The sequence below is a fragment of the Clostridium tanneri genome, assembly GCF_033659955.1.
Lineage (GTDB): Bacteria > Bacillota > Clostridia > Clostridiales > Clostridiaceae > Clostridium_AM > Clostridium_AM tanneri.
Map to the genome: position 1 here is coordinate 1 of NZ_JARUJP010000018.1, position 57671 is coordinate 57671.

Below are 57671 nucleotides of genomic sequence, written 5' to 3' on the forward strand. Positions count from 1 at the left end.
TTTTAATTATACTTAAATCTTAAATTTACTAACTAAGGTATATAGCTTACCGGATAAATCCTCCAACTTTTCTGCAGCAGACACTATCTCTTGAAGACCTGCTGACTGCTCTTGAACAGATGCGTTAACCTCTTCTGTAACTGATGCAATTTCCTGAGATACTGAGGATACTTCCTCTATCTTTAGTGTAACAACTTCTTTAACCTTATTTATTTTATTTAAAGACGTACTAGTGCTTTCAACACTTAGTTCCAGTTTATCAATAGCTGCTGCAATGTTCTCAAAGGCTTTATTAGTGGTAACTACACTTTTTCCTGTAGTTTCCTCCAATACCATAGCATATTCATTCTTAGATATAAGTTCTTTAATGCTCTCCTTTATTTCGTTGACCATATTGCTTATTTGAAAAGCAGAAACTGCAGACTGTTCTGCAAGTTTTCTAACCTCATCAGCAACTACCGCAAAACCTTTACCAGAATCCCCTGCTCTTGCTGCCTCTATACTAGCATTTAAGGCTAGAAGATTGGTTTGTTCTGTTATTGCAGTTATAGTTTCTGTTATTTGCCCTATTTTATCAGACTTTTCTGCAAGCTCCTTAACTTTATTCGAAACTTCCATGCTAGACTTAGAGGTAAGAGAAAACTTTTCACTTAACTCCTTAACTACATATATACCCTTTGAAGTAGAATCTTTAAGTTCTTTGGATATTTCAACCATGTTTTCCGCTAAGGATAAGGAACCTTTTACCTCACACCCTAGGTCATTAACTACTTCCTCTCCTTCGCTCATTGCTCCTGCTTGTTTACCTGTGCCAGCTGCGATTTCTTCTACTACTTTAGCAATATCATCTCCTGCCATATTAGATTGATTGGACACATCCTTTAATAAAATAGAGGAACTCTTTATATTTTCTGCAACTCCATGAACATTGCTAATGATTTCAGTCATCTGTTTTTGCACAGCATTTACACTGCTTGTAATTCTCTCTATTTCATCTAAAGTAGTTTCTTCTGTAATACTTTCAGTGAAATCTCCATTTTTCATTTTATGTAGTATTTTTTCCACTTTACTTATAGCTTTTTCTATTTTTTTATAAAACATGTTTCCTAGTATCAGTGAAACCGCAATAGCTATAATACAAATTATTAAAATTATGTTTCTTCCCTTATTTACCTTACTTATTAATTCATCTTCAGGTATGAAGCCGGCGGCTATCCAACCAGTAGAAGTGTTCTTAGATGTATATATGAAGTGCTTTGTCCCATTAATCTCATCCTCATATATACTTTTTTTATTACTCACTATATTTTTTAGCCATGCTAAATCTTTTGGGCTTTTATATATTGTACTTTTATCCTTACTACCTATTACTATACCTTCCTTATCTACAAGAATAGCATATCCACTTTCACCTATCTTCTTTGAAGCTACTATATTAGATATTTCATCTAGTTTTATATCTATAGCAACTACCCCTGCTAATCCTCCTGTTTCTGGATCCTTAACTGCTTTGGCAAAAGTCACCATCATTCTTCCCTTTTCCAGTGAATCTTCATAAGGTTCAGTAACTATAACTTCCCCTATTTTATTTACAGCATCCTTATACCATGGTCTCTTTCTTGGATCATATCCCTCTGGCAATTCCTGCTTTGGAGCTATTAAAAACTTCCCTTCTACTGTTCCCATGTAGGCACCTGTTATTCCCTTATGGGATTTAACTAATCCATCCACAGAAGTTAAAAATCCTTCAGCATTCTCTGGGCTCTTCAGTATTGACTGTGCCTTAGGATCAATAGAGAGCATTTCTACAATTTGTACATTATTCTTGTATGTATTTTGTGCTGATGCTGTTATTTCACTTAAGCTGTCTCTAATTAAAATACCAAAATCATCTTTAAATATTTTAGTTTGAGATACATAAGTAAAAATTGCTGTTGCCAAAAGCGGTACTACTCCAGCTACACACAGCAATGTTATCAGAACCCTTTTCAAACTTTGTTTTCCCATAACAATTTAATCCCCCTTTTATATTTAATTATAAATAACTACAATATCCTGCCCTTATAATTATTATATTACATATAATCTATTATTTGTATAATTAATTGTGCAACTTGACACAATTTTAACTTTATTCAGACTACTATTTTGTAAATTTCCTTAATAAATACTTGTTTTCAATTTATTTTTGCATTAAATATAAATATAGTGAAAAACTTTATTTATATTTATATTTTTTGGAGGTTTTTTTATGGGAAAAATAATTGGACACTTTATAATGCCTCATCCTCCTATAGTAGTATCTGAAGTAGGAAAAGGTGAGGAAAACCAAGCTCTATCCACTGTAAATGCCTGTTCAAAAGTTGCCGATGAGATACAATCCTTAGAACCAGATACAATAATTGTTATTACTCCACACGGCCCCCTTTTTAGAGACGCCATAGCTATTACAGACGGAACTTATATATCTGGTAACTTCGGTAATTTCAATGCACCAGAAGTACAATTAGACTTAAATATAAATGCTCCTCTTTCTGAAAGTATAGTAACCTATGCTTACGGTATGGGGGTTCCTATAGTCTCCATTACTGAGGAAGCTGCAGATAACTTTGATATAGACTATGAACTTGATCACGGTGCCATGGTACCCCTATATTTTATAAATAAAAAATATACCAATTATAAATTAGTCCACATAACCTACGGACTTTTATCAGAAGTAGAACTATATAGATTTGGGATAGCCATAAAGGAGGCAGTGAATCTGTCAAATAATAAAACTGTCATTATAGCCTCCGGTGATTTATCTCATAAAGTTACAGAAGCTGCACCTTATGGCTATAGTCCTCATGGCAAAGAATTTGATGAAAAAGTTATGAAGCACCTGGAAAATGGCGATGTGCTTAGCATATTTAAAATGGATAAAAATATGATTGAATGTGCCGGAGAGTGTGGATTAAGATCCTTTCATATTTTGTTAGGTACCATGGACAGATACAAAATTAGAGGTGAACTCTTGTCCTACGAGGCACCTTTTGGAATTGGATATGGAGTAATGAGATTTGACACATCAGAAGGTGATAGAGAAGACTTACTGCAAAAAATTTCTGAGATTAGAAAGGAATCTTTGAAAAAAATAAGAGATAACGAGGATGAATACGTGAGACTTGCACGAGAAACCTTGGAGCACTACGTAAAAACCGATAATCTTATAAATATACCACCTTATGTTACAAAGGAAATGTTAAAAGAGGAAAGAGGGGTTTTTGTTTCACTAAAAAAAGATGGAGAGCTAAGAGGCTGTATAGGTACTATTTTTCCTGCCTATGATAATATAGCTGAAGAGATAATCCATAACGCAGTAGAAGCTGGCCAAAGGGACCCTAGATTTAATCCTGTTGAAGAGGAAGAATTAGAGGATATTATTTATTCTGTAGATGTTCTAATGCCTGCTGAAAAGGCATCAAGAGAAACCTTAGACTCTAAGAAATATGGTGTAATTGTAAGAAGCGGAAGTAGAAGTGGGCTGCTTTTACCAGACTTAAGTGGAGTTGATACTGTAGATGAGCAGATTGAAATCGCACTGAGAAAGGCAGAAATTAGAGAAGATGAACCCTACAGTATTGAAAGATTTGAAGTTGTAAGACATAGTTAATATAATCTTTTATATTCTATAAGGAGATTTATAAAAATGAAGGAAGCGCTTTTTTATACAAAGGACCAATACGGGAAAATTTTATGCGAACTTTGTCCTCAGCGGTGTCATATTAAGGAAGGTGGTATAGGTTTTTGTGGAGCTAGAAAGGTGGAAGAAGGCACTTTATACAGTTTAAACTACGGTAATATAAGCTCTATTTCACTAGATCCTATAGAAAAAAAGCCTCTTTACCACTTTAAACCTGGAAGCTTCATACTATCGGTAGGAAGTTTCGGTTGCAATTTCAGGTGCGGTTTTTGCCAAAACCATTCTATATCTCAAGTTAAACCAGACACACAATACGTAGAGCCTGAGGAGCTAATTACTTTTGCTTTAAAACAAAAGGACAATATAGGAATAGCTTTTACTTATAACGAACCTTCTATTTGGTATGAATATATTTATGATATCTGCAAAAGGTCAGCTAATGAAAACTTAGATATGGTATTAGTAAGCAATGGATATATTAGTGAAAAACCCTTAGATAGTTTGTTACCATATATAAAGGCAGCAAATATTGATTTAAAAGCCTTTAATAATAAATTTTATAGGAGTATCTGTGCAGGAGATATGAAACCAGTCCTAAATAACATAGAAAGGATCCATAGTAAATGTCATTTAGAATTAACTACCCTGTTGGTAGAAGGTTATAATGATTCTGAAGAGGAGGTAAGAGATTTATGTAAATGGATATCTAATTTAAATCCTAATATTCCACTACATTTATCAAGATATTTTCCTTCCTACAAGTTTGACGCTCCTGCTACTTCCATAGAAAAAATCACTTTTTGCAGAGATATAGCTAAGGAATACCTAAGCTTTGTTTATATTGGAAATGTTCCCGGAATGGATAGAAATACTTACTGTCCAAAATGTAGTAAACTATTAGTTAAGCGTGATAATTTTACTTCGCAAGTATATTTAGAAGACAATAACTGTAAAAACTGTGGTTTTAATCTTAACATAATAATATAGTTTTTAAGTTAATCACTATTAATTTTGAAAAAATATGCAACTTTTTAACGATTATTGTATTTATTACACTATATACTTAACATAAAACTAGTCCTATTTTCACAGAATAATAACTGAGGTGATTACATTGAATAAAAAAACTATTTTAGCAAGTACATTTTTATCCTTAATGTTGGTTAGCAGTAAAGTTCATGCACAGGCTACAGTTCATACGGTGGTTCCCGGCGACAGTATGTGGAAAATAGCTGTAAAATACGAGGTAGGTCTTAGCGAAATTATTGCTGCAAACCCTCAAATAAGCAATGCATCAGTAATTTATCCAGGACAAAAAATTAATATTCCAAACGTGGATGCTAAAACTACTGAAAGTAAAGTTATGCAGTTAGTTAACGCGGAAAGAGCAAGAGCTGGCCTACAACCTCTTAAAGCTAACTGGGAACTTTCTAGAGTTGCCAGATATAAATCCCAGGATATGATAAATAAAGGCTACTTCTCCCATACTTCCCCAACTTATGGTTCTCCTTTTAAAATGATGGAATCCTTTGGCATAAGATTCTCATCTGCTGGTGAAAACATAGCTATGGGTCAAAGAACTCCTGAGGAGGTTATGAACTCTTGGATGAATTCTCCTGGACATAGGGCTAATATTTTAAGTCCGTCCTATAGCCAAATTGGAGTTGGAGTTGCTAAGGATGCTCAAGGAAGATTGTACTGGACTCAAATGTTCATAAAACCACTTTATTAGAAATAAAACTTGGGAAGATATAATATAGATAGGAAAAGCACTATGAATATATCTAAATTCATAGTGCTTATTTTAGTATAAAAATTTAAATTTTTAATATAAATACTACTTGCAACCTTCCATCATTACATCTAAAATTATGTCATCTGTATTTGACATTCCCTCATTAGACACTCTTCCTAAGTTTTGTATGGTTTTTTCCACTGACTGGTCTAAAATACCATCTCCACTAGGAATAAAAATATTCTTATTTGCCATTTTAGCTGCATCTAAAGCTGCATTTACAGATATAGCAAGCTTGTAAGAGCATCCAATCTTTGCTCCATCACATATCATTCCACTAATTCCAGCAATCATATTTTTGATAGCTCCTTTAATTTGCTTAAGATCGCCTCCTAGAAGATAGGATAAACCAGCACTTGCACCTACCCCAGCTGCAACTCCGCATCCGCATACTGGAGATAATGCTCCCGTATAGCTTTTTATATATATAGTAACTAAATGGCTTAAAGTTACACTTCTAACTATTTTCTCTTCGTCAACTTTTAATCCTTCACCAATAATTGCAATTGGTAGTACAGCAACCAAGCCATGATTTCCACTGCCTGCACTACTCATTACCGGTAATGGATGTCCAGACATTCTAGCTTCTGATGCAGCAGAGGTTATCGCTTTTGCATATTGCTCTATATCTTCTTTTTCATCTTTAAGCATATTGCCAAGTCCAATACCTAAGTTATATTTTATATCATCCTCCGCCATCCTCTTATTCATAACTATGCCTTCTTTTATAAATTCAATTTCACTATAATCAATAGTATCAACAAAATCCTTTAAGTCAGCAATAGTAAATTCTTTAATTCTTTCTCTTAATGAAGGCTTTGCTTTCTCTTCCTCTTCTTCTTGAGAAGAAATGCATTGTCCATTTTTCTCTAGAAGAACTATATTTAAGTGAGATTTTTTAATTACCACTCTTGAGCTATTGTTCTTACCTTTAGCTTCTACTTCAATATATAATCCATCTACATCCTTTTTCAAGGCTAAGTCAATTAGGTTTCTATCTATAAGTTTTAATGCTTCTGCTAGACTTTCATTTGTTACTTCTCTCAAAACCTCTAACTTATACTCTGACTTTCCAACAACTAATGCTAAAGCTGCTGCAACTACGATTCCTTTCTCCTTTGTTCCAGGTATTCCTACTTCCTTACCATTTTTTAAAATGTTACGATCAACATAGATTTTTAGTTTTTCAACATCTTCTCCTAATAATTCTTTAGCTTTAGCTGTAGCATATGCAACAGCAGTTGGCTCAGTGCAGCCAAGTGCTGGAACTACCTGATCTTTAAGAATACTAATTAATAGCTCATTATTTTTCATAGGTCTATCCCTCCCATATTTATCTACAATTAATACTAGCAATTATCATGCCAACTCCCTTTAAATAGTTAAAATATCTTATGCTATTTATTTATTTTTTTAAAATAGCTAATAATTAGCAGCAAATCTTTATTTATAAGTACATTAATTTACTCTCTTGTATAAAATAAAGGTCTAAATATGAAAAAAATAGAAATATACAACACAAAAAGCACAGATAAAAAAGTTATTTTTATTCTGTGCTTTACAAAATTCTCAAAAATGATAATAAATTTATATATTAAATTTAAAATGAGACAGTATCAATGTTACTAAAAGCCTTTCTTTTCTCAAAAATAATAATTAATTATCATTTTTGAGAATCAGCTTCCTCTAGTTTTCGATATAGTGTAGCTGTACTAATTTTTAGCTTTTTAGCTATTAATTTTTTTCCTTCAGTATCAGAACCATAATGTTCTAGTAGTTTATTTATAATACTTTTTTCATACTCTGCTGTCATTTCTTTTAAACTTTTAACTTCACTAACAATACCCTTATCACCACTTATTCTCTTGCTTATAGTGTCTAAGCTAATTAGATCTCCCTTTTCAAAATTAATAGCATATTCTATAAGATTTTGTAATTCACGGACGTTACCAGGCCAAGAATATTTAAGCAGCGCTTCTTTAGCACTGTCTGTAAAGCCTTTTATATCCTTAATATATATCTTATTATACCTATTCAAGAAATGAGTGGAAAGTTTCAAAATATCGGAGCCTCTTTCCTTTAAGGATGGAATATTAATTGGTATCACATTTAATCTGTAAAACAAATCCTCCCTAAATTCTCCTCTTTCTACCATTTTATAAAGATTTTTATTAGTGGCAGCAATAATTCTAGGATTAACCTTAATAGTATTTAAGCCACCAACCCTCATGATTTCCTTTTCCTCAAGGACTCTAAGTAATTTTACCTGCATGTGTAAAGGTAAGTCACCTATTTCGTCTAGAAACACAGTACCATCTTTTGCTATCTCAAACTTGCCCATTTTACCATTGCTATTAGCTCCTGTAAAAGCTCCTTTTTCATAACCAAAGAGTTCACTTTCCACCAAACTTTCAGGTATGGCTCCACAGTTTATAGCCATAAATATTTCATTTTTTCTATTACTTTCAAAGTGTATAGCTCTTGCAAAAAGTTCCTTCCCTGTACCGCTTTCACCTAAAAGAAGAACAGGTACATTTTGTCTAGATACTTCTTTTACCTGTTCTTTAACCTGTGAAAATATAAGGCTGTCTCCTATTATATTATCAAAGGTAAAAATAGAATGTTTCTCACTTATATTAAATACTGATCTCTGTAATTTATTAAAGTCTTTAAAGGTTATTACCGCACCAGAAAATTCATCATTAAGAGCTATTGCTTTTATGGACAAAAGAAAATCCTGTCTTTGGTTTTCTATATTTATAGTCACCTGTTCTTCTTCTATAGAGTAGTTTGTCTTTATAAATTTAGTTATTAATTTATCTGGAAGCAGATTACTTATATTCTCTCCAACTATATGAAAATTCTTAAGCTTAAACTTTTCTTTAATAGCTTTATTTAAACTTAGTATGTTATTGTCTTTATCGATTATTATTATACCTTCATTTACAGAGTCAATAACTGTTAGCAGTTCCTTAGACTTATACTCCAATTTAGTATTAATATTCTTTTCGCTAATTCGTGAAGAAATTAATTCACTCATTCTTTTGTCGAAATCCTTATAACTATCCTGTTTCTCTAAAAAAGCTTCCCTTTGACTTTCATCAAAAATTATCATTCCTATTACGCCTTCCACTTTTTTATCTATAATAATAGGAAAACATAACTCTGCCTTTTCATCACATATATCTATAGCATCACATATTATACACTCCTTGCAAGCCCTTGGATTTTCAATAAAATAGGGTTGACCTGTTAATACACACTTTTCAAAAACTGAGTTTTTAGGACCATAAACCCCAACTTTCTCCTTAAACCTGCCAGTACCAGCTATTCTTAATAAATCCTTGTCCATAATAGTAATGTCAATACCAATGACAGCATTTACCGTTTCAGCGATTTCCTGAAGCTCATCCTTTACCTGATGTATCATGGAACGTCCCCTTTCTATACTGTTTATCAATTTACTCATTTATTATTTAGTATATCATTTATTTATAATAAAATCATTTATACAGGGGAGAATTTTCAAAAGGATATAGTAAAACTTTTGGGTGCACTAAAAACAGGTATGTAGGTAGAGGTATACTGCGTAGAAAGCTTCGAGTGAGGGTTAGAAGGTCTTATGCTGGTGATTTTGAAAATGTTAACTCAAACTTAGCTTTGGAAGAAAGCATTGAGTTTGAGTTCATTTTCAAGGTTGAGCCAGCATTAGACTTTCTTCCTGAAATAAGGGCTTTCAAGTAGTATACCTCTATCGGTCACACCGGTATTCAGTGCACCCAAATTTTTATGTCTCATCATACTTAATATGTGTATTTATTGGCTGTATATATCGTATCCAAACCACTTAATAGAAAGCTTAGTAAGAGTTCCATCTGCTTTTAATTCATTAAATGCCTTGTCGATTGCTTCTTTTAATTCTTTATCTTCTTTCTTTAAACCTATTCCTTGAGGTTCTTTAGTTAATCTTTCATTTAATATTTTATACCCACCACCGTCTTTTTTCATGTAATAGCCTCCAACTTGAGAGTCAACTACTATTGCTTCAACTCTTCCTATAGATAAGTCATGGAAGGCTTCTGTTATTTTATCATATCTTTTTACCTCTTTAGTTCCTTCAAGCTTAGCTGCTGCCTGTTCCCCTGTAGATCCTAGCTGACATCCAATTATTTTTCCTTTTAAGTCTTCCTTAGTATTTATACTGCTAGTATCCTTTTTAGTAACAATTATCTGACCGCCATCAATATAAGGAACTGAGAACTCTATCTCCTGTTTTCTAGCATCGGTAATACTTAATGCAGAAACTATTGCATTAAACTTTCCTGATTTAAGAGCTAAAATTATTCCATTAAAATCTGTAGTTACAAATTCTGCTTTAACTCCCAATTTTTTAGCTAGCTCATTAGAAAAATCTATATCAAAACCAACTAAATTGTTTTTTTCATCTCTATACTCCATCGGTGGATATGAGTCGTCAAGTCCTATAGTTATTTTACCACTGTCTTTAATAGCCTGAAGTGAATTTACGTTTTTAGAACTAGTTGTCTCGGTACTTTTACCGCAACCTGCAAAAACAGATACAGTCATTACTGCTGTTAAAATTAATGCTGATATTTTTTTCATTTTATTTTCCCCCTCATCATTTACTTGTTTATAATTATACAACTAAAATTATAATTATGCAATATATTAATAAAAAATTTTATGAAAAAAGGAACTAGCTTCTTCGCTAGCTCCTTCCCATATTGGAACATTATGTATGGTTAATATAATTCTATCTATTAGATTATTTTTTCAAAACTATTTACAACACTATATTTCCTTAGGAATAACTGCCACGTTATAATTCATAGATAAATCCTTTAATAGAGGTCTTTCTTTGGTTATGCTTTGAACCTCTTCTAAATTCTTAGCAGTAAATATTACTGTTCCGCCTCTCCTATTGTATACTCCTCCACCAATCAAGTATCTGCTGGATTTAATATTGCCATTATTTACTCTTGTCCTACATATAGCTTCTTCTCTTTCTGCTGTTTTATAATTTATTCTTACAAAAATATTATAATTATCCACTTATACCTACCCCCATAAGTTTCTTTGGGTAAAATCTATATTTTGATTATACCGAACATAGGTTCTATTGTCAACTAAAAGTTATTAACCCTTCCCTCTATGTTTATTATTATGCAGTGAAAAATATGCATAATAAGTTAAATTATATTATGAAAGATTGTATTTATTTGATAAAATATAACTAATTAATTTTTTTATAGTTGATTATAGGAGGGGGAACTAATATGTTAGGAACTATAGCAAACTTTTCTGCTATAATAATTGGAAGTATAATAGGCATACTATTCAAAAATGGTATACCAGAAAAAATTAGCAACACTATAATGCAGGGGTTAGGTTTATGTGTAATATTTATCGGTGTAACCGGTGCCATTAAAGGAAATAACATCCTTTTAATAATAATCTCTATAGTTGTAGGTGGATTTATTGGAGAACTAGTTGACTTAGATAATATGATTCAGAAGCTTGGAGATAAAATTGAGAACAAATTCAAAGGAAAAGGAGTGAAGGTTTCTGAAGGTTTTGTAACTGCCAGTTTACTTTTTTGTGTAGGTTCCATGGCTATAGTCGGTGCTCTTGAAAGTGGATTAGAGGGAAATCACAAGATACTCTATGCTAAATCAATGCTCGATGGTGTATCTTCTATTATTTTTGCTTCTTCCCTAGGAATTGGAGTAATATTTTCATCAATTTCTGTTTTAATATATCAAGGTGCTATTACTATTGCTGCTTCTCTATTAAAGGGTGTCTTAATACAGTCTGTTGTAAATGAAATGACCGCAATTGGAAGTATTTTAATTATAGGTATAGGCTTTAATATTCTTAATATGACAAAAATAAAAGCAGCTAATCTGCTGCCAGCAGTTTTTATACCGATTATTTATCAAGTGCTAATTAATATTATAAAATGATATCTTATCATAGATAGTTGCCAGTGAAGTTACCTTGTTTTATTTTTTACTGACAACTGTCTATTAATAAGGAAAATAAACTTTAATAAAATATATCTATAACACTACTTGCTGAAATAAATCATCAATCTTGTCTATGTATTCTAAAAAAATGCTTTCAACTTGGGCCTTTCTTCCATGAACTATCTTGTCAAAATAATCTCTATTTATTCTTTTATTAACTTGTCTATCCTTTTTTATAACCTTTTCCAAGTTATTATTATCTTTTCCTACAGTTACTTCATAAACTGCCACCCCTGCTGCTGCCCCTATTATTCCTATAACTATAGCATCAAGTATATTCTTTTTCACAATGGCCCCACCAGCAGCTCCAATTATAACTCCCAGTATAACCATAACTGTCTTTGACTTACTATTCCTATTCTCCTCTTTACTGTCTATAGGTATATTCTCTTCTGTTATATACATTTTATTTTCCTCTACTTTTATAGGAGGAATATAAAGATTCTCCATTCTATTTTCAATTTCTACAGCATTTTTAATTGAATCCTCTGAATTAATTTTATCTGTTAACTCTCCTTTTATATTCTCTATAAGTTTAAATCCTAATGCCTTTTTATAATCTGTTATATTGTCATACTCTTCTTCTAAGATCTCATTTATTTCTTTAATTGTAGTGCACTGCTTCAAGTCTGCATTTAGATTTTCATATAACTTGTCTGTAAACACCTGTAATTCCCTTTTAATAATAGTAAAATCCATACTCCACACCCCTTCTTACTGAAACAAAATTACTTATATCTATAGTTTTTATGATATCATTTTATTTAGTTAAAATAAACATATTTTGGATTTTACAAATAGTACTTATTTTAGTTATCTAGGCTTAGTATTCTTTGTGCATATCAATATTGACATATATCAGTATTGATAATAACCTATTACATGAGATATAATATATTTGTAAGTAAGGAGGTATATAATGGTTAAAGTTGCGTTAGTTACAGATAGTACATCTGATTTAGAAAAAAGTATAATAGATAAGTATGACATAAAGGTACTTCCTCTGAGAATCGTATACAAAGATAGAGAGTATATAGACAGAGTAACTATAACTCCAAAAGAGGTTTACAATAGTTTAGATAAGGAAATTCCTCATACTTCTCTGCCTTCTATGGAGGACATTGAAAATCTTTTTCAAGAGTTAGAAAAGGAAGAATACACTCATGTTATTTGTGTGCCTATCTCTTCCGGCTTGTCTGGTACTTATAATACAATAAAACTTGTAAGTGAAAATCATCCAAAGTTAACTACTACCGTATTCGACTCAAAGGCTCTTACCCTTGGTACTGGAGCTATTATAATAAAATGTGCTGAGTTATTGCATCAAGGAAAAAGCTATGAGGAAATTGTAGAGTTGCTTCCAAAAATTAGAGATAGCATCTCAGTTTTCTATGTAGTAGATACGCTAAAATATCTTATTAAAGGTGGTAGGATAGGGAAAGTTTCTGGTACAGTAGGTGAGTTATTAAATATCAAACCTATAATATCCATAGATTCCGACGGCGTATACTATACTTATACAAAGGTTAGAGGAAAGAAAAAAGCACTAAATAAGTTATCAGAGATAGCAGAAGAAATTTTGTTAAAAACTAAAAGCAGAGTATGGGTTATGCACGGAGCAGCAGAAGAGGAAGGAACCAAAATTTATGAATTCTTTTCTAAGAATCCAAATGTAACCTACTTAGGCTTCGGAGACATAAGTCCTGTAGCTGGTGTTCATACCGGTCCTGGACTTATTGGAATAGTAGTAATGCATGAAATATAGGGTTTCTAATGAAACCCTATATTTATTTAGCAAAATTTAGCTATTAAATTCACATATGGTAAAAACTAGCATTAAATTATATTACATTGGGTATAATTATAATCTATATACTAACATAAAATAACATTTACATTTTAATACACTGAAAATTCAAGGATTCTATTTTATCCATAGCTTATAAACAGGAAATGTCTAAAATACTCCGCAGAAATTTTGAACTTTTAGTTAATATACGTTTTTTTGTCAAATAGTACTTGAAAAGTTGTGTTCATAGTTTTTATAATAAATTGTACGTTGCGTAATTACAGCAAAATTTTCTAGCAAACTTAAGGAGAAGTTTTATGAGTTTTTTAAAAGATTTTTTTTCCAGGGAATCCACTAAAAGAGTTTTGTTTTTTATCGTCATTATTTTGTGCTTTTATGCTGCTAAATCATTAATTGATCTATTTTTATTGACATTCTTACTTACTTTTCTTATGAACAGTCTTCATGGCTTAGTTGTAAGACAGTTAAAAAAGATAACAGTAGTAAAAGAAAAGCTTATCACAGTGGTTCTATATGCACTTTTATTTGCCTCTATAGTTTTATTAATAGTTAAGTATATACCGGTGCTTGTAACTCAAAGTAGATTTATAATAAACCAAGCTGCAGACTTTGATTTCTCCGCAGATCCAGACACTGATGTAATACAAAGATACCTAATGGCTATGTTCCAACAAATTGATTTACAGAGTTACTTAAAGTCAGGTTTTAATTTTACTGTTCAATTAGCCACAGATATAGGAAAATGGAGCATAAATCTTTTTATTGCTATTATGCTAAGCTTATTTTTTATGTTGGAGAAGAAAAAGATACTAAACTTTTTGGAAAAGTTTAAAACTAGTAAAATATCCGGAGTATACAAATACTTCGCATACTTTGGTCATAATTTTTTAAATTCTTTTGGAAAGGTAATTCAGGCTCAAATTGTTATAGCTTTTGTAAATACCATTATATCCGTAGTAATGCTTTATATTCTTAAATTCCCTCAGTTAATTACTTTAGGATTTATGATATTCATACTGAGCCTGATTCCGGTAGCAGGAGTGATAGTTTCACTTATCCCCCTTACACTAATTGCATTCAAAATTGGCGGTCTTACTAAAGTTTTTTATGTTTTAGTGTTAGTTGCGGTGATTCATGCCTTTGAAAGTTACGTATTGAATCCAAAGCTTATGTCTGCAAAGGTTGAGCTTCCTATATTCTTTACCTTTGTAATACTTATAGCATCAGAACATTTTATGGGAGTTTGGGGACTTTTAATAGGTATTCCTTTAGTTATGTTTATCCTGGATCTATTAGAGGTAAAAATCTAAGGGTAAAACATAAAGCAATACTAAATACTTTTTAAAAATAACTTTAACACTGAACGATAATTATTTGTATAAAAAGAGCATCCCGCAGCATTCTAACAGCGGGATGCTCTTTTATTTATTAAAAAAGAAAAAATCTTTTAGCTATTTTCTACAGCAATAATAGTAATATTTTTTAAATTGGTATCGTAAGTCAAATCGTAGATCTTGTTATTTTCCAAATTTCTCACCTTTGGACGTGTAGAACAATGCTCATTATTTTCAATTACTATAACCTTTTCTCCATTGCTAAGCCTTAATATTGAACCTAAAGGATAGGGTGCAACCCTTCTAAGGAATACTTTAACTAGTTTCGGATCAAAAATTAGTCCGTTATTTGCCATTATATATTCAATAGCATCAGAGGGAATATAAGCTTTTTTATCGGCCTTTTCACTAATAAGATTATCGTAAGCATCGCAAAGACATATTATTCTTCCAAACTGGGATATATCTTCTCCCTTTTTCCCATCAGGGTATCCTTTACCATCAAAACGCTCATGGTGTTGAAGGATTCCCACGTAGGTAGTTACTGGTATATTATAATGCTGTTTTATATATCTATATCCTTTTTCTGCGTGACTGTGTATTAAAGTTTCCTCTTCTTTGGTAAGTTGTTCTTCTTTATTCAGTAAACTTATAGGTATAAATACCTTTCCAATATCGTGAAGAAGTGCAGATGCTACTAATTTTTCAATCTTTCTATTATCAAGATGCATAGCAATACCGATAACAGAAGACAACACTGCCACGTTTACAGAATGACTGTATATATAATCATCAAAGGTTTTAATGTCTACCATATTTATCATTATACTCTTGTTATTTACTATTTCTAAAATTATACTTTTAGCCAAGTATTCGACAGTGTTTAAAGTTTTAGCAATATCTCCTGGCTGATTATATAGATTTTTCATTGATTTTACTGCATGAATTCTTAGTTCATCTGATATTACATTTTTAACTATTATATCATGGGATACTGTATCCTCAATATATACCCCATTAACACCTACCTTCACAAGTCCCTGTATATATTCGTTATTTAATATTACATCCTTTGCAAGCAGCACAATTCCATCACTGGAGTAGATATTCCTTCCAAGCTTCATTCCCTCGTGCAAGCAAAAAGTAGGAACATAACGCATAATGTCACTTCCCTCCTTTATTGATAACTATGTTACTATTTATGCATTTAAAATTATTCTTGAAGTAATCCTTATTGCAAAAAATCGCCAGCCAAAACACTTCAATTATTTATACTATAAGTATATTATCGTAAAATACATACTTTCCTTTATTTTAATTAAACCAAATTTTAAATTAAAAAGCATTTATCTATAAAGAATCTGAAATGTACTTTACCTTTTTAGATTTAATACTTAAACACTAAAAAGACGGCTACATCAAAATTGTTTATAAATAAATGCTTATATAAAAGTTATTCTATGACAATTTCATCCTCTGGCTTGATCCAACCACCCTGTAGTACCTTAGCAAATATACCTTCTCTAGGCATAATACAGTCTCCTACTTGACTGCGGATTGCACAGCCCTGATGACACTCTTTTCCTATTTGTGTTACCTCCATTAGTACTTCCCCAACTTTAAACTTAGTTCCAACAGGAAGCTCATATAATATAATCCCCTCCGTTGTTAGGTTTTCTGCAAATTTTCCACTGCAAAGCCCTTCTACACCTTTAGCCTTCATCTTATCTATACTCTCCTGAGCAAGAAGACTAACTTGTCTATGCCACTCGCCAGAGTGGGCATCTCCTTCTAATCCATGATTTTCCCTAAAATACCCCTTCTCAATTGGATGTTTTATTACTCCTTTTTTCTCACTAATGTTAACTGCTAAAACTCTAGCCATATTAACCCTCCATTTCTTTTATATAGATAGTATCTAATTTTGGAGATTATCTGTCTACATTCCTTTGAAAGTCTCCAGATTTCCCCCCACTTTTCTTTACTAACATGATATTTGATATAGTCATTTCTCTATCTACAGCCTTGCACATATCGTAGATAGTAAGGGCTGCTACGGACACTGCTGTTAGCGCCTCCATTTCTATTCCTGTTTTCCCTACAGTTTTGGTTTTTGCTTCTATATCTATCTTCAAGCCTTCTAAATCTATTTTAAAGGCAATATCACAGCCTGAAATATTTATTGGGTGGCACATAGGAATAATATTTGGTGTACTCTTAGCACCCATTATACCTCCCACCTGAGCCACAGAAAGAACATCTCCTTTTTTAATGGTTCCTTCCATAATTCTCTCAATTGTTTCTCTTTTCATGTGTATAGATCCTATGGCTACTGCTTCTCTTTCCGTGTCCTCTTTTTTACTAACATCTACCATCTTGGCTCTTCCTTGTTCATTTATATGAGTAAATTCCAATACTAATTCCCCCTATTCAACACCGTTTTTACCAGTGGATGTTCTGGATTCTTAAAGACTTTGGTTTTACTGCCGCTTTCAATTACTTTTCCTTTATCCATAAATATTACATAATCTGCAATTCTTTCAGCTTGATACATATCGTGAGTGACCATGATTACAGTTCTATTATTCGACGTCATATCTTTGATTAGCTTTTCAGCCTCTAAAGTACTTTCCACATCCATTGCAGCAGTAGGCTCATCTAAAATCGAAAGTTCTGTTTCTAAAACAGCTGCTCTTATTATAGCAGTTTTTGCAGCTTCTCCTCCAGATATGTTTCTTACATTTTTGGAAAATAGTTTATCAATGTGAAAATAATTCATATATTTCTTCACTCTAAAGTGAATATCCTCTTTATTTATCTTTCTATACTTTAAGCCGCTTATTATATTTTCAAGCACAGTGCTGTTAAACAAATAAGGACTTTGAGTCACTATTGAAATATTTTTCCTTATACTATTTATTCTTGACTCCCCATTATAAAGAATACTTCCTCTGTCTAAGGTATTAATACCAGCAATACAGTTTAATAGCGTACTTTTTCCACTGCCATTAAGACCTAGTACTACATACACTTTTCCGCCTAAAAAGCTTAATTCATCTATACCTAAAACTTTTCTTCCATCATATTCTTTAAACGCTCCCTTTATATGAACCTGCATTTTACCCTCCAAAGCTAAAATAAAGAATTTTTTACTATCTCGCTTCCTGAAATCTATGCAAAAAATAATTTACAATAAATGAAACAGCTAGTAGTATAATTCCTATAGTTATAGATTCTTGAAAATTACCTTTTCCAGTTTCCAGTGCTATATAAGTAGTCATAACCCTAGTCTCACCCTGAATATTGCCCCCAACCATCATTACTGCACCTACCTCTGATATAGCTCGTCCAAATCCTGCAGTAATGGAGGAAAGCATTTGAGTCTTAGTTTCCTTTATTATAGTTATATAGGTATCCCTTTTGCCTGCACCTAAAGAAATGCAGGTAGCCTGAATTTCCCCAACATTTTTCGATAATGATGTTACAGCAATTCCAAATATTATAGGCAGCACTAAAAGGGTCTGTGATATTATCATTGCCAAAGGTGTAAATAGAAGCTCTAGATTACCTAGAGGACCTTCTTTTGATAACATTAAGTAAACTATCAATCCCATAAGTACTGGCGGCAGGCTCATCAATGTATTGGTTATTCTAAGAATCACCTTTTTGCCTCTAAAATTCTTTAATGCTGTTGGAACCGCACATATTAATGCAACGATAGCTGCTATAAAGGTTGATGATACAGATACTAATAAAGACATCCAAACTACCTTTAATATGTCTTTATGTTGTGAAAGGAAACCTATTGCGTCATTAATCATTTATTCTTCTCTCATCTAGATTTTATTAACTATCTAGCACACTCTGATGCTTTTCCAGTCAATATATCTATACCATGAGGTAGTGCTGGTAGAATTACTCTTAGATTTTCCACTGCTCCTTTTGGGCTTCCCGGAAGGTTAACAATTAGAGTTTCATTTCTAATTCCAGAAACAGCCCTTGAAAGCATAGCTTTAGGAGTTACCTTTAAGGACTCATTTCTCATTGCCTCTCCAATTCCTGGAACATATTTTTTTATTACCTTCATAGTAGCCTCTGGTGTTACATCTCTCATAGAAAAACCTGTACCGCCATTGGTTAAAATCAAGTTTACTTTTAATTCATCACAAAGGTAAATTAGCTCCTCCACTATTTTATCTAAATCATCTGGTATAATTTTATAATACTCTACACAATATACATCTTTATCCAGTTCATTTTTTAATGCTGGTCCTGTACCATCTTCTCTTTCACCTTTGGATCCTTTGTCACTTATAGTTAAAATTGCTGTTTTGATCATTTTTATCCCCCATTTCTCAAAATCACATTTATCCTATATACCATTATATACCACAAGAATAGCAATTACTAGAATGTTTAAGGCATAACGGATTTATTATTAATAATTTTTAGTATATAATGTAATAGAAAAATATACAAGGGAGGTTTCTTTATGCAATATAGGAAATTTGGTAGTTGCAATATTAAGCCATCAGCACTAGGTTTTGGGTGTATGAGACTGCCTGTGTTAGAAGAAGATAATTCAAATATTAATGAACCTGAAGCTATCAAACTTATAAGACATGCTATTGATAAAGGACTAACATATATAGACACCGCCTATCCTTATCATGGTGGAAATAGCGAGCTTATAGTAGGCAAAGCTCTAAAAGATGGCTATAGAGAAAAAGTCCAGCTTGCTACTAAAATGCCTGTTTGGTTAGTGGAGAAATATGAGGATTTTGACAAGTATCTAGATGAACAACTTTCAAAACTTCAGACAGATTTCATAGATTTTTATCTGCTTCATGCTTTGGATAAATCACGTATTGATAAAATGAAGAAATTAGGAGTTTTTAATTTTTTAGACAAGGCCCTAAAGGATGGCAGAATAAAACATGTAGGTTTTTCTTTTCACGATAAGTTAGATGTGTTTAAGCATATCCTAGACTTATACTCTTGGGACTTCTGTCAAATACAATATAATTTTTTAGATGAAGCCTATCAAGCTGGAAAAGAAGGACTTCTATGTGCTGCTTCTAAAGGTCTTGCTGTAGTTATAATGGAGCCTCTAAGAGGAGGAACCTTAGCTAAAAAACCGCCACAGGAAGTTGAAGAATTTTTAAAGGATTCACCTATAAATAAAAGTGCTGTAGACTGGGCTTTGAGTTGGATTTGGAATCACCCAGAAGTTTCTGTAGTGTTAAGCGGTATGAACTCTATTGAGCAAATAGATGAGAATATAAAAATAGCTGAAAAGTCACTTCCAAATTCCTTTACTGAAAAAGAAGTTGAAATTATGGACAAAGTGAAGAAGAAATTTAAGGAGCTTATGAAGGTAGGCTGTACAGGTTGTGAATACTGTATGCCTTGCCCTGCTGGAGTAAATATCCCTAGAAATTTCGCTTTATACAACCAAGCCTTTATGTATGACGATTTAGAAGGCTGTAAAAAAATATATGGAGTGATGCCTGAGCAAGCCAAAGCTTCTTGCTGCATTTCCTGTGGAAAATGTGAAGATGTCTGTCCTCAGCACTTGGAAATTAGAAAGCTACTTAAGGATGTAGCTGTAACTCTTTAATAGGGTCTTAAAAATTAAACTTGCCTTATTACAACTAATAAGGCAAGTCAGATAAGGATATGTTTTTCAATTAAGTTTAACTCTATTTTAGCTCTTCATAATCTACATCTACTATTTTCTTATCACTTAAGTCAAAGAATTCTTTCTCCACATTCACATAATCTACTGTCTTTTCTTTTTTATTTATTTTTCTATTTTTCCAACTTTTAAAGTACTTAATACCTTTAGCTCCTCCCCATATTGCTATACCAGCCACAACAAGCAGTGGAATAATTCTTATAAGGACAAATATAGCTAATATTCCAAAAACTATCTTAAATGCTCCTGAAAAATTCTTATTTACAAAATCCATAATTTAAACCTCTTTTCCTTAAATATGTTTATGTAATTATTATATCATAAAACCAAATTAAATGGTATTAAATATCACCTTAAGGAGTATTAATAAATTGTAAACTTTAAAAGGAGCTTTTATTTTTCATAAAAATAAAATGCAACACAAAGTATATCTATGTGTTACATCTTATTGTCTACTGTTCATCTTTTCTTTTCTCTTTTCTGAATAAATCGAAATCGCTTATTACTTCAGGATTCTCCTGTATAAAGCTAATAAAATCCTCTAAATACTCCACAGTTTCGTTGCTTATAGTATGTTCCAATTTTTCCGTTTGCTCTAGAATTCCGTCTGATATTCCAAGCACCTTGAAAAAACCTTCAATGATGTTATGTCTTTTTAATAAGTATTTACCCATACTTTTCCCATCTTCCGTAAGAATTATTATGCCATATTTCTCGTACTTTACAAACTTTAATTCAGCTAATTTTTGAACCATCTTTGTTGCAGATGGTGGTTGAACATTTAGAGACTTAGCTAAATCATGTATACGAGTAAAGCCTATCTGTTCCGAAAGCCTGTAGATCATTTCCAAATAATCCTCCATAGATGCCGTTAAAGTGTCATATTCTTTTTTCATATACTCACTAAAAGTAAAAAAATCTTCATCAGCCATAGAATCACCTGCCTTATGGAATTACATGCAACTTATACCCTACATCAATTATATGAAATAAATATTAAAAGTAGAACTTATTAATCACTTTTTTTCAGTATTATTCATATTGTAAATTAGGAAAGTTAGTATAGGCTAAAAATGTTACTTAGCATTAATGATTTTAAAATAAACTAAGATAATATAAATCAGGAGGAACTATTATGTATCCAGAAACAGAGTTTAAAGATTTAACACTAACTAAATCTAAATATAGATGGGACTTGACAACTAAAGTTAAAGGAGTTCTTAAGTATTTAGGCCCTGCTTTTATAGTCAGTGTTGCATATGTAGATCCTGGAAACTTTGCTACCAATATAACCGGCGGATCCGTATTTAATTATAATTTAATTTGGGTAATATTATGGAGTAACCTGATGGCAATTTTTCTCCAAACTCTTTCCGCTAAGCTAGGCATTGCTACTGGCTTCAATCTATCTCAAATGTGCGGAAAAATATTTTCAAAAAAAGTTAACTGGTTTTTATGGACAATAGCTTGTATTACAGCTATGGCTACAACCTTAGCAGAATTTTTAGGAGCTTCTTTAGGCCTATATCTTCTCTTTAGAATACCACTTACTTATGCCGGCGTTATTACTGTAATATTAACTTTTATTATAGTTAACCTTCAAAAATATGGACAGAGAGCTGTGGAACTTGTAATCACTGTATTAGTGTCAGTAATATGTATCGCCTATGGTTTTGAAGTTATTTTGGCAGATCCAAAGTGGACATCTGTAGCTCTTCATGCTCTAGTCCCTTCACTTCCAAATAGCAATGCTCTTTATGTAGCAGTGGGAATGCTAGGAGCCACAGTTATGCCTCATGTAATCTATCTTCATTCCGCGTTAGTCCAATCTAGGAATAAAAATTCCACAAAAGAAGAAAAAGCAAGACACTTGAAAATGGAAAAAATAGATATAACTATAGCTATGAATATAGCTTTTCTAGTAAACTCTGCTATGGTAATCGTATCCGCTGCAGTTTTCTTTAGTCAAGGAATTGCTGTAGATTCAATAGAGCAAGCCCATAAATCCCTACAACCCCTCCTTGGAAGTTTATCTAGTGGTGCCTTTGGCATTGCTCTGCTGGCTTCTGGGCTATCCTCTTCTGCGGTAGGTGCTATGGCTGGAGAAAGTCTTATGGATGGCTTTGTTAACTTGAAAATCAATACTAACCTAAAGAGAATAATAACAATGGCTCCTGGTATGATTATAATATTACTTGGGGTAAACCCAATGAAGGCCTTAGTTTCAAGTCAAGTTATTTTAAGCTTTGCACTTCCGGCAGCAGTTATTCCTCTTATGATTATAAGCAGTAAAAAAGATATTATGGGAGAAATGGTAAACAGACCTTCTACTAAGGTTATAGGTTGGATTATAACTTCTATAATAATCTCTTTAAATTTAGTACTATTATTCCTTACCTTCACCGGTAAAAATTAAAAATGAAAATACATCAAAAAGTCCACTAGTAAAAATCTGGTGGACTTTAAAATTTGGGAATAGGTTCTGTTTCTTTATACTTGTTTTAACAGTTATTTAGCACTTGTAGTAATTAATTCCACAATTTTGAAACTTATCACTTTAAAATTCATTTGATATGTTATAATTAATATGTTAAAATATTTTAAATTTTTGTTATAAGGGGGAGATTCTATGCGTTTTGCTACTTTTGTTTACCAAGATTGTGAACAAATAGGCATTATTTTAGATGGGGAAAATTCAATTTTATGTTTAAAGGAATTATTTCCTGGTTTATCAATGATGGAGCTTATAGCTAATTTTAATAGTGAAATAGAAAATAAAATTAATACTATGAAAAGTAAGTTACAAAGAATATCACTAGACAGTATTATTTTAGAGTCGCCTATTCCAAATCCTCCAAGGGGAATTATATGCCTTGGTAAAAACTATAAGGATCATGTAAAAGAAGTTGCTAAGGCAGTAGAAAAAGAAGGAGATATTCCTGAGTTTCCCATATACTTTTCCAAGCTTGTAGATAGATGTGTTGGACATAATTCAAATATACCGTCTCACAAGGGCTTAACGGAGAAGCTAGACTATGAAGTAGAACTGGCAATTATAATCGGTAAAGAAGGTAAGAATATACCTATGGATAAAGTAGAAGATTATATATTTGGGTACACCATTTTAAACGATATTTCTGTAAGAGATTCTCAATGGAAACATAGTCAATGGTTTAAAGGAAAGAGTTTTAATGGGACATGCCCTATGGGACCTTGGATAGTTTCCAAAGATGAACTAAGGCTTCCTTTAGAGTTAGATATCAAATGCTTTGTTAATGGTGAGTTAAGGCAAAATTCTAATACAAGAGAATTTATCTTCGATATACCATACATAATAAGCGACTTTTCAAAAGGTATAACCTTAAAACCTGGCGATGTAATCGCCACAGGAACTCCAGCTGGCGTAGGCATGGGATTTACTCCTCCTAAATATATAAATTCTGGAGATCAGGTCCACTGCTATATTGAAGGCATAGGCTCCTTAAAAAATGAAGTACTTTAACCTTTATACTAGAAGAATATCTAGTTAACATTTTTTTAGATTGTACCAGGAGGTAATTATGAATAAGATAAATAATAGAAAAGATTACGGAAATGAATTTTTAAACGCTTATGGCATACTGATTCCTTTTTTCCAGCACTTCTTTAGTGAAGATATTCTTCTATCTATTGCAGATACTGAAAAATACTTAGACATTTATGGCAATGAAAAATTGAATTTAGACGTAAAAGCTGGAGATTTAATAAGCAAAGATGGAGGAGACCAAGAAGCTATAAAAACAAAAAGGGTAGTTATAAAAAGGATACCTCAGGATATCTTTGGTATGGAAATCCAATCTATATCCATTCCTGCTCTAGATGACAATGATAAAGTTGTAGGCTGTGTATCCCTTTGTAAAAACCTAAATAGACAATACCAAGTCTCTAATCTCTCAAAAACTCTATCTTCTGCACTGCAGCAAATTAGCGAGAGTACAAACGAACTATCTTTAGGCGTACAGACTATCGCTGATGCCAATTATGCAATAACACAAAATATTTTAGATACTAATGAAGAGGTGCAAAATACAGATGAGATACTAAACTTTGTAAGAAATGTGGCTAGGCAGACAAATCTTTTAGGTTTAAACGCTTCAATAGAAGCTGCGAGAGCTGGTGATATGGGAAAAGGCTTTAACGTGGTAGCAAAAGAAATAAGGAAACTTTCTACCTCAAGTAGTGAATCTATAAAAAAAATAGATGAGGTTTTAAAAAGAATTCAAAGTTCTGTTTTAAGCATATCTGATAGTATAAATGAAATTAATAATACCTTTAATAAACAAGCATCCTCTTTCCAGGAGATAAATGCCTTGATTCAAGAACTATCTGCCAGTGCTGAGGTTTTAGAAGGCATAGCAGAATCCTACTAAAAAATAGGACAATCTATTCTACTTAGTAGAGGATTAAGACAGTTTATATAAGTATTATGCGACACAAAGGGAACTTAGCAATTAGACTTGGCAGCCTGTGCATGTAGGCAGTTATGTAGTGCTCTGTTAGCTCTCACATCTACCAACACACAGGCTACAAAGTTTTAATTCTTATTCTAAGTTGCTTTTTTATCCGATGACTACCCGCTCTAATACTCCCATCTTCTCCAAAGTGTACGTTACGAGCGGCTACGTCCCTGGATTCGTTCCACTAAGAATCAGAGGGGTTGAAACCCCATCTGACTCAAGTCTTCACTTCATCGTAATATAAATATTAAATATATGTGCTTATATAAAGGACTGGTAGGTCCTTATGTCGTAAGACTTTTACCAGCCCCTTTTCAAAATTCTCCACTGTATAAATTATTTTATTATATTAATTTATTATCATTCCAAGGAATGTTTTATACTCTTATAATTACACAAATATCATTTACACATGCTCCGCATATTTTTATTGACTGTATTATTCACATAACAAAATTTTGAAAGCACTAAAAATAGGTGTGTAGGTAGAGGCATACTGCTTAACACACCGGTGTTCAGTGCTTCAAACTTTTGTTACGTATAATACCTATTCTTAGTCTTCATTTTTTTCTTTATCTTTGTCCTTATTCTCTTTCTTGTTTTCCTTTATTTTTTCTTTTTTATCTTTTTTTTCATCCTTATGTTCCTTTTCTACTTTAACATTTATTTCAACGCTTCCTGTATTATTTACAGCTTTTGGAGCAGTAGAACTATTCCCAGTACTGTTCAAAGTTTTAGAACTATCTTTGCTTGCTTCACTGTTACTTGCCTTTAATTGTTCATTGGTTAAAACTTTGCTATCCTCTTTAATGCTCTCTGCAGCTTTTACTGCTTCTTTACCTTCTTCTTTAGTTATAGTTCCATTTTTAACTTCTGCTTTAAGTTGTTTCTTTAGCTGACCTACTCCGCCTTTCATTACCTCTTTCTTCTCTGCTACTATCTTAGAAAATTTCTCTTTTTGCGCTGTCAATGCTTCTTGTTTTTCTTTTAATGTGTTTTCAGCTATTTTTATCTCCTCTGCATTGCCTGATTTTTTAATCTCTTCCAACTTCTTTTCTGCTTCTTTTACTGCTTTTTTCTCCTCTATTAAAGCTTGTCTTTCTTTTGCAACTGCTATTATAGCCTCTTTCTTAGCAGTTTGCATCTCTATAACTAGAGCTATAGTTTCCTTTGCCTTATCAGGAAGCTTACTTTGCAAATTTTTAAGTACTTCTATAGATTTTTCCTGTCTTTCACTTATTTTTTCTTCTAAATTCTTTAATTTATCTAGCTTTTCACTATCTTGTTCCTTATCTACAGTGGTTTTTTCTACCGTTTCCTGAACCTTGTCAACAGCATCATTCATCTTATTGTTATAGTCATTAATAGCTTCATTGGAAAGATCTGTTTTTTCTTTCTCAGCCATTACTTCACTTTCTCCTAGTCTTTCCTCTGCAACTTCTATCAATACCTCTGCCTTATTTTCTCCAGTACTTAGATTTATCTTTATGTTATCTATGGCTTTATCTATTGGGTATAAAATTGTACTATCGGGAGTTACTCCTGCCTGTTCTTTTAAAGTTTCAACACTTCCATCAGCTAGTACCTTCCCCGTAATATTTAAAGATACTGTTAATGCTGTAATAAATAATATTAACTTTTTCATGTAAATTCCTCCTTAAGATTCTTTTATATTCTTGTCATAGATATTTACGGTTAAGCTTCCTACATTTTAGGGGGTACTTTCAAAAACTTTTTAAGTTATTATTAAGTGTAAATAAACTTTTCATTAATGTTAACGAAAAAATATATATAATTTATATACCCCTTTAAATTAACTATGTTTCTCGTATTTATGAATGAGGTGATCAAATGAACCTGAATGGACAATTAATTGATAACAGAAATGATTTTATAGAAAGAAATAAAAAGTTTATATATAATACTACTGCATCAATCTGTAAAAGAACTCTTCAGTGGGAAAATGATGATGAACTTAGTATTGCACTAATAGCTTTTAACAATGCCTGTGATACATATGTAGAAAATAAAGGTAACTTTCTTAGCTATGCTAAGGTTTTAATAAAAAATGCTCTTATAGACTATTTCAGAAAAAGTTCTAACAACCCATATTTGATTTTTAACTCTGAGGATGAGGATACAGAATACATATATGATAAAGATTCCTTGACTAATTATGAAATTGAACAAGAAAATTTGCGAAGAAGTGAGGAAATAATTGCTTTTTCTAATGAGTTGAAGAGATACAAGCTTTCCTTTGAGGATTTGGTAAAATCATCTCCTAGTCATAAGGACACAAAGGATAAACTGCTAAATCTATGCTTAGCCTGCTCAGATGAAGCTTCTATACTGGAATATATCAAAAGTTCTAAAAAGTTGCCTGTTAAAGAAATATGCATTTTAGCTGGAGCAAATAGAAAATTTATAGAGAAATGGAGGAGATACATCTTAACTTTAATTTTAATTTTTTCAAATAAAGAATACATTTATCTAAGGTCTTATTTAAATATAAAAGTAGGTGTTTATAATGGATAATACAACTGGAATTGTAATGGAAATCAAAAAAAATATCGCTTATTTAATGACCTCTACTGGTGAATTTACGAAGGTAAAAGTAGATAAAAGTAAGCCTGTTCCTTCTATAGGCTCTCAGTATAGCGGTCTTCCTGTACAAAATGTTTTTATGAATAATAATTTACTAAGATACACCTCTGCAGCCTGTTTAGCACTAGTAATATTTTTAAGCGGCGGCACCGCATATACTTACTACAAGCCTGTGTCTACGGTCACAGTAAGTATAAACCCATCAATGGAACTTAAATCAAATCTCTGGAATAGGGTGATTTATGTTAGTCCATTAAATGAAGATGGTAATAAACTACTTAAGGAAATCTCTGTTAAGAATAAAGCTGTAGACGATGCGTTAACAAACATTTTGGAGCAAGCTAAAAAAGACAATTTTATAAACGATAATTATAAAAAAGACAATAAAGTTATTACTATAAATATATCTGGAAAAGATATGAAACTTTCTTCTTTCCAAAAAGAAGTGAAAAGAGATAATCTAAATACAAGTATAGATATTAATGGCACTAATATTTTTAATAATTCTTCTAATAAAACAAATGATAATCCATCCTCTACTGATAACAAGGATACTAAGCCAGGTAAAGATAGCCTAAATAATAATATGATTAATAATAATGGGGATAAAAGTGGGTCTAATGGATCTGCAGATTTAGGTGAAAATAATGCCGCCGGTAAAAGTAAAGGAAATAATTCTAATAATAATGGTAATAAGAAAAATAATAGCACTAATCCCTCTTCAAAAAACTTAAAGGATGACAGCTACTACAAAGATAATTCAAAAAATAAAAATAATTATAATAAAGCTAGCGATGATGATAAATACGAAGATTCTCATAAAAAAGAAAAAAATAATCAATCAGAAAGTAAGCACTATGAGGATGATAAAAAAGTTAAAAAGAGTGATAATGATAAAAAAGAGTATTAACTAATACACTTTTCTAATGGGCAGTTGACAACAATCATCTGCCCATTATCAGTCTATATTACAAATTTTATCCAACTTTTTTAGCACCTGTCTATATCCTTCTTTAATTGCATCATTATCATATAAATCTTCATAACAGGTGTCATCTATATTTACATCTAATATTTTTTTCCAGTTGTCTCCATAGAGCTTTTTTAGGAACATTTGACAATCCATTTTTATTAAATCATAATTTTTATTATCAAAGTAGTTAAAATTATTTGTGTCTCTATTTAGCTTTTCTATAAGCCCATAGAGCTGATATATGTAACTTAATTCCTTTAACTTGAAACCATTTTTCAGATAGGCTACACCGCTAGAGTATTCCCTATCCATTGGAACAGGATACAACTCTACCTCCCCGTTGTTTTTAAAGCTCTGTAAAACTCTTGCACTACTAAATAAAGCAGTACAAATATCTAGCCTTATAATATTTGCATATTCTCTGCTTCTTCTCATTCTAGTATCTTCTGCATATTTTCTATTATCTTCCACTATCTTATTTTGAACTTCAATAGTTTTATCCGTAGATTTCTTAGTTATAATCCAGCTGAATATTCCTCCCACTATTGCACCAAGTAAAATAGATATAGAGGAAATAAGGGTTGCTGGTAAGTCTGTAAATATTCTAAGCATTTCTTCACCTCAATTTAGCACCAATACTTTTACAAGTATTATATTTTCCCGGAAATTCTATTTTATACTTAGTGGAATTGGCATATACTATTTGTAAGGAAGTGATTGTTTTGATAATTGGCACAGCAAAAATTAATTTATTTGCAGGTTGGGTTCATTCTTTAAAGGAAAAAAGAATGGTAGTTAAAAGCATTATTGATAAAGTGAAGCACAAATTTAATGTATCTATTGCTGAAATAGAAAATCAGAATTTACATCAATCCATAGTTATAGGTATAGCCTGTGTTAGCAATGATAAAAGACATGCGGATAGTACAATGCAAAATGTAATTAATTTTATAGAAGATAACACCGATGCTGTTCTTCAAAGTGTGGAAACAGAGGTATTCTAAAGACTTAACTTCATAATTTCCCATGCACAAAAACACTGCTGGTAAATACTGTTTATTAGCAGTGTTTCTAGAACTTTTTTCACTATGAATCTTTATTTTTGCTACAAATTCTATTAGTATTTTCTAAAAGATCATGCATAAAATTTGATCCTCTTGATATTAAAATTCCTGTAAGTATCATTCCAACATAAGGTATATGGATAGGTAGTCCTACGGAATTCATAAAGTCTATATTAGCACCAATAGCTACAAGTTCACCAAAAGCTACAGAGCCTACCCTATCATAGCTAAACTTTCCATTTTGCCAGAATAACTTTGTAGTTTCCCATAAAGCCTCAACTATTAATGCAGCGACAACATACTGGATAAGATTCATTTATACCTCCGGCTAAAATTGTTAATATCAAGAAATATATATGTTGCTTACATACATATATGAACATATTTAATAACTAAGTTTAAAACTTTGTTTATCTGCCTGTATTTCTCCATAAGTTATCATATAGAATAATATTTACTTATTTTTTCAGGTTTCTATTTTGTTTTATAAGTCACAACTGCTTCCTTGCCAGCCTGAACCAGCATATCAATATCATATTTCAGTTCCTTTAAGTTATCTGGATTAGTTATCAGCACAGGTGTAATTAGTGAATATCCCTTATCTTTTATAAGATTCCTATCAATTTTTATAACCGGCATTCCTGCTTTAACTTTACTTCCTTCTTGTATTAACCTTTCAAAACCAGCTCCATCTAACTCAACTGTATCAATTCCTATATGAACTAGTAACTCTACTCCATTGTTTAGCAGCATACCAAAAGCATGATTAGTTTTAAATATTATAGATATAACGCCATCAGCAGGCGCTACTACAACATCACTGGTAGAGTCAATTCCAACCCCATCTCCAGCCATTTTTTGTGAGAAAACTGGGTCTGGCACCTCTGACAAATCTATAACCTTTCCTGAAACTGGAGCAACTAGTTTAAATTCTTTTTTTAAAAAGCCAAACATTACTTAAACGCCTCCTATTTAATTGTGGAATTCTTTAATATCTCTAATAGAACGAAAAAAATACCAAGTAATAGATACTACTTGGTATTTCCATCATTTGGTGGGCTTAAATGGACTCGAACCATCGACCTCACGCTTATCAGGCGTGCGCTCTAACCAGCTGAGCTATAAGCCCGTAATTTACAAGCTATATGATAGCATACTTAGAGATAAATGTCAATATACCTATGAATTATTATTACAAGAAAGTAAAGACTTGCATCAATATTATTGCAAGCCAAGCCGGTTAATTCTAATGGTTTTATTTTTTTAAAATACTTAAGTTTAATGAAGAATCTAACTCTGCTAGAAATACCTCTTCTTTATAATTATTTATCCCTTGCTTTTTCATTTCTCCAATTATCCATTCCTTAGAACGGCCAATATGTTTTAAGTTAGGCATAATTATACTGCCATCCATCACTAGTGGTATAGTTAAACTTTTTGTAGAACTCTCTATATTCAAATCTTTTAATTGAACTGGTCTGTTTTGTTCCTTAGGAAATGCAGATAGGGTTCCTTGAGGTTCTATAATAGCAGTTTCTACCTCTGAAACTTTATCAAAGCCCTTTTCTCTTAAAAGGCCCTCCAATTGGTTTAAACTTAGACTTAACCTATTTAAAGCTGCCTTATCAATCTGTCCATTTTTAATTACTATTGTAGCTGTATGCTCTAGAACTGGTGTAAGTCTATTTATCATAGCCAAACGAGAAGTTATTGACATAAGCAACACTAGAACTCCTGAGCCAAAAACTGATTTTAACACTACCTTATCTACCAAGGGTTCCGCAGCAACATTTGCCAATATCATAACACCAGCTACTTCATAAGCAGTCATTTCAGATATAGCTTTCTTAGTCAATATTCTAGAGCATAAATATGTGAAAAAATAAACTAGTATAACTCTTATAGAGTAAGCTAAGACATCCTTCATAATTCTTTATAGTTACGAAAACTAAACTAAAACGTAACTTTCCTCCTTTAACCGAATATTTTTGCTAAACCACTTTGAAGTTCTTATGGGCCACTAAAGGGTTTCATAACCAAGTTTAGAGTTTCTTTCAGTGCTCCTACATATTCAATGGCGGCCTCCTGTTCATGTTTTACTGTGATTTCTAGCTGTCCTAAAGTATGTTCAAAGGTTGTAAATATTTCTGTTGCATTGTTCATTTGAACAAATAGCCTATTTTTTTTATAAGTATCTTTCAGTATATTCATCTCCGCCTTTGCCTCATTCCAATTTCTATCTTGAATGCTTTCTTCTATTTTATTTAGCTGCAAAAGAATACTATCTCTAGGAATTATATTTTCAAAAACAATCCATACAGTAATAAAAGAAAGTAACCAAACAACCGCTACCTTATATCCCATATTTTTATAGCCAAACGTATCTATCACTCCCATCAGTATTGTCTTATTAGATTTTACTTATGTTAACAAAAATATTGGTAAGCTTTAAAATTACTAACTTTCTTTATTATTTGATGGATATTTTAACTTATACAATAAATATAGAAATAAAATATATCAAGGAGACTATAGTGTAAAAATGATAACAAAATAAATCCAGTAGCTTTATAGCAAACTGGATTTTACCCTATTTAGAAAAATCAAATTGTATTTTACCTTCTTTTAAGATAAGTGCTGCATCAAAATCTGTGCCTTTTTTTGATTTAAAGCCTTTTATGATATCAGTCCTGCCCCTCTCTATTATCTTTTTAATTTGTACTGTGGATATTTTTTTACCGCAAATCTCACTTACAAAAAACTTGCAGCCATTACTCCAATTAGTACAACCATATCCCTTTTTATTCTTTACTATCTGTCCTTTGCTGCAAATAGGACAAATACCTAGTACATCTTCTATTGCCTTTTCAGCTATAGTAATGTTTTTACTTTCAATAACCTCCGAAAATAAATTTTCTCCATTAACTACTTTATTATTACTTAGCACTTTGTGAATATTGGTCCTAGTGTAATTTTCTAATTTATCCATAAAGATTTCCGGCGTTATTTCTCTTTGATAAACCATTTTAAGTCCCTTTTCCCAACTTGCCGTTAGCGTCGGATTCAGTAAAGTAGGAATAGAAGCCTTTATAACTTCATATATCATTTCACCTTTGGTAGTAGGAGTTATTATCTGTGTCTTCTTATTAGAAGCTATGTACTGAATCTTTTCAAGCTTTTTAAGAATTTCCGCCCTTGTTGCAGAGGTTCCTATTCCTGCACCTTTAATCTGCTCTCTCAATTCCTCATCTTCTATAAGCTTTCCTGCATTCTCCATGGCAATTATAATTGAACCGCCAGTGTATCTTTTAGGCGGTGTAGTTTCACCATTTTTTATGGTCAAATTATTTAAATCTACTACCTGTCCTTTTCTTAATTTGTTTAGAAATTCTACCTTCTTATTTTCTTTTGAGTCTTTTTCCCAGTTTAAAACATCTAAATATCCTCTTTCTACACAGACTTTATCAGATGTGAAAAAACTCTCATTTCCAACCTTAGTCACAACCTCAATTTTATTGTATTTTGCTGGAGGATAAAATATGGATAAAAAACGTCTCACTACTAAATTATATATTTTTTTTTCTAAATCATTAAGTTTTTCATAACTTTGAAGACCTTCTCCTGTAGGTATTATGGCGTAGTGGTCTGTTATTTTACTGTCATCTACATACTTTGTCTTTTCTAAATCCTTAAACCAATTGTTGTTAACTATAGTTTCTGCTATAGCCCCTACATCACTGTCTCCTTTATATGAAGTTAATTTTCTTATATTTTTTCCTATTTCCTTTGATACAGCCTTAGATAGAACTCTGGCATCGGTTCTTGGATATGTAAGCATTTTCTTTTCATATAATGACTGAACCTTATTTAAGGTCTCCTCTGGGCTGATTTTAAATTTTTTCGAACACTCATTTTGCAGTTCTGCTAAGTTAAATAAAAGAGGTGCTTTTTTTATTTCCTTATTTTTAGTTATTTTATCTATAATTATTTTACTACTTTTCGAAAGCTCTCTAAACTTTTCCACTAATTTTTCCGCATCTTCTCTCCTTTTAAAACCACTTTCATTATATAAGTAATGTGACTGGAAATATTCGGAGCCTTCCACTGCCTTCCATTCACCGTCATAAGTAAGTTCTAATTCATTATCTCCTACATTAAACTCCCCTATTACTTTATAAAAGGGAGTCTTAACAAAACCTCTAATTTCTCTTTCCCTCTCAACAATCATGCCAAGTACGCAGCTCATAACCCTACCTACTGCAATCACTACTCTGTCCTCACCGGTAAAATTTGATATAGTTTTACCATAAATTAAGGTTAAAAGCCTTGAAAAATTAATTCCAACCAAATAATCTTCCTTAGCTCTCAAAAAAGCTGAATGGGCTAAGGAATCATATTCTGATAAATCCTTTGCCTCACTAATTCCCCGCCTTATTTCTTCCTCTGTCTGAGAATCAATCCACACTCTCTTCTTTTCCTTACCCTCAACTCCAACTATCTTGTCAACCAATCTATATATATATTCTCCTTCTCTCCCTGAGTCTGTGCATACATAGATTCTATCTATATCCTCTCTTTTAAGCAAATTGGCAACTGTGTTAAACTGCTTTTTTACAGCAGGAATAACTTCATACTTATATTCTTTAGGTAAAAATGGCAGCGTGCTTAAGGACCATCTTTTTAGGTTTTCATCATAAGCCTCTGGATAACTCATTGTTACCAAATGTCCAACACACCAAGTAAAAACTGCTTTATCCGATTCTATATATCCATCTGCTTTTATTCCTTTTACATTTAGTAATTTTACAAATTCCATAGCTACAGAGGGCTTTTCTGTAACAAACAACCATTTACCCATTAATAATCCTCGCAATCTTAACTTTTTAATAAATAAATAGAGATATTGGTATATTTATATTTCTACCAACATCTCTATAGCTTATTATATCAAAAAAACAGCTTTTATACAAACTCACAACCTCAAAATCAGACAAAACACTTTGAAAATCGGACAGAAATCTTGTCGTTACTATAATAAAATTCCAGTACTAGTAAGGGTTATAATTAGTATAACCAATTATACGATAATTATTATTAAAGTCTTAGAATCATCTTCAAATAATCATAATTTATTACACTTATATCTTCTTTCATAATACATAGCATATGTTCACTCATATTTTAATATATATCTACGCTATCAAAGTTTTTTCATAATATCTATATATAAGCCTGTCCAATTCTTGGCTAAGTTTTACTACTTCCTCTGAATACAGATGACTAGCCTCTTCCACCAACTGATTCAATTCTTTTCTTAGTGTTTCAATTTCTTTTTCCATAATTCCATCCCCATACTTACAAATTTAAACAACATTAGAAATTATAGTACAAACTTTTTAATAATTCAATGTTTTATTTTACACCTGACATTTTGTATTTAAATAGATGTTATTTAGTAAATTTATACCTACCAAAAATAAGAAACTTTAAGAAAGAGATAAATATTCTTAAGTGTAAGCTTCTAGAGAAGTACTATATAAAAATTAAAAGAGAGCCTTATCTTAGACTCTCTTCTAGTTTATAATTTTCTTTAAACCATCCTATTATATTTTCAATTCCACCTGTATCACTCTTATCTTTTAATATAAAACTTCTTACAGCGTTGTCAGTGACACTTATATCTACTGCAATTACCCCATTATCTTCTCCAACTATAACTGTTCCATCTCTATTTTTTTTGCCATTAAAAACCATTGCTTTAGTATTAAAATTACTTTCAATAGACCTTATATCATTACAATCAACAAAGTCATTTATATTATGCTTTATATGATCTAATATCTCTTCAAAATCATCTGGACTAAAATTATTCATATAGTATAAACTCCTTTCATACAATCTTCTAAGAGTTTATGTATTATTAATAACTTTATTCCTTGAAATCTTCAAGTCCACCATTTCTGTATTTTGCTCATTTTTTATATATAATTAACAAACATTTTAGTTCTTACTGAATATTATGTATTGAAGACAAGCTATACTGTTATCTATGATAAAAGAGTTCTTAGGAGATGTTATTTATGTTACAGGAGGACAATAGTTATATTCTGGATAGAAAAGATACTAAATTAAAAAAGGTAGTTAATATTCCAATTTCTTTGTTTGAATCAAAGCAAGGAAAATATTTTGTAGGTCAAACAGAAACTTTACTCGTAGGAAATGGAGCAAATGCCTGGGCTGGTTTAGTAAATCCACGTGACTCTGGCATTAACTTATATGCAAATGTATTTACTATTTCAAATTTCTCTAATGACTATTTAACTGCTGAAATATGGCTCAATACTGATCTTCCTGAAAAAGGACGTATATCCACTAAGGTTTCTCCAACAAATACTGCTTTAAAACCTCTTCCAAGAAACAAGGTAGATATTCTATTTATAAAATCTACAACTATGGTTCCCGAAAAAGGAATTAATGTCTATAAAAGAATAGTACCACCAAATACAACATTAGTAAGTGAAGAAGATGGAAAATTTATAGAGCCTCCCGGTGGAAACTATATGTTAATTATAACGTCCTCAAGTTCAAAACTTGATAAAGTAGTAGTTGCATTTGGATGGTGGGAAAACCCAAGATGTGAAAAAAAATATATTGATAAATAAGTTATAGCCACCTGTAAAAGGGGTTGCTTGGTCTAAGGCTATAAGCCTCTTTTTCTAGCCAGCGTCTAAAGGCGCTGGTTTTCACTTTGTTCAAACCACTTTACTTTTGTTACTTTTGCTACTCACTAATGGATAAATTTACTACAGGCTACCATTAAAAGGTCTTGATGCTCTTTAACACTTAATTTGTCTTTCATTTAATCTTGTTTTTCTTGTTCTTGTATGTATTTTCTTACAGTTACTTCATTTAATAAAAAGAGCCCTTTGCAAGGCTCTATATAAACAGAAATATTAATATACCCATGATAATAGTTGCAGATACAGCTAATAATACAGTTCCTGCCTCACTTTCTGGTGATGTATCATTATCGCTGGTTACTTTTTCAACTGATTGATCCATATTTTCATCTTTATCTGATTGTTCTTTAAATGTTAAGCCTGTCATTTTATACACCTCCACAATTTACTTTATACCTAATAAAACCCTTACCCAATGGATTTTTATATAGAAATATGTGATTTAAGGTGCCTATTGATTTAATTGAAATCAACTGCTAACAAGACTTGTTATTTAATAATATTATATTAACTTTTCTGAATTTTGTTAATATTCTTTTTACTACTTTCTGACCTTTCTTCAAATTCTGATTCACATACTCACATCTTTTTTGTAAAAAAATAAGCGCCAGTATTTCTACTAGTGCTTGATAAAGGATTTCGGGAATTCTGCTATATTTTTCTCTAAGATCTAATATCTTAGGATACTTATAATTATAAAGGGTAATTGTTACAGGACTATTACATAATTGTTACTTTATTGTTTACTTTATAAATAACTTATCCATAGTATATAGTTGATACTGACTTTCTTTTAATACTTCTCTTCGCCAACTTTTTCATTAGTAACACTATTATTAATATAATCATATATTATTTACATATAAATTAAATTGGAGAAATTATAATGCACATTCTATCAATTTTATTATTTGCTTTATCTTCAAGTAGTGATAACTTTATTATAGGGCTAGGTTATGGGGCTAAAAAAATTAAAATAAACCTTATAAGCAACTTACTTGTAGCATTTATTTCCTGTGCAGGTACTGTTATTGCTATGTTATTTGGTAAATTACTGTGCAGTTTCATAGTCCCTAAATATGCGAATATGTCTGGAAGCTTAATATTAGTGTTTTTCGGAGTTTTTATGTTATTTAATGCTTTTAACCGGAAACCAAATGAAAGTAAAGAACTTACATCTAAAAGCAACTCAAAAATAAGTGATTACAATAAGATGATTCAACATCCAGAGATAGTAGATAAAAATGATTCTAAAACAATTGAATTGAAGGAAGCGGTTATTCTTGGAATTATTCTTTGTATAAATAATATTGGCCTAGGTATAGGTGCAAGCATAACGGGATTAAATATTTATATTACTTCTTTATCCTCGTTATTATTTAGCATCTTATTTATTAAACTTGGATGTCATTATGGCAGCTTAATTTCACACAGCAAGTTATCTGATTACTCCGAAAACATATCTGCTATTTTAATAATCTTACTTGGTATATATGAGCTGTTTATATAGGATTCACAAATTGTAATATTATTAGGAATGAAATTTTTATTTAATAATATAAGAAAATTAATACAACCTAATCTTCTTATATTATTAAATAAATGAGAGCCTTTTGAGCTCTCTAATGCTATTTTAAAATCTTATTCCAATCTACTTCCCTAATAACTCCATCTGCTCCAGAGGCACTCCAGATACCTGCTGTTACTTGCCACTGTTTAACCTTCTCTACGGTATTATTATCAAATACCCCAGACTTTGGTGATATACCTATAAACCACTGAATAAATTTGGTTGCTATTATATTAACTGTCCAACCTGCTCCAATAGTTGGCTTAGAAGTGATTGAATTTAAGGCACTTACTAAACTGCTATCTATGCTTTCACCACTTGGTAAATCTACTATATATCTAAATTGCTTTATGGCTGCTTTGGTGTTAGCATCTAATTCACCTGTGGCATTTGATTCTCCAGCAGCCAGACAGCTAAGCCTTTGCAGGTCATGTTGAATTTCCCTGATAAAGTCATTATTACTCCCTGAGTTTGTTTTATTTGTTATATTACCGCTATTTAACAATTGACTTAGTAAGCTTAATAATTTACTGGCATAGTTTTTATCACTAGCCCAATTACCATTGCCTAGATTCTCAATATTAGGAGCGATACCCCTAGCTACATACTTAAACCTTGGATCTATTACTGATTGTCCTTGCGGTAATGGTTTATTAGTGCAATAAGCATATAAATGTTGTACATGGCACTTAACACCTTCATCTTCTGTGCTAAAGCTTAAAGCTTGTCTTCTTCCATTTCCATCAATTGCACCTAGTCCACAAAAGTTATTCATATCTAAGGTGGTTATTGAGGTATTTGAATATCTTAAAAAATTTGTTTCCAAACACATTTGAACCCAAATACATTCAAGCCTTATACCATAAATATCGCAATACTTCTTATAAATATTTGCTAATGCTGGAGCATTAGTATTTTGTTTCCTTAAAAATGCTTCACACTGATCCACTGTGACAGTTGATTGTCCAATTATTGGTGTAGCCATTAAAACACTTCCCTTATCAATTCTCTAATCTGTTGTTATATATTATTTATACCTATCCTAATTTGTGTTTTACAGGGAATTATTTTCTTAATAAGATTTTTTTATTTTAGAAATATTCATATACTATTTAACTCACTTAATTTTTAATAAGTTCAATATCTTCTGGTTGTACATAGACAAGATTATTTCCGAGTACAAATTGATAACCATTTTCTGTTTTTTGTATATAATATAAAGGTCCTATATTTTGAGATGTTTTCATTATGCATTGCTTGATACCCTTGTCTATAGTATATATAGATGCACTTTCTTTTACTTTTATCTTATCTGCAGATATAATTTCAAGAGTGATAAAAGGTTCCTTATAAGTTTTCTCTAAATATTTAACTGGAATATAATACTCTTTTGAAGATCTTTCCTTTGACTTAGAAGAATCTTCTACTGTAACAGAAAAGTACACTTTGTCCCCCCTTACATCTGTCAAGTTAAGAGAAAAACCCTCTGATACCGTTCCCACCTGTTTATCTGTAGACCCATCGAAAAGAGGTACGTTTTTAAATTCCCCTGACACAACATAAGCATTAGCTTGTTGCTTTATTGGATCTTCTGCAGCTACGTCCCCTTTAATGGTAAAATTCATACGATACATAGCTCCTTTGCTTGCTGTATTTTTTTGCGGGCTTATTTTATCGGAAATAAAAAGACAATAGCTTTCTCCTGCTGAGTACTTTTCTATAGGAATTACTCTAACTGTTCTTTTATCTTCCCCAGCAACAAGTTCTGTTTGAATCTTTTTACCACTGCTGTCTCTTACATAAACTGTATCACTGTTAACATCCTCTTTAGAAATATCCTTTTTAAAGGTAATGAGCCACTCTTTATTTTCAGAAACATCTTCCCAAGATTTTAATTCATTCCATCCCTTTTCTGTCAACTCCGCAGAATTTACTAGTGGCGATATTTCTCTACCACTGTCTGTTATTACCTTAACATTTGGAGTTCCTTGTGCAAATTTTAAAATAATAAAAGGATATGTCACTGCCTCTCCTACCATCATATCTGGTTGCAGTTTTGTTTCTTCTATTGTTATTTGAGAAATCCCCTCTATATCTTCAGTGGAAATCAGCTTAATTCCGTATCCCGTTGTGTTTCTCTGTCCTAGGGAAATCATTACATAGATATTAGAATCCTTTATATCGTATTTTTCATTATCGAAAACATAATATCCTCTCTGCAACTTAAGTTTTTCAATTTCATCTGAAAAACTTCCAAATACAGTTTGTACTTCTTTCTCATTCAACACATATGGTTTTAATTGATTTGTTGTTATTCCCTGCTCTGAAGTAATTGGAGCATAAATCACCTTTGATGTTGGTATAGTGTCAATTCCTTCAGCCTTTGTCATGCCTGGTGATGCTATAGCTGAAACAATAGTTAAAATCAATGTTAAAATTGATATGTTTTTCTTATTCATGTTTAAACCTCCTAAATTTGACTATCTCATATATTTAGACGTACAGTAATTCTCTTTTGCTTCAAAAATTTCATAAATACTTTTTCTTTAAAAGAAAATAATAATTCTATTAATAAAATTTTATTTTAGGGGGAAAAACTATGAGTTCAGAATATACCGAAAAAAATCTTGGAATAAGCTCCTCAGAAATTTCACAACTTTGGATTACTTATATTGCCAATTCTATGAGTAACTGCGTGCTTTCATACTTTTTAGAAACTGCTGAAGATCCTGAGGTTTCTTCAGTAGTAAAATATGCATTGAATTTATCCGGTAACTATATGTCTATTATTAAAGATATCTTAAGCAAAGACAACTTTCCTGTTCCAGAGGGTTTTTCAGAAGAAGATGTTAATTTAAAAGCTAAGAAACTATTTTCTGATGTTTTTATGCTCCGTTACATGAAATACTTAACAGAACTTGGATTGATTAATTACGGTATGTCTCTAACCTTTTGTCCTAGGAAAGATATCCGTGAGCTTTTCACCTATTGCATAGATACTACATCAAAGCTTTCTAATATGCTTGATGATGTAGAACTAAAAAAAGGTGTATATGTACACTATCCTCATATACCTATGCCAGATAAGATAGAGTTTGTAACTAAGAAAAGTTTTCTAACTGGATTATTACCAGAGAAAAGACCATTAAATTCTTCAGAAATCACAAATATATTTCACGATATTAAAGTAGTTTCTCTAACAAGAGCCTTAACTCTCGGCTTTAATCAAGTAACTAAGTCGGAACAAGTTAAAAACTTTCTTTCTAAAGGGCTAGACTTATCTACAAGTCATATAGAAGCACTTAGTCCCCTACTTAGTGAAAGTGATTTACCAATACCTATGACTTTGGAAGCTGAAGTACTTGACTCTAAAGAAGCTCCTTTTTCTGATAAGCTTATAATGTTTCATATAGTTTCTATAATGGGATACAAAACTGCAATATTTGGTATCTCCATGGCAGTTAGTATGAGATCTGATATCTATGCCACTTATGCTAAAATTGCATCAGACATAGGTGGATATGCAAAGGATGGAATGGATATTATGATTAAAGAGGGTTGGCTAGAAAAAAATCCAGAAGCTGTTGATAGAAAGAAACTAGCAAAACTTTAGAAATTAAGGTGACAGTTTCACCTGCCACCTTTTCTTTTATTTACATGAAATTTTTATCATTCTTTAATTTACACCAAAATTATAGAGTCACTTAATCTTTCTATATTAATATTTTACACCTGGGTAGAATTAAAAGACTCTTCAATAGCTGTCTTTGGGATTACTAACTGTTCTAATTTAGGCAAAGATATTCCTAAAGTTTCTTTAATAACCTCCTCAATAGTTCCCACTGGTATAATCTGTAATTCTTTTTTTACTTCCTCAGGCACGTCTTTAAGATCCAATTCATTATCTTTTGGAATTAGTGCTTTCTTTATTCCAGCTCTTTCAGCAGCTAATAATTTTTCCTTCAAGCCTCCAATAGCTAATACAGCTCCTCTTAAAGTTAGCTCTCCAGTCATAGCAAGCTTTGAATCTACTTTTATACCTGTAGCAAGTGAAGCTAGTGCAGTGAATAAAGCAATTCCTGCAGAAGGGCCGTCCTTCGGAACAGCACCGGAAGGTACGTGAATATGAAGATCCTTTTCCTTAAAGTTAAAACTGTTAACTGGCAGTCTTGATTTCAATAGACTTAGTGAAATTCTAGCAGATTCCTTCATTACCTCTCCTAACTTTCCAGTTAGAATAACTTGTCCACTTCCTGGCATGTCTGTAGCTTCAATAAATAGTATTTCTCCCCCAACTGGTGTCCAAGCAAGCCCAGTTACAACTCCCGGTGGATTATCTATTTGAGCTTTATCATGTCTGGAAACCTGTCTTCCTAATATCTCCTCTAATTGTCCTTCTGAAACCCTGAAAGGTAATTCTACTTTTTGAGATACAATTTTTTCTGAAGCATATCTTGCCACAGCAGATATTTGCTTTTTCAATCCTCTAACTCCTGCTTCTAAAGTGTAGTTGCTGATTATTTTCTTTAATGTTTCATCTTCTATCTGTAGTTGCTCTTCTGTTAAGCCATGCTCCTGAAGCACTGAAGATATTAAGTGATTTTTTCCTATATAGAACTTTTCATTAGTTGTATAGCTGGATATTTGAATAATCTCCATTCTATCTAGGAGAGGACCAGGTATACCGTTAAGAGAATTAGCAGTAGCGATAAAGAATACCTCTGACAAATCATAAGGAATATTTAAGTAATGATCTGTAAAGCTGTCATTTTGTTCTGGATCTAGAACTTCTAACAGGGCACTTGCTGGATCACCATTATAGCCACTTACCAGTTTATCTATCTCATCTAAAACCATAACTGGATTTTTTACTCCTGCTCTTTTAATAGCTTGAATTATTCTGCCTGGCATAGCTCCAACATAAGTTTTACGATGGCCCCTAATTTCTGCTTCATCTCGAAGGCCACCTAAACTTAAACGGACATATTTTCTATCAAGTGCTTCCGCAATGCTCTTTCCAAGGCTTGTCTTTCCTGTTCCTGGAGGTCCAACAAGTAACAAGATAGAACCTTTCTTATCTTTTTTTAGCTTCATAACTGCAAGATGCTGTAATATCCTTTCCTTCACTTTTTCTAATCCATAGTGTTGTTCCTCAAGAACAGCTCTTGATTCTGACAAGTCAATATCCTTTGTTTCCCCTTCTTTCCAAGGAAGCTGCACAAGTAACTCTAAATAGTTACGTATGATGTTATAGTCAGAACTATTAGGATTTTGACTCTCTAGTTTACTTAATTCTTCTAAAGCAACCTCCCTAACCTCTTTAGGCATTTGGGCATCTTCTATTTTCTTAACATAGTCTTGCTCCTTGCTAGAATCTTTATCCTCATTTAATTCTTTCTGAATAGCCTTTAGTTGCTCTCTTAGCACAGATTCTCTATAGTTTTTATTAGCTTTTTCGGAAAGCTTTTCTGCTATCTCAAATTGAAATTTAAGAGCTTCCCTTTGTCTCAAAAGGTAGTCCATGAATTTCAAACTTCTTTCCTTTACAGATTGAATATTAATTAATTCATATTTTTTATCATTAGAAAGAGGCATAAACTGAGCTAAATATCCCATTAGTCTATTTAAATCATCTATCTCTTCAATGGACTTTATGAATATATCTGAACCCTTAAAGTGCTCACTCATCTCATAGGTAAGTTCCTTTATACCTTCAATCATTTCTTCTATATTTTCTTCTGTTAAGTCCATAATGTCTGAAGCCATGTTATATTCCCCTTGAATAAAATCATTCTCAATTATGATATTCTTAACTTCTGTACGTTCTAATACTTTAATTTTGATTTGGTGGCTTGATTCTAATTTTTCTATACTATTAACTTTAAACAAAACACCGATTGGATAAAAGTTTTCTTCTTTTAATTCCTTTTTATTAAAATTTTCTTTTAAGGGTAGAGCAATATTTATCATATCCTCCTTCTGCAAATGCTGAAGTTCTCTTTCACTAAAGTGGTTAAGTTTAAGAGTATGTTCCATGTTAGGTAATAAAATAGCTTCTGAAATAGGAACTATCATTGCGAATTTACTTTTTTCAATATTCATCATACTGTTTTCACTCCTTTTATAGCTTAAATGAATGCTCGTTTAATTATATTTCAACTAATAGCGAGAGTATTCTGTGCTTATATCTTACACAAAATCAGTCTCGCTTCAACAAATAATCATATTACCAAGAGAAAGAAACTTAATCTAATGATTAATAGTTTTTAAATAATTATAGAAGAAGAGTATACTGTATAATACTAATCATTTCCTCAAGCATTTTTATTTTTTCTTCTTCCTCTAAACAGGGATTAATAGCTATTGATTTTATTGGTGAAAAAATTATAGCAGTTAAGTTATCACTATGAAAATTCTTAATAATCTTTTTTTCTTTCATTTGTTCTAAGGACTGCTTTAAGGCCTCACTGCCCTTATCCTTTTTGCATCTATTGGCTAAAGCAGGACAACTAGAAAACTGATCCACAAACCTAAATATTTCTTCATGTTCCTCTATATAATTGTAATAACTTCTAATAAATACTTCGATAAGTTCTCTCCCACTAATTCCCTCATAAATTTTACTGAGTAAATGACTATATATTTCTTCAGAATATTCCTGATAGATTTTATGTAACATAATTTCTTTATTTTCGTAATAAACATAAACTGTTGCTGGAGAAACTCCGGCTTTCTTTGCTATCTTTGAAATAGATGTACCATGAAATCCTTCTTCTAATATCAGTTTGATAACTGCTTCTTTTATATTTTTCTGCTTTTCATCATCTTTTTTTCTCATTTACTCACCCCTAGTATATATATATTAAATGTTCATTCATTTATTGTCAAGAAAAATATCAATAATTTTTATTATTTAGAAATTAATCTTTTTATCTAAAATCCAAAGATGTTGTTTATAAGCCAATTTTATTTATACCTATAAACAACATCTTATTTTATAGACTTTCCTTTCTCAACTCTTTTCTTTTGTTAACTATGTATTTTCATCTGAAACTGTGATTTTTCTTCTTTAACTTCTATTTTTTCAACTATATTCTTAATGCTATTTTGAAAATCATTTTCTATGATAATATCAGCGTTATTTATTACTTCACCTGCAGATTTTTTTATAGCATCATTTTCTGTATTTTTAAGCATTATAAAAGTTCCTGGAACAACAGCAGTTCTAAGAGTGTTAGATTCACATATTATTAGAGCATTATCAGGAACTTGTCTCATGAAAAATTCTATTCCCTCATGAATATGATCTTTTAAGCATCTAAGCCAGTACACTTTTTCTGCTCCTGCTGCTAGTAATAAAGAGGTGTCTTTGCTGCTATCCTTGTTACCTTCTTCTACTAATTTAAAATCTTCTTTTATGTTAGTACAGACACCACAGCCTTCTCCTCCCCTTTGGCATTTTCCACTTCTGTCTTGTATTGTTGTAATCTTTAATGCAATGACAGGAAAATGACTTTTCCACTTTTTAATCAGCTCCACAGCAAGAGTAGTCTTCCCACTGTTTCTTCCTGTTGATCCAATTAAAATCATTTGATTAATATTCAAAAATTCCATTTAATTCACGTCCTTTTCAAGTACAGTTGAATACTGTAGTATTTCTACATACAAATTAAAAAACTATTAAATTCATTTAATTACTTATATATAAATTATAAAATAGTTTTGTTCTTATTTAAACATTTTTCATTACACTTTAAATATATTATTACGTAAGCTTTACTCCACTAATAACTACTATTGATATTAATATAGTTTATTGGAGAAAATAATTGTACAAGATAAAAGCCTAAACTTTTAGAATATTAAATTCCTTCATACTCTTATACAGTTGGTATGTTATTATAGTGATATTGAAATTACTAAAGAGGAGGACAAAACTTATGATAAAACTTATCGCAACAGATATGGATGGTACACTATTAAATGAGCAGGATAAAATAAATGAGGAGTTCTTCCATGTATTAAATGAACTTAGGGAAAAAAATATACTATTTACTGCAGCTAGTGGCAGACAATATTATAATCTTCTAAATAAGTTTTCTAAGGCCAAAGATGATATATTGTATGTAGCGGAAAATGGAAGCTACGTAATCTTCAGAGGAGAAGAACTTTACTCCAGTGTTATAGATAAGACTGTAGTTAAATCTCTTTTAGACTTAGGAAGACAGATTGAAGATTGCGAATTAATAATATGTGGTAAAAAATCTGCTTATGTTGAAAAAAATCACAAGAAATTTATAGAGGAAGTTGAGAGATACTATTTAAAATATGAAATAGTTGACTCCTTAGATCATGTAGATGATGATATATTAAAGGTTACCTTATGTGATTTTAAAGGAGCTTTGGAAAACTCAAACAAAATTTTTAAAGCTTCCTACGGAGATACACTTCAAATTACAGTGTCAGGAAAAATATGGCTTGATGTTATCAATAAAGATGTAAATAAAGGCACAGCTATCAAGCTTTTACAGGAAAAATTTAATATAAAACCAGAAGAAACAATGGTTTTCGGGGATTATTTTAATGATATTGAGATGTTTAAATCAGCATATTACAGCTATGCTATGGCAAATGCTCCAGAAGAAGTAAAAAAGCACTCTAGATTTATAGCTGAAAGTAATAGAGATAATGGTGTACTAAAGGTTATAAAAGATAAAATATTGTAAAATTGACAACCTTCTTAATTTGTGTAAATTTAAGAATAGAGCATTTTTTCTCTATTCTTAAACCCTATTTCCAAAGTTTTCCACATTTTCCACAGCTTATCCACATTTTAACATATTTACTTTCAGAATTTCTTGTCTAGACTATTAAAACTACTCCTTCTTAGATAGAGCAAGTTCTTTAATTTCTTCATTTTCTTCTGAGTTTTTATCTTCCATGTTTTCATTAAGTTCTTTTTTCCCTTTAGAAAGTGTTTCTATCAATGCATCCGCTTGCTCATCATTAAGGTTACTTAATGGAATTCCCAATTCCTTCATAGTATACTGTTTTAATTCATCTACTTCCATCCCTTTATTCTTGGCTAGTTCCCATATTTCTGCCTTCTGCTCTCTTTTCATTCCACGGGCTTTAGGAATTTCTTCCTTATATTTCCTGGTAAATGTTTCATCTCGAATTTCATCACCTATTTCTTCTCTTGTTACTAATCCATTAATTCCAAAAGCCCTTTTTAACACAAATACCTCTGCAACCTTTTGTATCATAGCTGAAGGATATTTCTTCCAAATCATATTGTTCTGATTGTATTCACCAAAGTCTACATAGCTTATAAAGGGTTTTTTCCCTTTCCTATCACATCTTGCCCAAGCACCTATAATTCTACCTCTTTTTGTACCAAATCTGTGGGTAATTTTATATTCAGCTGCATCTATTTCAAATACATCGCCTTCCTGTACCACGAAGGATATTAAACCTTCAAATTCAGCACTGGTTTGAGCAAATTTTAAATAACCATCTCTGGAGGTCATTATATTAGTTTGGTTGCCGTATTTAGTAAACCATATTTCTCGCTTAAATGGATCTAAATTATACTGTTTGCTAAGATATAAAAAAATACTTAATTCATCTTCTGTTGCTCCCTTAGCTACTGTGTTCCTAATTAATTCAATCTGCCTACTATCATAAGCAAGTACATTATTTTGCTGTGGTAACTCAACTATTTTATTTCCCATTATTTATCAACCTCCTTCTTTTTATTTTCTCCTGTTCTAATTTTTTATATCCGAAATAAAAAGAAGACTTTGTTTCTTAAAACCATAATAATCTCTTATATAAAAGAACTAAGAGGCAGTAATCTATAGAAAAAATTCCTACCTCTTAGTCTTTTATTTATCAAAATAGATATCTGAAAACTCAATCTGCATCTTTTCTTCGTATTTTGATTTAGCAAATTCTTTGCTTAAAGCACTACCCTCTACCTCTTCCTCATTTGAACTTTTTACTGGTAATGTAATTATAAACTCGCTTCCCTTACCTAACTCACTTTTGGCACAAATAGTGCCCTCATGCATTTCTACCAGAGATTTTACTAGAGCAAGACCTATTCCGCTTCCTTCTTTTTTTCTAGTTGTAGACCTATCAACTTGTGCAAACCTTTCAAATATAAATTCCAGCTTATTTTCAGGTATGCCAATCCCTGTGTCTCTTATAGAAATTTCTACGAATTCTCCTTTATCATAAATATTGATAAATATACTTCCGTTAATATCGGTAAATTTTACTGCATTAGATAAAAGATTTAGTATAATTCTTTCAATTTTTTCTTCATCAAATAATATAAATTTTTCTTCTACTTCTGTATCAAAAACTATACTTATTCCCTGAGAATTTACGAAATCTGCAACAGATTGGACAAGTTCCTCAATTACATATATTATATCTCCTTTAGTTAAATGAAGACTTAAATAATTGCCATCTATTTTGGTTGTATCTATTAAATTGTTAATCAACCTAAGAAGCCTTAATGAATTTTGATTTATTATATTGAAATAGTACTTAATTCTCTCATCACCTAGCTGCTTTGATCCATCTAAAGATCTTAATAATTGCACAGTGGTACTTATAACATTAAGCGGAGTTTTAAGTTCGTGAGAAATATTAGTAAAAAACTCTGTTTTTAGCTTATTATATTCCATTAATTCCTCTACTCTCTTAGTATTTTCACTATTCCTAAGATTTAAAGTATCAATTTTTTCATTTGCTACTTCTACTTGCTGTACCAAGGTTAATGCTTCTTTTACAGAGTACTTCAATGTGAGTAAAGTATTTACTCTTGCCAAAAGCTCCTGTTTACTAAAGGGCTTTGTTAAATAGTCATTAGCCCCACATTTAAGAGACAGTACAAGGTTTTCCGTTCTGTTATCTACAGTCATCATAAGCACAGGTAATTCAAAAAGTGAGTATTTTTCTCTTATTATGCTGCAAATATCATACCCTAATAAATCAGGAATCATCATATCCAAAATAACCAAATCTAAATCCTTATTTTGATCTATAATCTCTATAGCTTGTTTTCCAGTTGAAGCCCTTAAAATATGCTGACTGACGCCTGAGAGATACTCTTCTAGTACCTTTAAATTTACATATTCGTCATCTACTATTAGTATTTTATAGTTTTTATTATTCTTAACACCTAAATCATCTTCATTTTTTTCAGCAATTTTATTTATACAAACATCTAGATCATCAACCGTTGATTTTTCTATACAGTTAATACTTTTATCAGTTAACAGTTCCCTTTCGGAACATAAAGGCAATGTAAATGTAAACTTACTACCTTTGCCTACAACAGAGCTGACACTTATTTCTCCACCATGAAGTCCAATTAGATTTTTTGTTATATAAAGGCCCAGTCCAGTACCTCCATACTTTTCTGAAATATCCTCACCCTGTTCATAAATGCTAAAAATTGTATTAATTTTTTCATCAGATATTCCAATTCCAGTATCTTTTATAGAAATTTCCACAAAATTTTCTTTTACCAAATAGGAAATAAGAATTTTTCCTTCTTGAGTAAATTTAATTGCATTACCTAGTAAGTTATAGAAAATTTGCTGTATTCTGTTTTCATCCCCCTTTACGCAGGGAACTTCCTCATCTACTAAGTTAACTAACTCTATAGCTTTGTTACTTATAGTAGGCTCACAAAATTTTATTACAATCTCTAAAATTTTGTCAATCTTAACTGGTTTTCTAATTAATTTTATCTCATTATTTTTTAGCTTTGAAAACACTATGACATCGTCAACTAGGTTAGACAATCTTCTGGCACTGGCATTAATCAAAAACAAGTTATATCTGTCATCATCACTCATACCACTAGAGCCTTTATTACTAAGGTTCTCCGTTAACCCTATTATACCATTTAGCGGTGTTTTTAGTTCATGAGAGGTTATGGCCAAAAAGTCATCCTTTAAATTATTCAAAGATTTCAGTCTCTCACTTACTTCCTCCGAGTTAGAAAGAGCCTTAGCTTGTCTTTCAGCTAACACATAATAATTAGCTACTATAAATATAAATACCCCTAAAGGTGCAAGAGAATTAGTCATAATTATGCTATATTCATACAGAATATCATTTATTCTTGTTATAAATAAGGCAAAAAGCCCTACTACAGCAATATAATCACTTGTTTTCTGCTCAATATAAACCTTAGATATCTTCCACATCATATAAAGCATCATTAGTAAAGCATAAATTTCAAAAGGAACTATAAACTGAATATAATATTGGATTGGACTTATAAGAACTAAAATTCCATATACAACAGCTAGGAAGTTTGAAAGTTTTACAGCCTTCCTAGAAAGTATTTCACCATAATTTTTGTTAACAAACAACACAATAAAAGGAATGTATAGATAAAAAGTCCAAACCATTATTTTTACAGAAAATATGTAATTAAAATTAGGAAATAAAGAAATAAAAAATCTCTCTCCTGTGAATATTGTTCTAAGTGCAACTATGAGGCAAACTATAGCAAAATACAAAGAAGCCTTGTCCTTCTTTCTCTTAGAAAATACCGCCAAATTATAAAGTGCAGCTATAATACAGCTTCCAAAAAGAAACAAGTCAAAGGCCTGCTTTTTTTCCCTATAGCTATCAATCTTTGAAGCTTCTCCAATCAATAGGGTATCAATGAAGCCATACTTTGAATAGAAGTTACTTGCTTCAAGTATTAAATCTACCTCTCCATCCTTGGCATAGAAGGATCCAACCTTAGGCAGTATTTGAGGTTGCATTTCTTTCTTGTCCCTACCTACTTTCCCTACAGATACTACATACTTATCATTTGCCCAAAGTTTAAATGCGTTTTGAAGATAGTTAACTTTAACAGAGTATAGGTAATCATCTCTGTTAACAAGAATTTTCAGCCTATAAGTTCCATAACTTTGTTCTCCAATAGTCCCTGGAATATCTTTGAAACTTTTCTTTAGATTCTGGTTATCAAAATCTTCAGGGGTTAACAACTGGTTATGATAAAATTCCCACTGCCCATCCAACTTAATAATTCCATCCTTATTAAAATCCCAATTTCTCAGATCTATTACTCCATTTACAGCTATAGGATTTGTCTTTTTTCCCTGATTAACGTTTAAACTACTACCTATTATGCATATAAGTGTTATTAAGGTAATTAAAAGTAAAGTAAATAATTTTATCTTTGGGGATTTATTGATCATTATAAAACTCCTTAAACTTTATTCCTTGTATACAGGTGCTAACACTAATTGTCTTAATAATATATAGTATAACAATAAACCCTTTTAAGTTCCATAGCATATATATGTCAGCATATCTTAGTAGGTATATACTTAGTAAACTTGAATGAAAATCAGTAAATCTATTTATATTGTAATGACAACCAAAGCTTTATTAATTGTAAATGCTTTCTTCTTTTTGTATAATGGTTAAGGACATTTTACATTTATACATTTAGAATAATGGAGATGATACTTATCATGGAGACTTTTACTAATCAATCTAACCGCCTACAATTGTTTGTAGAAAGGTTTAAAAAAGAAAAGGTATTTTTTATATCTCTTGTACTAGCAGTTCTATCCTCCCTTTTCCTTCAGCCTAAGATATCTTACGTAGATCTTAAGGTTCTGGTATTGCTTTTTAACCTGATGATTATAGTTGCTGCCTTTGAAGAATTAAAAGTTATGGATAAACTTGCTTTGGAAATACTTAAGAAGTGTAAGGATACTAGAAGAATTTCTCTAGTATTTATAGTAATAACATTTTTCTCTTCTATGTTAGTGACTAACGATGTTGCCCTTATTACCTTTGTGCCTCTGGCTATTCTTACCTTCAAAAAGGTAAAAATAGATTCTATGAAAACAATTATACTACAGACTTTAGCTGCTAATATTGGCAGCAGCTTAACGCCAATGGGAAATCCGCAAAACTTATTTTTGTTTACTCATTATAACTTAAATGGAATTCAATTTTTTTCTGTAACTATTCCTTTTGTATTACTAGGTATCCTTTGGCTTTATTTTTTAAATAAAAGAGTTTCTAATGAAGAGCTTCAACTTTCATTACATACTGTTACAGTAAAGAATAGAAAAAAAGTTAAAGTATATATATTTCTATTTATTTTTATAATATTTTCAGTCTTTGGACTTGTAAATTATAAGTATACTTTTTTAGTCATAATGCTGATTATATTATTTATGGACAGGCATCTTTTAAAGTCCGTTGATTATTTTTTATTAGCCACCTTTGTATGTTTTTTTATCTTTATCGGAAACGTTTCCAATGTAGAGTTTATACAATATCACATGAAAAGCTTTTTACAAGAATCAGGAAGAGTTTATTTTTCCTCTATACTATTGAGTCAGGTAGTAAGTAATGTACCTTGCTCTATACTATTATCAGGCTTTACCGATAACTGGAGAGAAATGCTTTTAGGAGTTAACATTGGAGGCATGGGTACATTAGTTGCTTCACTAGCTAGTGTTATTTCCTATAAAATTTATGCCAATGAAAATGAAGGGAAGAGTAGAATTTATTTAAGTAAGTTTAACCTTTATAGTTTTGTAAGCTTATTTATATTTACCGTTGTAAATTACTTTTATATCAGTACTAAATACTAAAGCATGAGATCAAAATGATTTCATGCTTTTACTTTTTTCAAAAGAGTTAATTCCTCTTAAACTATTCTATTATTTCTGCTATTTTATCTATAATAGCTACTCTTTCAACTCCCAATGCAGCCGCTAGCTTTGTGGGCATAAATCCATTCTTATAAACCATGTCTCCATTAGCATTTATTATAGCTATAACTGACTTTTCTAGCTTTTCATAGTCCATTAAACCTTCAAGATAGGTATCAACTAAATCTCTCAATTTACTTGCTAATTCTTTTGGATTTTTATAACTTGCTCTCATTTTTATTTTACTCCTGTGTTTTATAAATTATTTTTGTATAAACATAGAATATTATAATGCATTTGTTTGATTATTGCAAATCCCCATTAACACACAGGACTCCCTCTCGAAGAAGAGGGAGTCCTGTGTGTTAATTCTATTTATATAGCTTAACGGATAAAGTTTGTAAATACTTTTCTTTCTCCTACAGGTGCTTCTACTTTGTCTTTTCCACTTTCTCTTAGTTTAAGGAGCCAAGCCATATTCTTGCCTAAAGTTCTCATTATTTGTACCCCTTCTGCATCTTGAAGAACCTCTCCTGGTGCTCCCCCATGAATAACGTTCCAGTAATTTGATGTTGGCATAAGCATTTCAGAATAATTAATGTAGTTATTTAACTGTTCGAATGTAGGAACTCCACCTGAACGTCTTACAGCTGCTACGGCAGCACCTACTTTATGTCTAAATAAGCCCTTATTTGAACTTCCTACATAAAAAGCTCTATCTAGGAATGACTTCATTGTTCCTCCTATTGCTGAATAATGCACAGGAGAACCAAGTATTATTCCATCTGCTTCCTTCATTTTTTGAACCCATTCATTTACAGGGTCTCCCTGGATAACACACTTCTCATCTTGGTTTCTAGCACAGCCATTACAAGCCATACAGCCTCTTATAACTTGGTTACCTACATGAACAATTTCAACCTCTATTCCTTCTTTTTCTAGTTCCTCAGCCACCAATTTTATAGCATGATAAGTATTTCCCTCTTTTTTAGGGCTACCATTAAAAGCAACAACTTTCATTTCTACTCCTCCAATAATTCTACACTTATATTAATCCTGATTAAGGACTAATATAAGTATATTTTAACCTTGAGGCAGTATCAAGTACGCACTTTTTTGTAAGTTAGGTTACCTAAAGGTAAGTGTAGATAATAAGATTAAAAACTTAAATTATTCTTCGCTGATGCAAGGTCTAACTCCTTTTAATGATAGCTTTTCTTTTGGCAAAGTGGTATTAAGCTCCTCTGGAGTGTATCCTTTCAAAATACTCTGCCTTGTATTATTTGCAAATCTGTATATTTCATGAATAAGTATACTAGCCTCTTTAACGTCAGAAACATCAAAGTTATCCATGAATCCATCAACTATTTCGTCAAGGTCCTTTTCATTTTTAAAACTACATTGCAAATAAAAAATTAAGTCTTTTGCTTGATTACTATTAATATTATAATTGCTAGTTAAAAAGCTGTGGAGCCTTTTATATGCTTCCGTTTCCTCTATATAGTCCTCTCTTGCTGCATTTAATAATTCTTCCTTTCTAAGAGGGTAAAAATCTAAATCAAATCTCCTTATCTGCTCAATTAGCAGATACTGACTGTCCTCTACCATGATATCCCTACCTGTGTATCCATTGAAGTTAAATCCACCATAGTATTCTGCGCCATCTCTTAATATAATTTTCATATTCATCTTTGAAGTATCAAAATCTACATACTTTACCACTAGTTCTTTAAAATGTTTTAAATCAATAATTCCGTAATAATAACACATTCCCCAGAATAACTTTATTAACTCTTCATTTTTTTCAAATTTACCAACTAACTCTAAATTATTTTTATCCTTAATTATTTTTTGCAATTCCTCTGGCATAATAATAACATTTTCATTTTTAATTTTTCCTGTAAATAAAAGCGCTCTTTCCCTAAAATAAAAGATATGGCCTATATTCTCATTTTCTATGTTCTCTCCATAACCATTCTTATTTACCAAGTCTAATAGATATACAAATCTCTCTCTATCCATATTTTCTAGAAACATATTTACTCTATCTTCATAAAGTTCCAATATCTTATTTTTTAATTCTTCTTTCCTTAGAGTAGATGCTTTATCTATACAAAAATTCACAGCAATAGTAGTTAATTCACTTTTTCCAAGCTTATTTAGGTGATATTCAAGGGAGAAACTCTTTTTAACAGGTATCCATTTTTTTAGTATCTGTTCTGCACCATAATTCAGTATACTTTTTGCTAACTCATCTATCATAGCCTTTAACTCATCTTTTTCAAAATGTCCTGTATCTCCTTCTCCTTTTTTCTCATATGAATTTAGTATATTGTTAATGTCAATTACTTTTCCTTTCAATGCAAGCACCACCTAAATATATATTAGCTAATAGCTAATATATATTTTCGCCAAGATAAGCACATATTATAATAGATAGATGGATTTTTTATTTTACTCCTTCTCAATTACATATTGAGGTCCAACTATGACTATTTCTAGTTCGTTTCTAAGATCTCTGTAAACCTCTTCATTTTTGACGCCAATAATCTTAACCTTAGGTCTTAAAGTATAATTAGGATATACCTCTTCTACTACAGCAACTTCTCCATTGCTTAGCCTTACTACAGTTCCCTCTGGATAAGGAACTATGGATTTACTAAAAGCCTTAACTAAATCATAGTTAAATTGTATTTGTCCATTTGCCATTATGTATTCTACAGCGTCATTTGGACTCATTGCCTCTCTATAAGGACGTTCTGATGTAAGGGCATCATAGACATCTGCCACTGCTACTATCTTAGCTAAGTCATTTATTTCATTGCCCTTTCTTCCCTCTGGATATCCTTTGCCATCTTCTCTTTCATGGTGCTGAAGAGCTATAACCCTAGAAGTGGCTGGTACATCTACACTACCTTTTAAAAAATCATAGCCCTTTACTGTATGTTCTTTTACAATTTTACTTTCTTCCTCTGTAAGCTTACCATTTTTCTTCAATATATCTTCTGGTATAAGTGCTTTACCAATATCATGGATCAATGCACCTAAACACAACTCATATAATTTTTTCCTATCTAATTGCAGCTGAATACCCATTACTAGAGATAATACTGCCACGTTGACACTGTGCTGATAGGTATAACTGTCTATACTTTTTATATCTACTATATTAATTAAAACACTCTTCCTGGCAAGAAGTTCCTCAGTAATTTCCACTCCAATTTCTCTTATAGACTTAAAATAATTTTGTTTTTCTAGTATAAGTTTTTTATCCTGTACACTGCTTTTTCCAACATTCAAATTAAATTTTTCAAAGCTATAAAAGGTTTCCTTTATGGTTTTAACAGCCTTCTGCCTGAGTTCCGGTTTTATTATATCCTCTACGCCCTTTTCACTATACTCATCATTTATGTACATTGCAAACATTCCGAGAAGTTTTACTCTTCTAATGTAACTTTCGGTAAGCTGTACACCTTCTCTAAGCAAAATGGTTCCCTTATCATCATAAATGGTTTTTGCTAAAAAACTCCCCGCTTTAACGTACTGTATTGGTACTAGCCTCATTATAACTCCCCCTAGGTTAAATTCAACTATATATTCTTCTGTAATAAAACTTATAACAAACCCTATTTATATAATAATATCAAATTAAAGCCAACATTGTAAAATTATAAATAACTACTTTATAACCTTTATTTCAACTTACAGCTAATATTGAAATTCTACCTAAATAAAGCACTATTCATTATAAAAATGATAGTGCTTTAATCTTTAAGGGAGTTTAGATTTATTTTTATCTCATCGACTTATAGGTGTTAACAGCATACGCACTGTTTAAGCTAATAATAAAATTAGTTCCACTTAAGAATCGGAGTTCTTGCTGCCTTAACTTCATCTAATCTCTTTACAATAGTATTGTTAGGAGCAGATTTAACCAAATCAGGGTCCTTCTTTGCCTCTTTAGCAATTTCAATCATAGCGCTAACAAATTCATCTAAAGTTTCCATCGTTTCTGTTTCTGTAGGCTCTATCATAAGGGCTTCATGGACTATTAGCGGAAAATAGATTGTTGGAGGATGATATCCATAATCAAGGAGTCTTTTTGCTACATCTAAAGTAGTAATATGATTTTCTTCATCCTTTAAACCAGCTAACACAAATTCATGTTTACAAATATCATCTATAGCTAACCTATAGTAATCCTTTAATTTTACTCTTAAATAGTTAGCGTTTAAAACCGCAGTTTCACTGGCCTTTCTAAGACCCTCTGCCCCCATAGTTAAGAGGTAAGTAAAGGCCCTAACCATAACTCCAAAGTTTCCATAGAAGCTTTTTACCTTTCCTATAGAATAAGGTCTGTCATAGTCCAAATAATAACCTTCATCTTTCCTTGCCACTACAGGCTTAGGAAGGAATTCTGCCAGGTCTCCTCTAACACCTATTGGTCCGCTTCCCGGACCTCCGCCACCGTGTGGAGTTGAAAAGGTTTTGTGTAAATTTAAGTGGCATACATCAAAGCCCATATCTCCTGGCCTTGTTTTTCCCATAATAGCATTCATATTAGCTCCGTCATAATAAAGCAGTCCCCCAGCTTCATGTACAAGCTTTGCTATTTCCGTGATATTTTTTTCGAAGAGTCCTAGGGTACTAGGGTTAGTTAGCATTAAACCGGCTATTTCATCATTTAAAAGAGATTTTAGGCTTTCTATATCTACAGCGCCCTCAGCATCTGACTTTACTTCTATAACCTTAAAGCCTGCTACTGATGCTGAAGCCGGGTTTGTGCCATGGGCTGAATCCGGTACTATAATCTTATCTCTTTTGAAATCCCCTCTTTTTTCATGATATGCCTTAATAACCATAAGTCCTGATAACTCTCCATGGGCTCCTGCTGCTGGCTGAAGGGATACTTGTTCAAAGCCAGTTATTTCCCCAAGCTTTTCACTTAATTCATACATAAGCTTTAAAGCACCTTGTACCGTTTTTTCAGGCTGATAAGAATGCAGCTTTGTAAACTTAGGTAATGCGGCCATATCTTCATTGATCTTAGGATTGTATTTCATAGTACAGGAGCCCAGTGGATAAAAGCCTGAATCCACACCAAAGTTTTTAGTAGAAAGAGCGGTGAAATGTCT

Annotated in this window: 54 protein-coding genes and 1 tRNA gene (1 of these 55 running past the window's edge); 18 read left to right on the plus strand and 37 right to left on the minus strand. The window is 31.6% G+C overall.

What is annotated here, in order from left to right; all coding sequences use genetic code 11:
• Positions 1 to 12: 12 nt before the first annotated feature.
• Positions 13 to 2007 (minus strand): methyl-accepting chemotaxis protein, encoded by a 1995-nt coding sequence (locus P8V03_RS14080; protein ID WP_318798646.1) that lies wholly within the window; start codon positions 2005 to 2007, stop codon positions 13 to 15.
• 244 nt (positions 2008 to 2251) lie between these two features.
• Here P8V03_RS14080 and amrA point away from each other — a divergent pair, with 244 nt between their 5' ends.
• The 3 genes from amrA (at position 2252) to safA (ending at position 5417) form a co-directional block, all read left to right on the plus strand.
• Positions 2252 to 3655 (plus strand): AmmeMemoRadiSam system protein A, encoded by a 1404-nt coding sequence (amrA, locus tag P8V03_RS14085; protein ID WP_318798648.1) that lies wholly within the window; start codon positions 2252 to 2254, stop codon positions 3653 to 3655.
• A 36-nt stretch (positions 3656 to 3691) separates the two neighbouring features.
• The gene (amrS, locus tag P8V03_RS14090; RefSeq protein ID WP_318798649.1) at positions 3692 to 4672 is read left to right on the plus strand and encodes an AmmeMemoRadiSam system radical SAM enzyme; all 981 of its coding nucleotides are present in this window, start codon (positions 3692 to 3694) and stop codon (positions 4670 to 4672) included.
• A gap of 127 nt (positions 4673 to 4799) precedes the next feature.
• Positions 4800 to 5417: a SafA/ExsA family spore coat assembly protein gene (gene safA / locus P8V03_RS14095; protein ID WP_396125114.1), complete on the plus strand. Its 618-nt coding sequence runs from the start codon at positions 4800 to 4802 to the stop codon at positions 5415 to 5417.
• Positions 5418 to 5522: 105 nt separating this feature from the next.
• Here safA and P8V03_RS14100 read toward each other — a convergent pair whose 3' ends face one another.
• The 4 genes from P8V03_RS14100 to P8V03_RS14115 all read right to left on the minus strand — a co-directional run bounded on the left by P8V03_RS14100 (position 5523) and on the right by P8V03_RS14115 (position 10553).
• A complete protein-coding gene (locus P8V03_RS14100) occupies positions 5523 to 6794 on the minus strand; it encodes an L-cysteine desulfidase family protein (RefSeq protein WP_318798651.1) in 1272 nt (423 codons plus the stop codon).
• Positions 6795 to 7143: 349 nt separating this feature from the next.
• Positions 7144 to 8910 carry a sigma-54-dependent Fis family transcriptional regulator gene (locus P8V03_RS14105; protein WP_318798652.1) on the minus strand — a complete coding sequence of 589 codons (1767 nt, stop codon included), beginning with the start codon at positions 8908 to 8910 and terminating at the stop codon, positions 7144 to 7146.
• Positions 8911 to 9296: 386 nt separating this feature from the next.
• The gene (locus P8V03_RS14110; protein ID WP_318798653.1) at positions 9297 to 10103 is read right to left on the minus strand and encodes an amino acid ABC transporter substrate-binding protein; all 807 of its coding nucleotides are present in this window, start codon (positions 10101 to 10103) and stop codon (positions 9297 to 9299) included.
• Positions 10104 to 10292: 189 nt separating this feature from the next.
• Complete coding sequence (locus P8V03_RS14115) at positions 10293 to 10553, minus strand: hypothetical protein (RefSeq protein ID WP_261671817.1); 261 nt, start codon at positions 10551 to 10553, stop codon at positions 10293 to 10295.
• 224 nt (positions 10554 to 10777) lie between these two features.
• On the opposite strand from P8V03_RS14115, the gene P8V03_RS14120 reads away from it, so the two are divergent.
• Entirely contained in the window at positions 10778 to 11464 is a 687-nt protein-coding gene (locus P8V03_RS14120) for a DUF554 domain-containing protein (protein ID WP_318798654.1), read from the plus strand.
• A 96-nt stretch (positions 11465 to 11560) separates the two neighbouring features.
• Here the strand turns inward: P8V03_RS14120 and P8V03_RS14125 are convergent, their stop codons facing one another.
• The gene (locus P8V03_RS14125) at positions 11561 to 12226 is read right to left on the minus strand and encodes a glycine zipper family protein (RefSeq protein ID WP_318798655.1); all 666 of its coding nucleotides are present in this window, start codon (positions 12224 to 12226) and stop codon (positions 11561 to 11563) included.
• Positions 12227 to 12446: 220 nt separating this feature from the next.
• Here P8V03_RS14125 and P8V03_RS14130 point away from each other — a divergent pair, with 220 nt between their 5' ends.
• Both P8V03_RS14130 and P8V03_RS14135 read left to right on the plus strand, forming a co-directional pair.
• Positions 12447 to 13292 carry a DegV family protein gene (locus tag P8V03_RS14130; RefSeq protein ID WP_261671820.1) on the plus strand — a complete coding sequence of 282 codons (846 nt, stop codon included), beginning with the start codon at positions 12447 to 12449 and terminating at the stop codon, positions 13290 to 13292.
• A gap of 341 nt (positions 13293 to 13633) precedes the next feature.
• On the plus strand, positions 13634 to 14647 hold the full coding sequence (locus tag P8V03_RS14135; protein WP_318798657.1) for an AI-2E family transporter: 1014 nt from the start codon (positions 13634 to 13636) through the stop codon (positions 14645 to 14647).
• A 137-nt stretch (positions 14648 to 14784) separates the two neighbouring features.
• Here the strand turns inward: P8V03_RS14135 and P8V03_RS14140 are convergent, their stop codons facing one another.
• From P8V03_RS14140 to P8V03_RS14165, 6 genes are all read right to left on the minus strand, one after another.
• The gene (locus P8V03_RS14140) at positions 14785 to 15831 is read right to left on the minus strand and encodes an HD-GYP domain-containing protein (RefSeq protein WP_318798658.1); all 1047 of its coding nucleotides are present in this window, start codon (positions 15829 to 15831) and stop codon (positions 14785 to 14787) included.
• A gap of 293 nt (positions 15832 to 16124) precedes the next feature.
• A complete protein-coding gene (locus P8V03_RS14145; RefSeq protein ID WP_261671823.1) occupies positions 16125 to 16556 on the minus strand; it encodes an MOSC domain-containing protein in 432 nt (143 codons plus the stop codon).
• Between the two features lie 46 nt (positions 16557 to 16602).
• The gene (moaC, locus tag P8V03_RS14150; RefSeq protein WP_261671824.1) at positions 16603 to 17085 is read right to left on the minus strand and encodes a cyclic pyranopterin monophosphate synthase MoaC; all 483 of its coding nucleotides are present in this window, start codon (positions 17083 to 17085) and stop codon (positions 16603 to 16605) included.
• A 2-nt stretch (positions 17086 to 17087) separates the two neighbouring features.
• Entirely contained in the window at positions 17088 to 17789 is a 702-nt protein-coding gene (locus P8V03_RS14155) for an energy-coupling factor ABC transporter ATP-binding protein (protein ID WP_261671825.1), read from the minus strand.
• 34 nt (positions 17790 to 17823) lie between these two features.
• Positions 17824 to 18492 carry an ABC transporter permease gene (locus P8V03_RS14160; RefSeq protein ID WP_318798659.1) on the minus strand — a complete coding sequence of 223 codons (669 nt, stop codon included), beginning with the start codon at positions 18490 to 18492 and terminating at the stop codon, positions 17824 to 17826.
• Between the two features lie 29 nt (positions 18493 to 18521).
• Positions 18522 to 19010 carry a MogA/MoaB family molybdenum cofactor biosynthesis protein gene (locus P8V03_RS14165; RefSeq protein ID WP_318798660.1) on the minus strand — a complete coding sequence of 163 codons (489 nt, stop codon included), beginning with the start codon at positions 19008 to 19010 and terminating at the stop codon, positions 18522 to 18524.
• A gap of 153 nt (positions 19011 to 19163) precedes the next feature.
• Here P8V03_RS14165 and P8V03_RS14170 point away from each other — a divergent pair, with 153 nt between their 5' ends.
• Positions 19164 to 20291, plus strand: a complete 1128-nt coding sequence (locus P8V03_RS14170; protein ID WP_318798661.1) for an aldo/keto reductase — start codon at positions 19164 to 19166, stop codon at positions 20289 to 20291.
• 82 nt (positions 20292 to 20373) lie between these two features.
• Here P8V03_RS14170 and P8V03_RS14175 read toward each other — a convergent pair whose 3' ends face one another.
• Both P8V03_RS14175 and mntR read right to left on the minus strand, forming a co-directional pair.
• On the minus strand, positions 20374 to 20643 hold the full coding sequence (locus P8V03_RS14175) for a hypothetical protein (protein ID WP_318798662.1): 270 nt from the start codon (positions 20641 to 20643) through the stop codon (positions 20374 to 20376).
• Positions 20644 to 20821: 178 nt separating this feature from the next.
• On the minus strand, positions 20822 to 21301 hold the full coding sequence (gene mntR / locus P8V03_RS14180) for a transcriptional regulator MntR (RefSeq protein ID WP_318798663.1): 480 nt from the start codon (positions 21299 to 21301) through the stop codon (positions 20822 to 20824).
• 203 nt (positions 21302 to 21504) lie between these two features.
• Here mntR and P8V03_RS14185 point away from each other — a divergent pair, with 203 nt between their 5' ends.
• The 3 genes from P8V03_RS14185 to P8V03_RS14195 all read left to right on the plus strand — a co-directional run bounded on the left by P8V03_RS14185 (position 21505) and on the right by P8V03_RS14195 (position 24778).
• Positions 21505 to 22785 carry an Nramp family divalent metal transporter gene (locus tag P8V03_RS14185; RefSeq protein WP_318798664.1) on the plus strand — a complete coding sequence of 427 codons (1281 nt, stop codon included), beginning with the start codon at positions 21505 to 21507 and terminating at the stop codon, positions 22783 to 22785.
• Positions 22786 to 22998: 213 nt separating this feature from the next.
• The gene (locus P8V03_RS14190; protein ID WP_318798665.1) at positions 22999 to 23871 is read left to right on the plus strand and encodes a fumarylacetoacetate hydrolase family protein; all 873 of its coding nucleotides are present in this window, start codon (positions 22999 to 23001) and stop codon (positions 23869 to 23871) included.
• 58 nt (positions 23872 to 23929) lie between these two features.
• A complete protein-coding gene (locus P8V03_RS14195) occupies positions 23930 to 24778 on the plus strand; it encodes a methyl-accepting chemotaxis protein (RefSeq protein WP_318798666.1) in 849 nt (282 codons plus the stop codon).
• A 640-nt stretch (positions 24779 to 25418) separates the two neighbouring features.
• Here P8V03_RS14195 and P8V03_RS14200 read toward each other — a convergent pair.
• Positions 25419 to 26510 carry a DUF5667 domain-containing protein gene (locus tag P8V03_RS14200; RefSeq protein WP_318798667.1) on the minus strand — a complete coding sequence of 364 codons (1092 nt, stop codon included), beginning with the start codon at positions 26508 to 26510 and terminating at the stop codon, positions 25419 to 25421.
• 206 nt (positions 26511 to 26716) lie between these two features.
• Here P8V03_RS14200 and sigI point away from each other — a divergent pair, with 206 nt between their 5' ends.
• A complete protein-coding gene (gene sigI / locus P8V03_RS14205; RefSeq protein ID WP_318798668.1) occupies positions 26717 to 27400 on the plus strand; it encodes an RNA polymerase sigma-I factor in 684 nt (227 codons plus the stop codon).
• The gene (locus tag P8V03_RS14210) at positions 27393 to 28379 is read left to right on the plus strand and encodes an anti-sigma factor domain-containing protein (RefSeq protein ID WP_318798669.1); all 987 of its coding nucleotides are present in this window, start codon (positions 27393 to 27395) and stop codon (positions 28377 to 28379) included. Before sigI ends, P8V03_RS14210 begins: the two co-directional genes overlap by 8 nt.
• A 48-nt stretch (positions 28380 to 28427) precedes the next feature.
• Here P8V03_RS14210 and P8V03_RS14215 read toward each other — a convergent pair whose 3' ends face one another.
• On the minus strand, positions 28428 to 29054 hold the full coding sequence (locus P8V03_RS14215; RefSeq protein WP_261671837.1) for a hypothetical protein: 627 nt from the start codon (positions 29052 to 29054) through the stop codon (positions 28428 to 28430).
• 110 nt (positions 29055 to 29164) lie between these two features.
• On the opposite strand from P8V03_RS14215, the gene P8V03_RS14220 reads away from it, so the two are divergent.
• Positions 29165 to 29446 (plus strand): DUF503 domain-containing protein, encoded by a 282-nt coding sequence (locus tag P8V03_RS14220; protein ID WP_318798670.1) that lies wholly within the window; start codon positions 29165 to 29167, stop codon positions 29444 to 29446.
• An 82-nt stretch (positions 29447 to 29528) separates the two neighbouring features.
• Here the strand turns inward: P8V03_RS14220 and P8V03_RS14225 are convergent, their stop codons facing one another.
• The 8 genes from P8V03_RS14225 to P8V03_RS14260 form a co-directional block, all read right to left on the minus strand.
• Complete coding sequence (locus P8V03_RS14225; protein ID WP_261671839.1) at positions 29529 to 29822, minus strand: hypothetical protein; 294 nt, start codon at positions 29820 to 29822, stop codon at positions 29529 to 29531.
• A 158-nt stretch (positions 29823 to 29980) separates the two neighbouring features.
• Positions 29981 to 30460: a PTS sugar transporter subunit IIA gene (locus P8V03_RS14230; protein WP_318798671.1), complete on the minus strand. Its 480-nt coding sequence runs from the start codon at positions 30458 to 30460 to the stop codon at positions 29981 to 29983.
• Positions 30461 to 30558: 98 nt separating this feature from the next.
• Positions 30559 to 30635 (minus strand) — tRNA-Ile (locus P8V03_RS14235).
• 126 nt (positions 30636 to 30761) lie between these two features.
• On the minus strand, positions 30762 to 31433 hold the full coding sequence (locus P8V03_RS14240; protein WP_318798672.1) for a DUF421 domain-containing protein: 672 nt from the start codon (positions 31431 to 31433) through the stop codon (positions 30762 to 30764).
• Between the two features lie 83 nt (positions 31434 to 31516).
• Positions 31517 to 31897 (minus strand): DUF4363 family protein, encoded by a 381-nt coding sequence (locus P8V03_RS14245; protein WP_318798673.1) that lies wholly within the window; start codon positions 31895 to 31897, stop codon positions 31517 to 31519.
• A gap of 199 nt (positions 31898 to 32096) precedes the next feature.
• Positions 32097 to 34364, minus strand: a complete 2268-nt coding sequence (locus P8V03_RS14250) for a type IA DNA topoisomerase (protein WP_261671843.1) — start codon at positions 34362 to 34364, stop codon at positions 32097 to 32099.
• 334 nt (positions 34365 to 34698) lie between these two features.
• A complete protein-coding gene (locus tag P8V03_RS14255) occupies positions 34699 to 34845 on the minus strand; it encodes an aspartyl-phosphate phosphatase Spo0E family protein (protein ID WP_318798674.1) in 147 nt (48 codons plus the stop codon).
• A 217-nt stretch (positions 34846 to 35062) separates the two neighbouring features.
• The gene (locus tag P8V03_RS14260; RefSeq protein ID WP_318798675.1) at positions 35063 to 35380 is read right to left on the minus strand and encodes a hypothetical protein; all 318 of its coding nucleotides are present in this window, start codon (positions 35378 to 35380) and stop codon (positions 35063 to 35065) included.
• A gap of 206 nt (positions 35381 to 35586) precedes the next feature.
• Here P8V03_RS14260 and P8V03_RS14265 point away from each other — a divergent pair, with 206 nt between their 5' ends.
• Entirely contained in the window at positions 35587 to 36168 is a 582-nt protein-coding gene (locus P8V03_RS14265) for a DUF6143 family protein (RefSeq protein ID WP_318798676.1), read from the plus strand.
• Positions 36169 to 36442: 274 nt separating this feature from the next.
• Here the strand turns inward: P8V03_RS14265 and P8V03_RS14270 are convergent, their stop codons facing one another.
• Complete coding sequence (locus P8V03_RS14270) at positions 36443 to 36613, minus strand: hypothetical protein (protein WP_318798677.1); 171 nt, start codon at positions 36611 to 36613, stop codon at positions 36443 to 36445.
• 519 nt (positions 36614 to 37132) lie between these two features.
• On the opposite strand from P8V03_RS14270, the gene ytaF reads away from it, so the two are divergent.
• Positions 37133 to 37756, plus strand: a complete 624-nt coding sequence (gene ytaF, locus P8V03_RS14275; protein ID WP_318798678.1) for a sporulation membrane protein YtaF — start codon at positions 37133 to 37135, stop codon at positions 37754 to 37756.
• Between the two features lie 118 nt (positions 37757 to 37874).
• Here the strand turns inward: ytaF and P8V03_RS14280 are convergent, their stop codons facing one another.
• Positions 37875 to 38801 carry a glucosaminidase domain-containing protein gene (locus tag P8V03_RS14280; protein ID WP_318798679.1) on the minus strand — a complete coding sequence of 309 codons (927 nt, stop codon included), beginning with the start codon at positions 38799 to 38801 and terminating at the stop codon, positions 37875 to 37877.
• Between the two features lie 136 nt (positions 38802 to 38937).
• A complete protein-coding gene (locus P8V03_RS14285; RefSeq protein ID WP_318798680.1) occupies positions 38938 to 40275 on the minus strand; it encodes a protease complex subunit PrcB family protein in 1338 nt (445 codons plus the stop codon).
• 140 nt (positions 40276 to 40415) lie between these two features.
• Here P8V03_RS14285 and P8V03_RS14290 point away from each other — a divergent pair, with 140 nt between their 5' ends.
• Positions 40416 to 41429, plus strand: coding sequence for a DUF3231 family protein (locus P8V03_RS14290; RefSeq protein WP_318798681.1), 1014 nt, complete (start codon positions 40416 to 40418; stop codon positions 41427 to 41429).
• A 113-nt stretch (positions 41430 to 41542) separates the two neighbouring features.
• On the opposite strand, the gene lon is transcribed toward P8V03_RS14290, so the two are convergent.
• The 3 genes from lon to P8V03_RS14305 all read right to left on the minus strand — a co-directional run bounded on the left by lon (position 41543) and on the right by P8V03_RS14305 (position 45430).
• Positions 41543 to 43921 (minus strand): endopeptidase La, encoded by a 2379-nt coding sequence (gene lon / locus P8V03_RS14295; RefSeq protein ID WP_318798682.1) that lies wholly within the window; start codon positions 43919 to 43921, stop codon positions 41543 to 41545.
• A gap of 169 nt (positions 43922 to 44090) precedes the next feature.
• Positions 44091 to 44654 carry a TetR/AcrR family transcriptional regulator gene (locus P8V03_RS14300; RefSeq protein ID WP_318798683.1) on the minus strand — a complete coding sequence of 188 codons (564 nt, stop codon included), beginning with the start codon at positions 44652 to 44654 and terminating at the stop codon, positions 44091 to 44093.
• Between the two features lie 191 nt (positions 44655 to 44845).
• On the minus strand, positions 44846 to 45430 hold the full coding sequence (locus P8V03_RS14305; RefSeq protein WP_318798684.1) for a hypothetical protein: 585 nt from the start codon (positions 45428 to 45430) through the stop codon (positions 44846 to 44848).
• A gap of 326 nt (positions 45431 to 45756) precedes the next feature.
• On the opposite strand from P8V03_RS14305, the gene P8V03_RS14310 reads away from it, so the two are divergent.
• On the plus strand, positions 45757 to 46542 hold the full coding sequence (locus P8V03_RS14310) for a Cof-type HAD-IIB family hydrolase (protein WP_318798685.1): 786 nt from the start codon (positions 45757 to 45759) through the stop codon (positions 46540 to 46542).
• Positions 46543 to 46692: 150 nt separating this feature from the next.
• On the opposite strand, the gene P8V03_RS14315 is transcribed toward P8V03_RS14310, so the two are convergent.
• On the minus strand, positions 46693 to 47550 hold the full coding sequence (locus P8V03_RS14315; protein WP_318798686.1) for a recombinase RecT: 858 nt from the start codon (positions 47548 to 47550) through the stop codon (positions 46693 to 46695).
• A gap of 153 nt (positions 47551 to 47703) precedes the next feature.
• On the minus strand, positions 47704 to 51057 hold the full coding sequence (locus tag P8V03_RS14320) for an ATP-binding protein (RefSeq protein ID WP_318798687.1): 3354 nt from the start codon (positions 51055 to 51057) through the stop codon (positions 47704 to 47706).
• 279 nt (positions 51058 to 51336) lie between these two features.
• Between P8V03_RS14320 and P8V03_RS14325 the strand changes: the two genes are divergently transcribed.
• A complete protein-coding gene (locus P8V03_RS14325; RefSeq protein WP_318798688.1) occupies positions 51337 to 52476 on the plus strand; it encodes an SLC13 family permease in 1140 nt (379 codons plus the stop codon).
• A gap of 61 nt (positions 52477 to 52537) precedes the next feature.
• On the opposite strand, the gene P8V03_RS14330 is transcribed toward P8V03_RS14325, so the two are convergent.
• The 5 genes from P8V03_RS14330 to gcvPB form a co-directional block, all read right to left on the minus strand.
• Complete coding sequence (locus P8V03_RS14330) at positions 52538 to 52771, minus strand: TIGR04540 family protein (protein ID WP_318798689.1); 234 nt, start codon at positions 52769 to 52771, stop codon at positions 52538 to 52540.
• 149 nt (positions 52772 to 52920) lie between these two features.
• The gene (locus P8V03_RS14335) at positions 52921 to 53556 is read right to left on the minus strand and encodes a flavodoxin family protein (RefSeq protein WP_261671859.1); all 636 of its coding nucleotides are present in this window, start codon (positions 53554 to 53556) and stop codon (positions 52921 to 52923) included.
• A 150-nt stretch (positions 53557 to 53706) separates the two neighbouring features.
• Positions 53707 to 54897 (minus strand): hypothetical protein, encoded by a 1191-nt coding sequence (locus P8V03_RS14340; protein ID WP_318798690.1) that lies wholly within the window; start codon positions 54895 to 54897, stop codon positions 53707 to 53709.
• 93 nt (positions 54898 to 54990) lie between these two features.
• A complete protein-coding gene (locus tag P8V03_RS14345) occupies positions 54991 to 56100 on the minus strand; it encodes an HD-GYP domain-containing protein (RefSeq protein ID WP_318798691.1) in 1110 nt (369 codons plus the stop codon).
• Between the two features lie 287 nt (positions 56101 to 56387).
• Positions 56388 to 57671: the 3' portion of an aminomethyl-transferring glycine dehydrogenase subunit GcvPB gene (gene gcvPB / locus P8V03_RS14350; protein ID WP_318798701.1), read on the minus strand. It continues 168 nt past the right edge of the window; the window shows 1284 of its 1452 coding nt (coding positions 169–1452); the start codon falls outside the window, past its right edge; the stop codon is at positions 56388 to 56390.

Coding starts and splice junctions, on each gene's coding strand:
- P8V03_RS14080 (WP_318798646.1), bottom strand. CDS start 2,007: ATGGGAAAACAAAGTTTGAAAAGGGTTCTGATAACATTGCTGTGTGTA.
- amrA (WP_318798648.1), top strand. CDS start 2,252: ATGGGAAAAATAATTGGACACTTTATAATGCCTCATCCTCCTATAGTA.
- amrS (WP_318798649.1), top strand. CDS start 3,692: ATGAAGGAAGCGCTTTTTTATACAAAGGACCAATACGGGAAAATTTTA.
- P8V03_RS14100 (WP_318798651.1), bottom strand. CDS start 6,794: ATGAAAAATAATGAGCTATTAATTAGTATTCTTAAAGATCAGGTAGTT.
- P8V03_RS14105 (WP_318798652.1), bottom strand. CDS start 8,910: ATGATACATCAGGTAAAGGATGAGCTTCAGGAAATCGCTGAAACGGTA.
- P8V03_RS14110 (WP_318798653.1), bottom strand. CDS start 10,103: ATGAAAAAAATATCAGCATTAATTTTAACAGCAGTAATGACTGTATCT.
- P8V03_RS14120 (WP_318798654.1), top strand. CDS start 10,778: ATGTTAGGAACTATAGCAAACTTTTCTGCTATAATAATTGGAAGTATA.
- P8V03_RS14125 (WP_318798655.1), bottom strand. CDS start 12,226: ATGGATTTTACTATTATTAAAAGGGAATTACAGGTGTTTACAGACAAG.
- P8V03_RS14130 (WP_261671820.1), top strand. CDS start 12,447: ATGGTTAAAGTTGCGTTAGTTACAGATAGTACATCTGATTTAGAAAAA.
- P8V03_RS14135 (WP_318798657.1), top strand. CDS start 13,634: ATGAGTTTTTTAAAAGATTTTTTTTCCAGGGAATCCACTAAAAGAGTT.
- P8V03_RS14140 (WP_318798658.1), bottom strand. CDS start 15,831: ATGCGTTATGTTCCTACTTTTTGCTTGCACGAGGGAATGAAGCTTGGA.
- P8V03_RS14145 (WP_261671823.1), bottom strand. CDS start 16,556: ATGGCTAGAGTTTTAGCAGTTAACATTAGTGAGAAAAAAGGAGTAATA.
- P8V03_RS14155 (WP_261671825.1), bottom strand. CDS start 17,789: ATGCAGGTTCATATAAAGGGAGCGTTTAAAGAATATGATGGAAGAAAA.
- P8V03_RS14160 (WP_318798659.1), bottom strand. CDS start 18,492: ATGATTAATGACGCAATAGGTTTCCTTTCACAACATAAAGACATATTA.
- P8V03_RS14165 (WP_318798660.1), bottom strand. CDS start 19,010: ATGATCAAAACAGCAATTTTAACTATAAGTGACAAAGGATCCAAAGGT.
- P8V03_RS14170 (WP_318798661.1), top strand. CDS start 19,164: ATGCAATATAGGAAATTTGGTAGTTGCAATATTAAGCCATCAGCACTA.
- P8V03_RS14175 (WP_318798662.1), bottom strand. CDS start 20,643: ATGGATTTTGTAAATAAGAATTTTTCAGGAGCATTTAAGATAGTTTTT.
- mntR (WP_318798663.1), bottom strand. CDS start 21,301: ATGGCTGATGAAGATTTTTTTACTTTTAGTGAGTATATGAAAAAAGAA.
- P8V03_RS14185 (WP_318798664.1), top strand. CDS start 21,505: ATGTATCCAGAAACAGAGTTTAAAGATTTAACACTAACTAAATCTAAA.
- P8V03_RS14190 (WP_318798665.1), top strand. CDS start 22,999: ATGCGTTTTGCTACTTTTGTTTACCAAGATTGTGAACAAATAGGCATT.
- P8V03_RS14195 (WP_318798666.1), top strand. CDS start 23,930: ATGAATAAGATAAATAATAGAAAAGATTACGGAAATGAATTTTTAAAC.
- P8V03_RS14200 (WP_318798667.1), bottom strand. CDS start 26,510: ATGAAAAAGTTAATATTATTTATTACAGCATTAACAGTATCTTTAAAT.
- sigI (WP_318798668.1), top strand. CDS start 26,717: ATGAACCTGAATGGACAATTAATTGATAACAGAAATGATTTTATAGAA.
- P8V03_RS14210 (WP_318798669.1), top strand. CDS start 27,393: ATGGATAATACAACTGGAATTGTAATGGAAATCAAAAAAAATATCGCT.
- P8V03_RS14215 (WP_261671837.1), bottom strand. CDS start 29,054: ATGCTTAGAATATTTACAGACTTACCAGCAACCCTTATTTCCTCTATA.
- P8V03_RS14225 (WP_261671839.1), bottom strand. CDS start 29,822: ATGAATCTTATCCAGTATGTTGTCGCTGCATTAATAGTTGAGGCTTTA.
- P8V03_RS14230 (WP_318798671.1), bottom strand. CDS start 30,460: ATGTTTGGCTTTTTAAAAAAAGAATTTAAACTAGTTGCTCCAGTTTCA.
- P8V03_RS14240 (WP_318798672.1), bottom strand. CDS start 31,433: ATGAAGGATGTCTTAGCTTACTCTATAAGAGTTATACTAGTTTATTTT.
- P8V03_RS14250 (WP_261671843.1), bottom strand. CDS start 34,364: ATGGGTAAATGGTTGTTTGTTACAGAAAAGCCCTCTGTAGCTATGGAA.
- P8V03_RS14255 (WP_318798674.1), bottom strand. CDS start 34,845: ATGGAAAAAGAAATTGAAACACTAAGAAAAGAATTGAATCAGTTGGTG.
- P8V03_RS14260 (WP_318798675.1), bottom strand. CDS start 35,380: ATGAATAATTTTAGTCCAGATGATTTTGAAGAGATATTAGATCATATA.
- P8V03_RS14265 (WP_318798676.1), top strand. CDS start 35,587: ATGTTACAGGAGGACAATAGTTATATTCTGGATAGAAAAGATACTAAA.
- P8V03_RS14270 (WP_318798677.1), bottom strand. CDS start 36,613: ATGACAGGCTTAACATTTAAAGAACAATCAGATAAAGATGAAAATATG.
- ytaF (WP_318798678.1), top strand. CDS start 37,133: ATGCACATTCTATCAATTTTATTATTTGCTTTATCTTCAAGTAGTGAT.
- P8V03_RS14280 (WP_318798679.1), bottom strand. CDS start 38,801: ATGGCTACACCAATAATTGGACAATCAACTGTCACAGTGGATCAGTGT.
- P8V03_RS14285 (WP_318798680.1), bottom strand. CDS start 40,275: ATGAATAAGAAAAACATATCAATTTTAACATTGATTTTAACTATTGTT.
- P8V03_RS14290 (WP_318798681.1), top strand. CDS start 40,416: ATGAGTTCAGAATATACCGAAAAAAATCTTGGAATAAGCTCCTCAGAA.
- lon (WP_318798682.1), bottom strand. CDS start 43,921: ATGATGAATATTGAAAAAAGTAAATTCGCAATGATAGTTCCTATTTCA.
- P8V03_RS14300 (WP_318798683.1), bottom strand. CDS start 44,654: ATGAGAAAAAAAGATGATGAAAAGCAGAAAAATATAAAAGAAGCAGTT.
- P8V03_RS14305 (WP_318798684.1), bottom strand. CDS start 45,430: ATGGAATTTTTGAATATTAATCAAATGATTTTAATTGGATCAACAGGA.
- P8V03_RS14310 (WP_318798685.1), top strand. CDS start 45,757: ATGATAAAACTTATCGCAACAGATATGGATGGTACACTATTAAATGAG.
- P8V03_RS14315 (WP_318798686.1), bottom strand. CDS start 47,550: ATGGGAAATAAAATAGTTGAGTTACCACAGCAAAATAATGTACTTGCT.
- P8V03_RS14320 (WP_318798687.1), bottom strand. CDS start 51,057: ATGATCAATAAATCCCCAAAGATAAAATTATTTACTTTACTTTTAATT.
- P8V03_RS14325 (WP_318798688.1), top strand. CDS start 51,337: ATGGAGACTTTTACTAATCAATCTAACCGCCTACAATTGTTTGTAGAA.
- P8V03_RS14330 (WP_318798689.1), bottom strand. CDS start 52,771: ATGAGAGCAAGTTATAAAAATCCAAAAGAATTAGCAAGTAAATTGAGA.
- P8V03_RS14335 (WP_261671859.1), bottom strand. CDS start 53,556: ATGAAAGTTGTTGCTTTTAATGGTAGCCCTAAAAAAGAGGGAAATACT.
- P8V03_RS14345 (WP_318798691.1), bottom strand. CDS start 56,100: ATGAGGCTAGTACCAATACAGTACGTTAAAGCGGGGAGTTTTTTAGCA.